This window comes from Nocardia sp. NPDC005366 (genome assembly GCF_040606855.1).
In the GTDB taxonomy this organism is placed as follows: domain Bacteria; phylum Actinomycetota; class Actinomycetes; order Mycobacteriales; family Mycobacteriaceae; genus Nocardia.
Genome location: NZ_JBEXFQ010000019.1, coordinates 56,156 through 113,826, shown reverse-complemented (window position 1 = coordinate 113,826; position 57,671 = coordinate 56,156). Strand labels below are relative to the sequence as shown.

General features: G+C 68.0%; 48 protein-coding genes (2 of these 48 running past the window's edge). 24 read left to right on the top strand and 24 right to left on the bottom strand.

Translation table 11 applies throughout. The features are described from left to right. Together ABZS43_RS22145 and ABZS43_RS22140 are read left to right on the top strand one after the other, a co-directional pair. Positions 1-257, top strand: the 3' end of a protein-coding gene (locus ABZS43_RS22145; protein ID WP_355037816.1) for a 3-oxoacyl-ACP reductase. Its footprint begins 1,117 nt before the window's first position; the window shows 257 of its 1,374 coding nt (coding positions 1,118-1,374); its start codon lies off the left edge, out of view; its stop codon occupies positions 255-257. Next, positions 254-1,117: a MaoC/PaaZ C-terminal domain-containing protein gene (locus ABZS43_RS22140; protein ID WP_355037815.1), complete on the top strand. Its 864-nt coding sequence runs from the start codon at positions 254-256 to the stop codon at positions 1,115-1,117. Before ABZS43_RS22145 ends, ABZS43_RS22140 begins: the two co-directional genes overlap by 4 nt. Before the next feature lie 49 nt (positions 1,118-1,166). Here the strand turns inward: ABZS43_RS22140 and ABZS43_RS22135 are convergent, their stop codons facing one another. From ABZS43_RS22135 to ABZS43_RS22120, 4 genes are all read right to left on the bottom strand, one after another. Further along, positions 1,167-2,321, bottom strand: coding sequence for a DUF5685 family protein (locus tag ABZS43_RS22135; protein ID WP_355037814.1), 1,155 nt, complete (start codon positions 2,319-2,321; stop codon positions 1,167-1,169). A gap of 180 nt (positions 2,322-2,501) precedes the next feature. After that, positions 2,502-3,101: a TetR/AcrR family transcriptional regulator gene (locus ABZS43_RS22130; protein ID WP_355037813.1), complete on the bottom strand. Its 600-nt coding sequence runs from the start codon at positions 3,099-3,101 to the stop codon at positions 2,502-2,504. Between the two features lie 244 nt (positions 3,102-3,345). Further along, positions 3,346-4,509, bottom strand: a complete 1,164-nt coding sequence (locus tag ABZS43_RS22125; RefSeq protein WP_355037812.1) for a glycoside hydrolase family 3 N-terminal domain-containing protein — start codon at positions 4,507-4,509, stop codon at positions 3,346-3,348. Positions 4,510-4,570: 61 nt separating this feature from the next. Beyond that, positions 4,571-5,917 (bottom strand): ADP-ribosylglycohydrolase family protein, encoded by a 1,347-nt coding sequence (locus ABZS43_RS22120; protein WP_355037811.1) that lies wholly within the window; start codon positions 5,915-5,917, stop codon positions 4,571-4,573. Positions 5,918-6,054: 137 nt separating this feature from the next. Between ABZS43_RS22120 and ABZS43_RS22115 the strand changes: the two genes are divergently transcribed. Together ABZS43_RS22115 and ABZS43_RS22110 are read left to right on the top strand one after the other, a co-directional pair. Further along, complete coding sequence (locus tag ABZS43_RS22115; protein ID WP_355037876.1) at positions 6,055-6,534, top strand: universal stress protein; 480 nt, start codon at positions 6,055-6,057, stop codon at positions 6,532-6,534. Between the two features lie 56 nt (positions 6,535-6,590). Beyond that, on the top strand, positions 6,591-7,685 hold the full coding sequence (locus ABZS43_RS22110) for an isochorismate synthase (protein ID WP_355037810.1): 1,095 nt from the start codon (positions 6,591-6,593) through the stop codon (positions 7,683-7,685). A gap of 82 nt (positions 7,686-7,767) precedes the next feature. On the opposite strand, the gene ABZS43_RS22105 is transcribed toward ABZS43_RS22110, so the two are convergent. After that, a complete protein-coding gene (locus tag ABZS43_RS22105; protein WP_355037809.1) occupies positions 7,768-8,361 on the bottom strand; it encodes a hypothetical protein in 594 nt (197 codons plus the stop codon). 328 nt (positions 8,362-8,689) lie between these two features. Between ABZS43_RS22105 and ABZS43_RS22100 the strand changes: the two genes are divergently transcribed. Further along, positions 8,690-8,944, top strand: coding sequence for an IPT/TIG domain-containing protein (locus ABZS43_RS22100; RefSeq protein ID WP_355037808.1), 255 nt, complete (start codon positions 8,690-8,692; stop codon positions 8,942-8,944). A 340-nt stretch (positions 8,945-9,284) separates the two neighbouring features. Here ABZS43_RS22100 and ABZS43_RS22095 read toward each other — a convergent pair whose 3' ends face one another. After that, positions 9,285-9,716, bottom strand: a complete 432-nt coding sequence (locus ABZS43_RS22095; RefSeq protein WP_355037807.1) for a hypothetical protein — start codon at positions 9,714-9,716, stop codon at positions 9,285-9,287. Between the two features lie 308 nt (positions 9,717-10,024). Next, complete coding sequence (locus ABZS43_RS22090) at positions 10,025-10,705, bottom strand: phosphotransferase (protein WP_355037806.1); 681 nt, start codon at positions 10,703-10,705, stop codon at positions 10,025-10,027. Positions 10,706-10,983: 278 nt separating this feature from the next. Here ABZS43_RS22090 and ABZS43_RS22085 point away from each other — a divergent pair, with 278 nt between their 5' ends. The 3 genes from ABZS43_RS22085 (at position 10,984) to ABZS43_RS22075 (ending at position 15,950) form a co-directional block, all read left to right on the top strand. Further along, positions 10,984-11,340, top strand: a complete 357-nt coding sequence (locus tag ABZS43_RS22085; protein ID WP_355037805.1) for a hypothetical protein — start codon at positions 10,984-10,986, stop codon at positions 11,338-11,340. A gap of 130 nt (positions 11,341-11,470) precedes the next feature. Next, positions 11,471-11,638, top strand: a complete 168-nt coding sequence (locus ABZS43_RS22080) for a DUF2613 domain-containing protein (RefSeq protein WP_355037804.1) — start codon at positions 11,471-11,473, stop codon at positions 11,636-11,638. 73 nt (positions 11,639-11,711) lie between these two features. Further along, entirely contained in the window at positions 11,712-15,950 is a 4,239-nt protein-coding gene (locus ABZS43_RS22075) for an alpha-(1->3)-arabinofuranosyltransferase (RefSeq protein WP_355037875.1), read from the top strand. A gap of 35 nt (positions 15,951-15,985) precedes the next feature. Here the strand turns inward: ABZS43_RS22075 and ABZS43_RS22070 are convergent, their stop codons facing one another. Then, positions 15,986-17,173 (bottom strand): acyltransferase, encoded by a 1,188-nt coding sequence (locus ABZS43_RS22070; RefSeq protein ID WP_355037803.1) that lies wholly within the window; start codon positions 17,171-17,173, stop codon positions 15,986-15,988. Between the two features lie 214 nt (positions 17,174-17,387). Here ABZS43_RS22070 and ABZS43_RS22065 point away from each other — a divergent pair, with 214 nt between their 5' ends. Further along, positions 17,388-18,542, top strand: a complete 1,155-nt coding sequence (locus ABZS43_RS22065; RefSeq protein ID WP_355037802.1) for a DUF3068 domain-containing protein — start codon at positions 17,388-17,390, stop codon at positions 18,540-18,542. A 361-nt stretch (positions 18,543-18,903) separates the two neighbouring features. On the opposite strand, the gene ABZS43_RS22060 is transcribed toward ABZS43_RS22065, so the two are convergent. Further along, positions 18,904-20,061, bottom strand: a complete 1,158-nt coding sequence (locus ABZS43_RS22060) for a polysaccharide biosynthesis protein (protein WP_355037874.1) — start codon at positions 20,059-20,061, stop codon at positions 18,904-18,906. Positions 20,062-20,325: 264 nt separating this feature from the next. On the opposite strand from ABZS43_RS22060, the gene ABZS43_RS22055 reads away from it, so the two are divergent. Then, positions 20,326-22,086, top strand: coding sequence for a hypothetical protein (locus tag ABZS43_RS22055; protein ID WP_355037801.1), 1,761 nt, complete (start codon positions 20,326-20,328; stop codon positions 22,084-22,086). On the opposite strand, the gene ABZS43_RS22050 is transcribed toward ABZS43_RS22055, so the two are convergent. Then, positions 22,076-23,251 (bottom strand): glycosyltransferase family 4 protein, encoded by a 1,176-nt coding sequence (locus ABZS43_RS22050; protein ID WP_355037800.1) that lies wholly within the window; start codon positions 23,249-23,251, stop codon positions 22,076-22,078. The genes ABZS43_RS22055 and ABZS43_RS22050 overlap by 11 nt on opposite strands. Positions 23,252-23,440: 189 nt before the next feature. Here ABZS43_RS22050 and ABZS43_RS22045 point away from each other — a divergent pair, with 189 nt between their 5' ends. Further along, positions 23,441-23,578 (top strand): hypothetical protein, encoded by a 138-nt coding sequence (locus ABZS43_RS22045; RefSeq protein ID WP_355037799.1) that lies wholly within the window; start codon positions 23,441-23,443, stop codon positions 23,576-23,578. A 98-nt stretch (positions 23,579-23,676) separates the two neighbouring features. Then, a complete protein-coding gene (locus tag ABZS43_RS22040; RefSeq protein WP_355037798.1) occupies positions 23,677-24,477 on the top strand; it encodes a class I SAM-dependent methyltransferase in 801 nt (266 codons plus the stop codon). Between the two features lie 8 nt (positions 24,478-24,485). Here ABZS43_RS22040 and ABZS43_RS22035 read toward each other — a convergent pair whose 3' ends face one another. Continuing rightward, positions 24,486-24,758 (bottom strand): hypothetical protein, encoded by a 273-nt coding sequence (locus ABZS43_RS22035; protein ID WP_355037797.1) that lies wholly within the window; start codon positions 24,756-24,758, stop codon positions 24,486-24,488. A 267-nt stretch (positions 24,759-25,025) separates the two neighbouring features. Between ABZS43_RS22035 and ABZS43_RS22030 the strand changes: the two genes are divergently transcribed. Next, positions 25,026-26,471 (top strand): aldehyde dehydrogenase, encoded by a 1,446-nt coding sequence (locus ABZS43_RS22030; RefSeq protein WP_355037796.1) that lies wholly within the window; start codon positions 25,026-25,028, stop codon positions 26,469-26,471. Between the two features lie 48 nt (positions 26,472-26,519). Here ABZS43_RS22030 and ABZS43_RS22025 read toward each other — a convergent pair whose 3' ends face one another. Continuing rightward, positions 26,520-26,723 carry a hypothetical protein gene (locus ABZS43_RS22025; protein ID WP_355037795.1) on the bottom strand — a complete coding sequence of 68 codons (204 nt, stop codon included), beginning with the start codon at positions 26,721-26,723 and terminating at the stop codon, positions 26,520-26,522. Positions 26,724-26,918: 195 nt separating this feature from the next. Continuing rightward, positions 26,919-27,869 (bottom strand): helix-turn-helix domain-containing protein, encoded by a 951-nt coding sequence (locus tag ABZS43_RS22020; RefSeq protein ID WP_355037794.1) that lies wholly within the window; start codon positions 27,867-27,869, stop codon positions 26,919-26,921. Positions 27,870-28,312: 443 nt separating this feature from the next. On the opposite strand from ABZS43_RS22020, the gene ABZS43_RS22015 reads away from it, so the two are divergent. Beyond that, positions 28,313-29,599, top strand: coding sequence for a lipase family protein (locus tag ABZS43_RS22015; RefSeq protein WP_355037793.1), 1,287 nt, complete (start codon positions 28,313-28,315; stop codon positions 29,597-29,599). A 196-nt stretch (positions 29,600-29,795) separates the two neighbouring features. After that, on the top strand, positions 29,796-30,548 hold the full coding sequence (locus ABZS43_RS22010) for an HD domain-containing protein (RefSeq protein WP_355037792.1): 753 nt from the start codon (positions 29,796-29,798) through the stop codon (positions 30,546-30,548). A gap of 53 nt (positions 30,549-30,601) precedes the next feature. Here the strand turns inward: ABZS43_RS22010 and ABZS43_RS22005 are convergent, their stop codons facing one another. From ABZS43_RS22005 to ABZS43_RS21990, 4 genes are all read right to left on the bottom strand, one after another. After that, positions 30,602-32,434, bottom strand: a complete 1,833-nt coding sequence (locus tag ABZS43_RS22005) for a phosphoenolpyruvate carboxykinase (GTP) (protein WP_355037791.1) — start codon at positions 32,432-32,434, stop codon at positions 30,602-30,604. A gap of 251 nt (positions 32,435-32,685) precedes the next feature. Beyond that, positions 32,686-34,302, bottom strand: a complete 1,617-nt coding sequence (locus tag ABZS43_RS22000; RefSeq protein ID WP_355037790.1) for a hypothetical protein — start codon at positions 34,300-34,302, stop codon at positions 32,686-32,688. After that, positions 34,289-35,428, bottom strand: a complete 1,140-nt coding sequence (locus ABZS43_RS21995) for a hypothetical protein (RefSeq protein WP_355037789.1) — start codon at positions 35,426-35,428, stop codon at positions 34,289-34,291. Before ABZS43_RS21995 ends, ABZS43_RS22000 begins: the two co-directional genes overlap by 14 nt. Before the next feature lie 92 nt (positions 35,429-35,520). Beyond that, positions 35,521-36,321 carry an SDR family oxidoreductase gene (locus ABZS43_RS21990; RefSeq protein ID WP_355037788.1) on the bottom strand — a complete coding sequence of 267 codons (801 nt, stop codon included), beginning with the start codon at positions 36,319-36,321 and terminating at the stop codon, positions 35,521-35,523. Positions 36,322-36,501: 180 nt separating this feature from the next. Between ABZS43_RS21990 and ABZS43_RS21985 the strand changes: the two genes are divergently transcribed. From ABZS43_RS21985 to ABZS43_RS21970, 4 genes are all read left to right on the top strand, one after another. Then, complete coding sequence (locus tag ABZS43_RS21985) at positions 36,502-37,851, top strand: lipase family protein (protein WP_355037787.1); 1,350 nt, start codon at positions 36,502-36,504, stop codon at positions 37,849-37,851. Between the two features lie 94 nt (positions 37,852-37,945). After that, a complete protein-coding gene (trmB, locus tag ABZS43_RS21980) occupies positions 37,946-38,755 on the top strand; it encodes a tRNA (guanosine(46)-N7)-methyltransferase TrmB (protein WP_355037786.1) in 810 nt (269 codons plus the stop codon). Positions 38,756-38,834: 79 nt separating this feature from the next. Continuing rightward, entirely contained in the window at positions 38,835-39,563 is a 729-nt protein-coding gene (locus ABZS43_RS21975; protein ID WP_355037785.1) for an NYN domain-containing protein, read from the top strand. Then, positions 39,563-42,622: an MMPL family transporter gene (locus ABZS43_RS21970; RefSeq protein WP_355037784.1), complete on the top strand. Its 3,060-nt coding sequence runs from the start codon at positions 39,563-39,565 to the stop codon at positions 42,620-42,622. Before ABZS43_RS21975 ends, ABZS43_RS21970 begins: the two co-directional genes overlap by 1 nt. Here ABZS43_RS21970 and ABZS43_RS21965 read toward each other — a convergent pair. Continuing rightward, entirely contained in the window at positions 42,588-44,657 is a 2,070-nt protein-coding gene (locus tag ABZS43_RS21965) for a DUF2339 domain-containing protein (protein ID WP_355037783.1), read from the bottom strand. The genes ABZS43_RS21970 and ABZS43_RS21965 overlap by 35 nt on opposite strands. Before the next feature lie 122 nt (positions 44,658-44,779). Beyond that, complete coding sequence (locus tag ABZS43_RS21960) at positions 44,780-45,238, bottom strand: hypothetical protein (RefSeq protein WP_355037782.1); 459 nt, start codon at positions 45,236-45,238, stop codon at positions 44,780-44,782. A 331-nt stretch (positions 45,239-45,569) separates the two neighbouring features. Between ABZS43_RS21960 and ABZS43_RS21955 the strand changes: the two genes are divergently transcribed. Then, complete coding sequence (locus tag ABZS43_RS21955; RefSeq protein ID WP_355037781.1) at positions 45,570-46,760, top strand: helix-turn-helix transcriptional regulator; 1,191 nt, start codon at positions 45,570-45,572, stop codon at positions 46,758-46,760. A 113-nt stretch (positions 46,761-46,873) separates the two neighbouring features. On the opposite strand, the gene ABZS43_RS21950 is transcribed toward ABZS43_RS21955, so the two are convergent. The 5 genes from ABZS43_RS21950 to ABZS43_RS21930 all read right to left on the bottom strand — a co-directional run bounded on the left by ABZS43_RS21950 (position 46,874) and on the right by ABZS43_RS21930 (position 53,673). Then, complete coding sequence (locus tag ABZS43_RS21950) at positions 46,874-47,848, bottom strand: hypothetical protein (protein ID WP_355037780.1); 975 nt, start codon at positions 47,846-47,848, stop codon at positions 46,874-46,876. Beyond that, entirely contained in the window at positions 47,835-50,459 is a 2,625-nt protein-coding gene (locus tag ABZS43_RS21945; RefSeq protein ID WP_355037779.1) for a cation-transporting P-type ATPase, read from the bottom strand. Before ABZS43_RS21945 ends, ABZS43_RS21950 begins: the two co-directional genes overlap by 14 nt. 142 nt (positions 50,460-50,601) lie before the next feature. Further along, on the bottom strand, positions 50,602-50,979 hold the full coding sequence (locus ABZS43_RS21940) for a DUF3054 domain-containing protein (RefSeq protein WP_355037778.1): 378 nt from the start codon (positions 50,977-50,979) through the stop codon (positions 50,602-50,604). 80 nt (positions 50,980-51,059) lie between these two features. Then, positions 51,060-52,148 carry a YbhN family protein gene (locus ABZS43_RS21935; RefSeq protein WP_355037777.1) on the bottom strand — a complete coding sequence of 363 codons (1,089 nt, stop codon included), beginning with the start codon at positions 52,146-52,148 and terminating at the stop codon, positions 51,060-51,062. A gap of 4 nt (positions 52,149-52,152) precedes the next feature. Beyond that, entirely contained in the window at positions 52,153-53,673 is a 1,521-nt protein-coding gene (locus ABZS43_RS21930; RefSeq protein WP_355037873.1) for an adenylate/guanylate cyclase domain-containing protein, read from the bottom strand. Between the two features lie 169 nt (positions 53,674-53,842). On the opposite strand from ABZS43_RS21930, the gene ABZS43_RS21925 reads away from it, so the two are divergent. The 4 genes from ABZS43_RS21925 to ABZS43_RS21910 form a co-directional block, all read left to right on the top strand. Next, positions 53,843-55,102, top strand: coding sequence for an AI-2E family transporter (locus ABZS43_RS21925; protein ID WP_355037776.1), 1,260 nt, complete (start codon positions 53,843-53,845; stop codon positions 55,100-55,102). Further along, complete coding sequence (locus ABZS43_RS21920; protein WP_355037775.1) at positions 55,080-56,249, top strand: DUF5931 domain-containing protein; 1,170 nt, start codon at positions 55,080-55,082, stop codon at positions 56,247-56,249. The genes ABZS43_RS21925 and ABZS43_RS21920 overlap by 23 nt, the downstream gene beginning before the upstream one ends. Positions 56,250-56,377: 128 nt before the next feature. Beyond that, positions 56,378-57,010 (top strand): response regulator transcription factor, encoded by a 633-nt coding sequence (locus tag ABZS43_RS21915; RefSeq protein WP_355037872.1) that lies wholly within the window; start codon positions 56,378-56,380, stop codon positions 57,008-57,010. 90 nt (positions 57,011-57,100) lie between these two features. Next, a protein-coding gene (locus tag ABZS43_RS21910) for a DUF1707 domain-containing protein (RefSeq protein WP_355037774.1) crosses the window boundary here: on the top strand, positions 57,101-57,671 show its 5' portion. The gene runs 122 nt beyond the window's last position; the window shows 571 of its 693 coding nt (coding positions 1-571); the start codon lies at positions 57,101-57,103; its stop codon lies off the right edge, out of view.

The following is a 57,671-nucleotide window of genomic DNA, read 5'->3' as shown; positions in this document are numbered from 1 at the left end:
TGGTCGCCGCCGAAGCGCCGAAACTAGCGGAGAAGGGCATCACCATCAACGCGGTGGCGCCGGGCTTCATCGAGACGGCGATGACCGCGGCCATCCCGCTCGCCACCCGCGAAGCCGGGCGGCTGATGAGTTCGCTGTTACAGGGCGGCCAGACCGTCGATGTCGCGGAGACCATCGCCTACTTCGCCAGCCCGGCGTCGAATGCGGTGAGCGGCAATATCGTTCGGGTCTGCGGGCAGAGCCTGATCGGAGCATGATGACGCAGACGATCTCGCTCACCGAACCGCCGAAGAACAGCAAACTCTTCGTCAAGGCCGCACTCGGCGCGGTGCCCTTGCTTTCCCAGCGCAAATCCTCGCTGCCGGATCGGGTCGTGCGGCTCGAGGGTTTCCGGGTCGACCCGGATCATCTGGCCGCGTACTGCCGGGCCACCGGATTGCGTTTCGGCGATTCGCTGCCGCTGACCTACCCGTTCGTGCTGAGCTTCCCGCTGGCCATGCAACTGGTCGTGGCCCGCGACTTCCCGTTCGTCGCGGTGGGAGCGGTGCACGCGGAGAACAGGATAGAGCGCGCGCGTGAGATCTCGGTGGCCGAGCCGCTGGATTTCGACACCCATATCGAGAATCTGCGCGAGCATCCCAAGGGCCTGCTCGTCGACGCCGTCACCGAGGTGAAGGTCGGGCGGGAACTGGTGTGGCGTCAGGTCACCACGTTCCTGCACCAGCAGCGGACCTCGCTGTCGGGCGGGCCCAAGCCCGAACCCAAGCCGGACGAGGTTCCCCCGCCGCCGCTGCGCACGCTGCGGGCGGATCAGAAGACGATCAACCGGTATGCCGCGGCCTCCGGTGATCACAACCCGATCCACACCTCGGCCTTGGGCGCCAAAGCCTTCGGATTCCCGAAGCCGATCGCCCACGGAATGTGGTCGGCAGCGGCCATTCTCGGTGCCATCGAGGGTCGGATCACCGAAAAGACCACCTACGCGGTGAAATTCGGTAAGCCGATTCTGCTGCCGTCCACGGTGAACGTGTACGCGGACCAGATCGACGGCGGCTGGGATCTCGCGCTGCGGCATCCGAAGAAGGGGTACCCGCATCTGACGGCGACCCTGCGCTGAACGAATCGCCGAAGGCCTCGAATCCTGGTGATTCGAGGGCCTTTTCGCTTCAGCAGTCGCAGCCGCAGCCACAGTCGCAATCGCCGCAGTTCCCACAGCAATCGGCGCATTCGCAGCAGTCCCCGCAGTCACAGCAGTTCTTGATCCAGGCGTCCTTGCGCTCGCCGGTGCAGGGACTGGTGTGGTCGGCGCAGCAAGCCCAGCCGGTGCAGTAGACGCCGAGAGCGAGGGCTATTCCGGTGCCGAGATCGGGGCGGCGCGTCGGGGGACGGTGACCCGTGCCGGGCAGATGGGCGTGCGGGGCGTGCTCACGGCTCGCGTGGCAAACGTGCGACATCGGCTCCCCGATACCGCGCCGCAGTCTGCGCAGCAGCGAGTTCAGCGGATCGAGCAGAATCCAGCGCACGGTCGGCAGATCCGCCAACTGCGCCTCGGCGACGGCCTCGCGCAGTGCCGAATCGGATTCGCGCAGCAGGTCGTAGGCCTGCGTCACGGTGGTGCCGGTGGCGGCCAACGGGTTGAACCGGCCACGGGCATTGTCGGCGGCGAAATCCTCGACGGCGTCGGCGAGATGAGCGATGCGGCCGAAATGCCTGCCCGCCTCGCGCAGAGGGGCGATGTTCTCGGTGCGGTGCGCGAGAACCGCGGTGTGCGCGAAGAATTCCGCGGCGCAGAGCTGAGTCGGACCGGTGACTTCATCGAGTGACGACCCGTGCCCGATCGCGCGATATTCGAGATCGGCCTGGGCGGCGATCGCGGTGACCAGAGGTTCGACATCGAGGCCGATCCGCTCGGCCTGGCCGCGCGCACGATCGGCCCAGCGGTTCGACACCTTCGCCATCGGGCGGCGGGTGAGCGCGGATCCGTCGCGGTCATCGACGTGATCGCGGATCTTGGCCGATCCCAGCAGCAGCGAGGCGGTCGCGGCGAGCAGCACACCGGGCGAGTCCGCGGCGGCCACCTCCGCGCGCCGCATACCGCGCAGGGCGCAAGGCCCCGCGGCGGTGCGCGCCATCGGAGCGGACAGTTGGGCCTCGATCAGCACGCTGAGGACGATCGCGTCGGTATTGGTCGCCGTGCGCGCCAGTTGGCCGTGCCCGTCACGCAGGCCCAGACACAGCCCGCACATATGCGCTCGCCATTGCGACGCGTCCACCCCGTACTTGTCCGCACCGTGCGCGCACGGTCGCAGCATTCCGAACATCGCGCCCCGTTCACTCCCCGGTTACCGTTCGCGACGGCCGGGCCTCTATATCGATCCCCCGCATCCTGGCAGGCCGTCGATCAGGAGGCGAACCGAACGGGTGTGTCGCGCGTATTCGGCGACGGCCGATGACTCCGGTTCGGCACGACCGCGATCCCCGCGCCCCACCCGCGGTGGTGGCTATTCGGCCTTCTTCCGACCGGCCAGACCGCGCCAGGCCAGGTCGTCCAGGAGATCCACCGCCTCGGCGACTTCGATGCGGCCGCTGGCGACCCGATCGGCGATGGCCTCACCGGCGCCGATGACGGCCACGGCGACGACGTCGAAGTTGGTGCCGGGTTCGGGGTGTTTGGCGCTGGACTCCAGCAGTTTCGCGGTCAGTTCGATGACGCGTTCGCGGGCGTTCTCGATTTCCGAGGCGAAGGCCTGCTGGCCGATCGCCTGCCGGTAGAGCACCTGCCAGGAGCGGCGGTTGCGGTCGACGAAACCGAGAAATCCCTCCAGCGCGGTACGCACCTGTTCGTGGGGGGACAGCAGCGGGTTGCCAGCGGGGGTGACCGATTCGATGAAACGCAGGCCCTCACGCTGGATGCACGCGCGGAACAGTTCGTCCTTCGAGCCGTAGTACAGGTACAGCATCGGCTTGGAGATTTTCGCCTCGGCGGCGATCGCGTCCATCGATGTGTCGTGGAACCCGTTGCGCGAGAAAACCTCGACGGCGGCGTCGAGCATCTGCTGCTCACGAACCGCCCGAGGAAGTCGCTTCGTTCCGCCCGCCATCCACTCTCCTACCACATGATGAAAGCCCTATATTACTCCAAGGTAAGTTCGGCGGGTTGGAATCGATCACCACTCGCCGTCATCCTGGACTGTGCGCTGTCACCACCGACCGGACTCGGTTCGTTGATCCGGCGGTGGATCGGGCCTGCATACGTTACGGCCCGGCCTCTCTGTGACCGGCATGGCGGGGTAAAAGGCGTCCGCTCGCACCCGACGGTTCCCCGTCGGCGGCTCGGGCCGAAATTCAGCAGCGGGCCGCGTCCTTGTATTTGCCGTTGCGCAGCACCGAGGCGTCGACCTGCGCGGCGGGCAACCTGCCGCTCGTCACCGCGGCCTCCAACCGATCGAGCACGCTCGACACCGCGTCGGTGCTGATCCACAGGGCATTGTCGGCGCCCGCCACCAGCGCGGCCTCCACCGCGGCCTCGATCCCCAGCCTGCTGGTGATGGCGGCCATGCCGCTCAGATCGTCGGTGAAGATCGGGCCGTCGAACGGCGCGGCGCCGTACCCGGATCCGTTGCGCAACAGCGACATCGCCGCGGGGCTGATACTGGCAGGAACGTCGGGCGCGGTCAGTCCCGGCACGTCGAGGTGGCCGACCATGACGGCGGCGCCGGAGCCGATGAGAGTGCGGAAGGGCACGAGATCGACGGTCTGCATCTGCTCCAGCGACGGTGTCCGCACCGCGCCGGTATGCGAATCACCCGAGCCGGAGCCGTGGCCGGGGAAATGTTTCATGACCGTCCCGACGCCCACCTCGCGCATGGCGCGGATGTAGGCGTCGGCGTAACGGGTGACCACCTCGGGATCGTCGGAGAACGAGCGGTCGCCGATGACGGAATCGTCCGGCTGACCGCTGACATCGACATCGGGCGCGAAATCCACCGTCACACCCAGATTCTTCAGTGCGCGACCGCGGGTCAGGGTGGCCTCGTAGAACTCCTCCGGGGTCATGGTCTGGGCCGTCACCCGCGCCGAGGGCGCGGGGCCGATCAGATCCTTGACGCGCGAGACGCGCCCGCCCTCTTCATCGATGGTCACCATGAGCGGCACGAGCGCCGCCTGCTGGATCTCGTCCAACTGGCCGTTCGACAGCAGCGACTTATCGGTCCACCCGCCCACGAAAACGCCACCGACCTGCTCGGATTTCACCGTGCTCAGCGCGTCGGAGCCGCCGGTGATGCCGACGGTCAGCAGTTGCGCCAATTTCTGGCGCGGCGTGAACCGGGCCAGGTATGCCGCGCCACAGTCACGCTGCGCCGGGGTGGCCGAGGTCGCGCCGGTGGTGGTCGGCCCCGTCGATTCCGTCCTCGAGGTCGCGACCGTGTCGGTATCGGTGTCGCCGCCGGAGCAGGCGGTCGCGACCGCCGCGATGATTGCGAGCAGAACGAGAGGCGTCTTCCGCATAGACGTCCACGCTACTGCGGGGATGAGCCCGCCTGCCCCCCGGGTTGGCGAGCGCGGGCGATCAGATTCGATCCCAGATGCCGGGGACGGCGATTTCGCAGGTGCGGCGGGCGAGACCGGAAATACTCGCACCCTCGTAGCCGAATACCGCGGTATGCAAGCGATCATGAAACGGGTCGGTCCAGTGCGCCGGAATCGCCGCGGCGCCGACCAGAATTCCGGCGACCGATCCCGCCGTCGCGCCGTTGGAATCGGTATCGCAGCCACCCTGCACGGTTTTGGCGATGGTCCTGGTGAAATCACCGTCACCCCAGAGCAATCCGGCGGTGATCAAGCAGGCGTTGGGAACGGCGTGCACCCAGTTGTAGTCGCCGTGGCGGCGATGAACCGCCGCGACGGCGTCTTCCCAGGTGACCCCGCGCCGGTGATCATCGAGAACGTCGGCGACCGCGGTGGCCAATCTGGTCCGCGGCGGAATATGGCACAAGGCGACCTCGACCGCCTCGCGCGGGCCGTCGACGGTGAACGCGGACGCGATCAGGGCGGCGGCCCACCGCGCGGCGTGCACGCCGTTGCCGGTATGCGAGAGGTAGGCGTCACGGGCGGCAAGGGCGGCGGCCAGCGCCGGATCGCCGGGGCTGACGTACCCGTAGATATCGGCGCGGATCAACGCGCCGATCCATTCGCGATAGGGATTGCGATGCAGCGCCGTCCGCGGTGCGGACCGGCCGTCGACGAGATTGCGGTAGGCCACCCGTTCGGCGGTGTAGGTCTGCAGATACGGCAGATGTTCGAGCCAGGCGACGGCGACTTGGGCGGTGGTGAAATCGATGCCGTGCGTCTCGAGCAGATGCAGACCGAGCACCGTGTAGTCGATATCGTCGTCGCGCGGGGCGCCGTCGATCCGTCCGCGCGCCGACACCGTCCACGTCGGATTCAACGGATAGCGCGAGGAGGGCGGTGCGGGCGCGGGGACGAAATCGGTCAGCGGATACGCCCCCGCCCGCTCCAGATAGTCGCGAATCAGTCGCGGCGTCCACACGAATCCGTTCTCCAGCGGCTTGCCGAGCGCACATCCCACGCACCGGCCGAGCCAGCCGCCGTGCACCCGGTCGAACAGATCGGCCGTGGTGAACGGCACAGGTGTCGCCTCGACGGACGCGACCGGCGGCCCCGGTTCCGATTCGTCGTAGAGCCACTCCGGATCGCGCGGCGCGGCCTCTAGCCGATCCAGCAGATATCCGTAGGCGCCCGCCGAGGTATCAGCGCCGACCAGTGCGCGCACCTGCGGCTCGAGGTGCGCCACCGCGTAACCGGATTCGAGACGTTGACGCCACTCGAAGTACAGCAGCGCCCTCGGATCGGATTCGAGCCTGCCGAAGAACGCCGATTCGATCGCCTGGTCCATCACGTGCTCGCACCTTCGGTTTCCGCTGTTCGACCGCACTGTCGTAGCGCCGATTATCCGCGTGCGAGGTCCGCCGGACGCCGACTCGCCGGGAGTAATCTGGGAAAACAGCCGTGCGACCCCACCAGGAGGTCATCGTGCCCTGCGACCTGATGCTCATCGCCTACGACGGTTCCGAGAATGCCAAGCGCGCCATCGAATACGCCGGACGGTTCCTCTCCGCGAACAGAGCCGTCGTGCTCACCGCGTGGGAACCCATGGTCCGCCAAGCGGCCCGGCTGTCCGGACTCTCCGGTGTGATGCAGCCGGAGTGGGTGCCCGACGAGGAGATCGAGGACATCGCCTACGTCGACGCCAAGACCATCAATACCGAGGGTGTGCGGCTGGCGAGACTGGCGGGACTCAACGCCGAGGCGCGCACCGCCGCCTGCGAGTCGACCGTCTGGAATGCCATCGTCGAATGCGCCGACGAACTCGACGTCGACATCATCGTCGCGGGCACCCGAGGCGCCACCGGTATCCGCGCACTGCTGCACAGCAGCGTCGCCGACGCGGTGTTGAGACACTGCCATCGCCCGGTCCTGCTGGTACCGCCCGGCCGGGAACCGCGCCGCTGAGACGTCGATCGCCCTCGCCGGGTACGCGCGGTGAACAGCGTTAGTGTCGAGGGATCATGAACGAATTCCTGCTCGCCCAACCCGGCAGCGTGCTGCGCGCGCGCGGAAGTCACCGAGTCTTCGCCGAACCGGAGGCGGCCGTTCGGGCGTTGGGCGAGGGCACGGCGGAACTGATCGTCGGCGCGCTGCCCTTCGATCCGAACGGGCCCGCGGCGCTGCACGCGCCACGCGAGTTTCGGCACACGGCCGGACCGTGGCGGCCCGCGGCGCTGCCCGCACTGCCCCCGGTGCGGGTGGTCGACGAAATCCCCTGTCCGGCAGAACATATCACCCGAGTACAGCACCTCGTCGAGTTGTTGAACGATACGACGCAGCCATTGCGCAAGGTCGTCGCGGCCAGATCCGTGCTGGCCGAGGCGCAGAGCGCGCTCGATCCCGAACTCGTCGCCGCGCACCTGTTGACCCGGCACCCGCACGCCAATGTCTTCACGGTGGATCTGACGCCCGCTGGCCGCGACGGCGCGACATTGATCGGCGCGACACCCGAAGTGCTGGTCGCACGCCACGGCGCCACCGTGACCCTGCGGCCGCTGGCGGGCACGCTGGCGCGATCGGACGATCCGATGGCCGATGCCGAGCAGGCCGCGCGACTGCTGGCAAGCACCAAGAATCGCGAGGAGCACGCGTATGTCATCGAGTGGATCCGCGATATCCTCGCGCCGGTCTGCTCCGAGTTGTCCATCCCGGACGGACCCGAACTGCTCAGCACACCGGAGGTCTGGCATCTGGCCACGCCCATCACCGGCACTCTGCGCGACCGGGCGATGACCGCGCTGGATCTGGCGATCATGCTGCACCCGACCCCCGCGGTCTGCGGCACGCCCACCGCGCTCGCGCTGGAGACCATCACCCGCGTCGAGGGGGACCGCGGTTTCTACGGCGGCGCGGTGGGCTGGTGCGACGCCGACGGCGACGGCGAATGGGTGGTCGCGATCCGGTGCGCGGAATTGTCCGCCGACGGCCTATCGGTGCGGGCGAGCGCGGGTGGCGGCATCGTCGCCGCGTCGGACCCGGCCGCCGAACTCGAGGAGACGACCGCCAAACTCCGCACGTTGCTGCGCGGATTGCACTGCGCCGTGCCTGAGCACTGAGCCGCCTCACGCTGGCGGCACATGATCACGTTGCGGTGGCTGGCCGGCAGGCGGGGCTGGAGCACCTGGTAGCCGTTGGCGCTCAGTCCTCGTATTCCTGGTCGAGCATCCGCATGTAGCGGTCCAGGAACTCGCCGTCGCCGACGGAGCCGGTGCAGTCGAGCCGGTAGTCGGCGATGACCGACGGGACGAGCCGGTCGACGGCGATGATCGCCCGCCGGAGCCGGTCGAGGCGCGCGGGGTCCTCGGTGTCGGCCTGGTACCAGATCTGCTCAACCAGAGGTTCCTCGCCGTCCAGCTTGACGAAGCATGACGCGTCGACGCCGTAGCAGTAGGCGTCGTCCTCGTAGCTGCCCATCGGGTCCTCAACGCCCTCGGTGAAGCCTGCCGAAGCCGTCGCGACGAACCGCCGGATTCGCGGCATGATCGGCGTGAGCGCGGCGTCGGCCTGCGCGAACGTCAGCCCGGCGGCCGCGTAGTCGTCGGCAGGCGCCGCGATGACGTGCACGTCGGTCCAGCCGACGCCGTCGGGCGCGCGGTTGGCCCTGCTCGCGGCCTCGGCCGCGAGCAGGTCGGCCGCGACCTCGGCGGCGGCCTCGAGCGGGTGGAGGCAGCGCATGCCCCACTCGTCCTCGTGGATGTGGATCTCCGTCACGGCGGCGAACTCGTCGGTCACGCGGCCCACCCTAAGTGGGTTGCCAGTACTTCTGCGCGGTTACGGGCACCAGAACCGGATCCCGAGTCCCGGCGCGGCATCGGGCCGGCCGCACCGGCTAGAGGCCGTTGCCCTGCCTACTGCGGCCTCGCGGACCGGCTGGGTGTGGGGGTGAGTAGTCCCGACCCCTCGCCGCAGATCACCGGGTCGAAACCGGACAAAACCGGACTGTGGATCCCTTGCCGAAGTGCCATCACCGGAGGCTTACTGAATATGTAGCGGTTGCCGCAGAAGGATTGACATCCGTTGCAAGGTAACCCTTTTCATTCTATTCGACTTGGAGTCGACCATGGCAGCAGTACTCACCACCCTCACACCCTCTTCCGGCCCTGCGACCACGTTCAGCACTGTGGTGATCACCGGCTCGGGGTTCAGCAATGTCGGTCCTTTGACCGTGCGGTTCGGTACCAAGGCAACCACATTCACCATCGACTCCGACACCCAGATCACGGCCATCTCCCCGACGGGGACAGGCACGGTGGACGTCACCGTCACCGTGGAGCTGGACGGCACCAGCAACGCACTGCCCTTCACCTACGTCTAACGGCGGGTGCGGCTGAGCCGTCGGTGGGCAACTGCCTGCCGACGGCCCAATCGCGTTGCGGTCGCAGGTATGGGGCCGCCTGTCGATGCTCGAAGTCGGCCGCACGGCGTCCTCTCTGATCTGCGCGCCCGAGTTGTGGACGCCGAGCAGGTCGAGGCAGATGCGGCCCGCGATCGTCATCGACAAGGCGCCGGACGTCACCACATCCTGAGACCGCTCCCGGTCCTCGATCTCGCGATCCGCTCCGCGACTGTTGTGGGGCAGGCCGTGGGACGAGGGCGTGGGGCATCGCGGGCGCGGCGCGAGGTGCGCCCGCCTGCGAAAGTGCCGTGGCGGCGGACTAATTCAGCGATGCCAGCGCGACCAGGATGAACGGGCCAACGATGATCAGCGCGATGGGCAGCAGGAATTCGATGCGTTCATAGAGCGGCTTACCCGGCTCCATGGGGATGCGCGGACCGCCGGGAATCGGCGGAGGCAGCTCGGTGATCCTCGAGCGGGCAGGGATATTGATCAACATGGTGACGGGATTGATCACAGCGGACAGGAAGCCCCACCAGCCGATCCACATGCTCTCGACCGTCATTCTGCGGTAGGTCGCGAGACCGCAATCGCGGCAGAACGGGCCGGGCGACTTCAGGAACTGCATGAAGAAGATGAAGCCGCGGTGCCCCCGAATATCCACCGACGCCGCGGGTGTCGAACCGCAGTAGGCGCAGTAGACGCCATTGGCCGTGGACGCGAAATTGCCCGATGATTGTAATGCCGACATGATGAATTTCCCCCCAATGCGATAGCGGCCGCCCCAACCGTGATCCGTATGGCGGCAGTGAGCAGGCTAACCGTGGCGCGATTACGTAGGCAACACGGTTGCGGGCGTTGATGGGCGAGACCCGGCGCCATCGGGGCCGGTTGCGCTCGATGTCACAAACTTCGTTGTGTCTCAACAACAATCGTTTCTGATCCACGATGCCGCGCGCCATACGGCATTTCCGTGTGCTCTTCGGATGCGCCCGCCGATCGTGGACGGAAGGGTCTGCAGTACCTGGGTCGACGAGATCAGCGTGGTACCAGGCACTTTCACGCTGACGAATTTGCTCTTGAACGACAGTCAGGTGCCCCGCCCAAGCGAGCCCGTTCAACCTCGACAGACATACCGAGATCACCGTGCACGACTGCACCGTCACGGCCTCCGCTCACGAAACCACGATAACGGCCACCTGGCTCCACTGCTGACGGATTCCCTTTCGGTGGCGGGACGTTCCACGCCACCAGGGGTTGCAGAAGTAGAAACGGCGCAGAAGACAACGGAGTCCAGTCGGGCGCGGAGGCCGCGTCTTCCCAGACCGCGCGGACGGCGCCCGGGTCGGGGATCAGCCTCAGCTCGGTGGCCGAGGCAAGCTGCTCGGCGAATTCCTTGGAACAGTCGGCCAACGGCGCACCGCGATTGCGGCCGGTGGGCGCTTGTTCGGGGGCGGGTTGGTGAAGTGCTGTCAGGAAGGCGGCCAAGGTGGTTGCCGCCTGCGTGGCGCGCGTGACGGGACTGCGGTCGGCGGGCTCGCCTGGCACCCAGGTGGTGACGATCCACGGCCGCGGAAAACGTTCGGAGGGTTCACCGAATCGTTGTGGAACGGGAACCGGCAGCGGCGGATGCCGGGCGAGGGCAGGCAGCCAGGTGCACTCCTTGTGCAGCAACGCGTCCGCGGACTCCGTCGCCCAGGGCAATCGAACGGCGAGGTCGTCGCCGAGCCGGTATCGCAACCGTGATGGCCCTGTAGCAGCGGCGGCGGAGAATACAACGTAAGTGCGGGTCAAGGCAGGTTTCTGCTACGCGATGTCTACCGCCGTCTACCGCCGGCGTACCGCAGCAGGATGAGCCGCGACCACGGCTACTGCCTGTGGTTCGCGGCGGAACTTCAAATCCGCACAAAATTCGGCTCGTCGGGAGCCACGTCAGCAGGGTTGAGGAGCATCCAGGAGAAAGTCACGCGAAACGGACAGGCTAAATTCTGCTGTTTTGCTGGTGATCTCATATCGGTGTGCTTGACGACACGAATAACGATCCGACCCGCGCGAGCGATGACCCCGCACCGATGTCGCGAGGCCAGGTGACGCGGCAAGCGGGATGGGCGGTGCTCGCACTATCCGAAGGTATCGCGCGAGACCGGTTGTTCGTGGCCGCCGCTTTCTGTTCGGTCGTGGTGCTTGCACTGGGCGTGATGTCGGACTACCTCGCGATGATGGTCGCTGGCATCGCCGTCGGCGTCGCCGGACTCGTACTCGTCGTGCTCGCCCTTGGCCGAAAATGGTCGGCGGGTCGCCAATGGCTGCTCATCGCCGCACTGTTCGCAGTAAACATCTCGATGATGGTCATCGCCTGGAAACTGGGAACGTAGTCGATCGGACACGCGACCAGCGCTTTCACCTTGTCCTCGCTCGAAATCGCGGACTGTTGCCACCCGGAGACCGACCGGCCTGCTAGGTTGGCCCCGGAATGTGCCTGCGTCGAAGTATTGGAGTCCCGCGATGAAGTTTGCTGTCCCCGGCATTGCGAGTGCGGTCGCCGGCGCCGTCCTCGGCGCGGTCGCCGTGTTCGTGATCACGGCCGCCGTCCAGCAGAACACGCGGCCGGACCTCGATCACGGCGACCCGGATTCCTCGTTGCTCAACAACGTTGAATACGGCGCACGCTGAGCCGCTGACCTCCGCTTCATCCGCCGATTCACTCGGCTCCGGCGCGGCAGAGGCTCGGTCCGATGTCGCGCCGCTGGGTAGACGTTGGGGTGCCGCGACCGTGGTCGCGGCATTCCTGCTCACCTTCCTGCAGGCGCCCGGTCTCACGGTCGCCGACACCAAATACGATCTTGCGCAGAATCCGCTCGGATTCTTGGAACGCGCCGCCCACCTGTGGAGCAGCCAGGCCCCGATGGGGCAGGTGCAGAATCAGGCCTACGGCTATTTCTTCCCGCACGGAGCGTTCTTCTCGGCGGGAAATATTCTCGGTCTGCCCGCCTGGGTGACCCAGCGGATCTGGTGGGCGCTGCTACTGCTCGCCGGGTTCTGGGGCATCATCCGACTCTGCGAAGTCCTCGGCATCGGCAGCAGAGGATCGCGCATCCTCGCCGCGATCGCCTTCGCCCTCTCACCCCGGGTGCTGACCACACTCGGCTCGATCTCCTCGGAGACGCTGCCGATGATGCTCGCGCCCTGGGTGCTGCTCGCCCCGGCCGCACTCGGCACCGCTTATCGCCATCGCACACGCGGCGGCGCGGTATCGCCCGCGGGCAGTGCCCTCGCGCTCGCGCTGATGGGCTCGGTCAACGCGGTGGCGACCGTCGCGGCCTTCCTGCCCGCGCTGCTGTGGTGGGCCTCGTACCGGCCGAACCGGCAGTGGTGGCGTTTCACCCGGTCCTGGGTTCCGCTGCTGCTGCTGGCCACCCTGTGGTGGGCGGTGCCGTTGCTGCTGCTCGGCAAGGTCAGCCCGCCGTTCCTCGACTACATCGAATCCTCCGGCGTCACCACCCAGTGGGCCTCACTCGCCGAGGTGCTGCGCGGAACGGACAGTTGGACTCCGTTCGTCTCACCGGAACGTATCGCGGGCGCGGTGCTGGTCACCCAACCCGCGGCAGTACTCGCCACCGGACTACTCGCGGCCGCGGGTATGGCGGGGCTCGCCATGCGGACCATGCCGTTCCGCGGACGACTCGCGCTGATTCTGCTGGTCGGGCTGGTCGGGATCTGCGCAGGCTACGTCGGGGAACTCAGCGGTCCGTTCGCCGAGTCGGTGCGCGTATTCCTCGATTCCGGTGGCGCTCCGCTGCGGAATGTGCACAAACTCGAACCCCTGATCCGGCTGCCCCTTGTCCTCGGTCTCGCGCATCTGCTGGCGCGGGTTCCGCTGCCCGCGTCGGTGCCGATGCCGGAATGGCGCAGCGCGTTCGCGCATCCGGAGCGCGACCGCACGGTGGCGATCGCGGCGCTGGTCCTGGCCGCGCTGACGCTGTCCACCGCACTGGCCTGGACGGGGAAGCTGGCCCCGCGCGGCGCCTACGACGAGGTGCCCGGCTATTGGAAACAGACCGCGCGATGGCTGTCCGAACACGCCGACGACACCCGCGCGCTGGTGGTACCCGGCGCACCGTTCGGCAGCCAGGTATGGGGCCTGACCAGGGACGAACCGCTCCAGGCACTGGCGGATACGCCGTGGGCGATACGCGACGCCGTCCCGCTGAACCCGCCGGGCACCATCCGCGCCATGGATTCGGTGCAGCGGCTGATCGCCGACGGCCGCCCGTCGGCGGGACTCGCGGCGACGCTGGCCGACCAGGGCATCGGATATCTGGTGCTGCGCAATGATCTCGATCCCGAAACCTCGCGGTCGACGCGTCCACTGCTCGCGCACCGGGCGATCGAGGGTTCGCCGGGGTTGACCAGGGTGGCCGAATTCGGCAATCCGATAGAAACGTTCGTGATCGCCGACAACCTGGTGGCGGACGGGGACCTGCGGCCCACCTATCCGGCGATCGAGATCTACCGCGTCGACGCGCGAACACCGGGCACACCGGTCGAGGTCACGCCGGGTGTCGGCGCGCCGGAATCCTTCCCCGGCGCGCATACCGTCGCGATGGACTCGGTTCCGGTCGTGCAGGGCGGCGCCGAAGTACTCGAGCGACTGCGCCGCGATCCGGACAACCCCGATGCTCCGGTCGTTCTCGCCGGTGACGCCGCCGCCGCCGGATTGCCGATCGGACCGTTGACCGTCACCGATACGCCGATGGACAGGGAATCCGATTTCGGCCGCGTCGACAACCACAATTCGGCACTGCGCGCACCGCGGGATCCGCGACGCACCCACAATCTGGTGCCCGACTATCCGGTGGACGGCGCGGAATTGGTGCGCGGGCAATGGTCGGGCGCGACGATCACCGCGTCCAGTTCCGCCGCCGACGCCACCCAGATCGGCGGTTCGGCCCCAGGCAGCTCGACCGCCGCCGTCATCGACGGCGACCCGGCCACCTCCTGGATCAGCAGCGGTCTGGAACGTTCTGTGGGGCAATGGCTTCGGCTCGATCTCGATCATCCACTCAGCTCCGGGCTGCTGCACCTGACCACCAGCGCCGCCGCCATCGGCGATCCGGTGAAATGGGTCGAGGTGCGCACCGCCAACGGCAGTGTCTCCGCACGGATCCCCGAACCCGGTGCGCCGGTGTCCATCTCGCTTCCCGCAGGTGCCACCGACTGGCTGACCATTACCGCGATCCGCACCGAAGGCGGTGCGCGCGGCGGGCAATTCGGCATCAGTGAATTGAGCCTCGACGATTACAGCGTGCGCGAGGCGCCGGTGCGCGTCGATATCAGGCACCGCACGGTGCTGCCGCCGACACCGGCGGGCGCGCAGATCGCCGGATGGGATCTCGGGCAGGAATTCCCCGGTCGCAGTGCGTGTTTCGACTCCCCCGATCGCGTCAGATGCAGTAAGGGCCTGGCACTGGCGCCCGAGGAATCGGGAACCTTTCAGCGCACCCTGACCTCGCCCGAACCGATGCGGGTCACCCCGCGACTGACGCTGCGCACGCGGCAGGGCCCCGCGTTGGAGGCGCTGCTCACCGACCGCGACCGTCCGGTAGCGCGCGGACAAGCCGATGTCGGCGATCTGCGCGGCGCGGCATTCGCGGCGACCGACGGCGATGTGCGCACCAGCTGGACCGCGCCGGAGGATTCGGTGCGCACCAGGACCGGGGCCAAACCGACACTGACGATCGAACTCCCCGAACCGGCCCTGGTGACCGGCCTCGACCTCACCCCCTCGCTGGGCGGACTACCCGCGGCGCCCACGTCGGTCTCGGTGAACCTGGGCAACGGCCCGCAGGTCCGCGAACTCGACGAGGACCGCGAACCCGGAAAACCCGCGCGCATTTCGCTGTTTCCGACCGTCACCGACCACATCGAGCTCAGCATCCAGAGCTGGACGCCGGTTCTCGACCGGACCGCACTCGGCTTCGCCGCCGAACAGCCGCCAGGACTCGCCGAAATCTCGGTACTCGGCCCGGATTACCCACCGCCCGCACCCGCCGATCGACCGCTGACCATCCCCTGCGCCCTCGGTCCGACGGTGAGCGTCGACGGGATCGCGGTGCGGACGACCGTCACCGCGACCGCCGACGATTTACGTTCCGGCGCACCCGTTTCCGCGCGGGTATGCGACGGCGACGAGCCCGCGTCCGCGGATACCGCGCCCGAACTCACGGTGGGGACCGGGCAGGTCGACGTCAGCGTGGGGCCGACCGAAGTGTTCTTCGTCGATCGGCTGCGGCTGACGCGCACCGATACCGCCCCGGCCCCGATGGCAACGTCGGCCGGGCGGCAGCTGCTGGTGTTGCCGCTCAGTACCAACGTCGGCTGGCAGGCTCGCACCGCGGACGGCGCCGAACTCGCGCCGGTCGTCGTCAACGGGTGGCAGCAGGGATGGCGACTGCCCGAGAACTGGTCGGCGCAGGACGGCCCGATCACCGTCTCCTTCCCGGCGGACCGGTGGTATCGACTCGGGATCTTCGGCGGTCTGCTGCTCTTGATTCCCCTCGTCGCACTCGCTATCCCGCGTCGCCGCGCGGCGGATACCGGCGTGATCGCGGTGCCACACACCTGGGGTACCAGAGCCCTCGGCGTCATCGGCGTCGCCGCCGTCGCGACAGTCATCGCCGGTCCGGTGGGCGCCCTGCTCACGATCGCGGGGGTACTCGCGGCCCGCTTCGCCGACCGTGTCACCGCGAATTACCTCGCCGCGGTGGCGGGTGCGGGGACCGCGCTGTCCCTGGCCGCGCTCTCGACCGGGCCGTGGCGCTCGCCCGGCGGATATGTGGGCGGATCGCTGTGGGTACAGGCGCCCGCGCTGATCGCGGTGATCGCGGTCGGTATCGCCGCGCTCCCGCGTGCGCGAAGGCCGCGCTCGCGGCCGGGCGACGCGGAGCCTGGGGATTCCGGCGACGCCCGGTCACCCGATCGCTGACGATCTCACGGGCGGCCGAGCGCCACGACAACCGTCTACGTCGCCTCCGCTCGGCGCTTGTCCGCCCCGGCGAGTCTGGCCTGATCGAACCGCCGCGCCAGCAGCCGGGCCGGTTCCTCGATGAGCGCGAAACTCGCGGCTGCCAGCGGCAGGGTCAGCACGACGGTGAGGAGCAGGACGGAGAGGAAGTTCCGCTGGAAGGGCAGGATGCCGAAGACAGGGAAGATGACCGACAGCACGGCCAGATGCCAGAGGAAGATTCCGTAGGACCAGCGTCCCAGGGTGGCGGCGGTGCGCGAGCACAGCCAGCGATGTCTGCCGTCGCCGAGTACCAGCGGGGCGAGCAGCCCGAATCCGATGACCGCGCCGAGCGCCATCTTGGCCGCGTACTGCCAGGGTTCGGCATGCGTCAGCCCGGCGGGCCCGCAGATATCGGTCGCGGACAAGAGCAAGGCCAGCACCGCGATACTCCACATCAGCCGCTGGTTGCCCAGGTAGCGCCGCCACGTCGATAGCGCGTCGCTATCGTCGACGAGTTCGGCGAGCACCATGCCGACGGCGAACCACGGCAGGTAGGCGGGCAGCCAGTTGTCGGCATGGATCGCGTCCTGGGTGGGGATCGGCAGCAGATTCCAGCCGAGGCAGACCAGTCCGAATCCGGCGATGACGGGCACGCGCAGCCGGGCCGCGCGCCCGCGCAGTCGCACGAGGGCGAAGGCGAACAGCGGCAGCACCAGATAGAACGCCACCTCGACGGACAGACTCCACATCTGGGTGAGCCCATCGGTCAGCGTCAGCGGAATGAAGACCTGGAGCAGCGCCAGATTCGACATCCACACGCGCAGACCCGCGGTATCGGCCGCGTTGGGCAGCAGTATCAACACCGCGCAGACCACCGCCCAATACGCGGGCAGGATTCGCGCGCCACGATGCAGCAGGTAGCGCGTGGTGGACGGCCGCCGCCCGAAACCGCGCGCCACGCTCGCGTGCGGTCGCCACAGCAGGAATCCGGACAGTCCGAAGAACACCGCGACCGCCATATCGAATCGTTCCAGGATCCGGCCGAGCGGCGCCGCGGAGGCGCCGGTCTGGAAGGCGACGTGGGTGACCATCACCCCGAGCGCGGCCATCGCGCGCATCCCTTCCAGCGCGGGGACGAAACCGCGGGATCGGGGCGGCGCCACGTCGGGCACCAAGGGCGGGGCGGGGACTGTCGCGGTCATCGCCTTCCAGTCTCCTTTGCCGATTTCCGGGTTGAGAACAATTCGTTTCACTTTTCGCGCTAAACTCGGACGATTTCTGGCGGATTCGGCCTCGGCACCGCATAGTACGACATCGGGCTGTTAGTGTCGGGGCTCACGAGTGCTGTGGTGTGCCTCAGAGGTATACCCGCAGTACTTGCCGGATCCGCCTGTGTTCTAGACGAGGAGACTTTGCATGGCACTGAGTGCCGGTACTAGAAGGACGGTGGCCTGCCTACTCGTGGGCCTGGGCGCGTTACTCATTGTGATGGCGTTGCTCATCCCGACCTATACCGTCGGCAAACTGTCGAAGACTCCTCTCGACCTCGAGATCACCACGATCGCGGTCAGTCAGTCGGGCGAGGAAAGCCTCGTGCTGGATTCGAAGTCGCTGACCGCTCCCGAGGGCGCCGCCAAGATCGACACCAACGTGCCGATCGTGTCCCAGCGGTTCCTCACGGTCGAAGAACCGTCCGACGCCGACCAAATGACCATCCAGGCCGGTCAGACCCTGCGCCGCATCGATAAGCAGGGCGACACCGGCCTGCTCACCGCCGTCGTCGACCGGGTCACCATCGACCGGGTGGACGGCATGCCGGTCGACAAGGAGCCCAACGGCTCCATCGCGGTCAGCACCACCAAGGAAGGCGAGAGCATCGCCGACCCGGTGCAGCACACCGGTCTGCAGTACCGCTTCCCGATCGGCACCGAGAAGAAGACCTACCCGTACTTCGATCTCAACGCGCGCGCGACCTTCGACATCAACTTCGTCGAAGAGACCGAGATCAACAGCATGAAGGTCTACCACTTCCAGCAGACCATCCCGGCCACCAACCTGTGGGACGTGGTGAAGGCGCCGAGCAACAGGCTGACGCTGCCCGCCGCGAAGTGGGGCCTCGAGGGCGACGCCCCCGTCACCATGACCCGGTACTACACCAACGTCCGCGACGTGTGGGTCGAGCCGGATACCGGCACCGTGGTCAAGGGTGGCGAACACCTGCACCTGTACTACGCGCAGAACGCGGGCAAGCCGGATGTCAGCGCGCTGAAGTCGCATATCGTCTTCGATGAGAAGACGGTCGAATCGCAGATCGCGGTCGCCAAGGACAACATCGACAAGCTGTCGCTGTACGGCAGGACCATGCCGATCATCCTCGGCATCCTCGGTGTGCTCGCCGTCATCGGCGGCATCGTCCTCGGCCTCGTCCGCGGCGGCGCCAACCCGGTGCCTGCCGGACGCCCCGGATCTCCGATCGGACGGCCGACCGCGCCCGCTCCTTCGGCGCCAGGTCGGCCGCGCGGCGGAGATGACGCTCCCACCGAGCAGATCGATATCCGCAAAGATCTCTGACCCGCACCGCTCACTCCGAGCAACCTTCGAATTCGGCTCCCCGGCCTCCTCGCCGGGGAGCCGAATTCGTTTGTGCACCGGGCGAAAAGCCGTGCGGTGAATTACGCGGAAGTGATCGAGTGCCACGGTCGGCCGATCCGGTACCCGGAATTTCCGGTAGAGCAAACCTCGGATATCGGAAAACATCCAATTCATCTACTCCGCAATCGAACTGGTCCCACCAACGCGCACGAACTCGAATGATCTTGATAGCGACGAGGTGCGGAGCGGCTATTCAGGGCGGACGCCTACGGCGACGGATACCGGATCGCCCGACCGGGAAGGCGACGAGCGCCGGTCCCCCGCCCGGGCGCGGTGCGCGTCAGTTCCGCGGGGCCGCGGCGGTGGCCGGGTGCTCGGCGGTGCGCAGGACGATCACCGCGACGATCGTCGTCGTCACGGCCGCCACCGACGCCGCCGTGGCGATCAGGGCCGGCACCGTCCTGGCATAGGAGATCATCATCGTCACCTCGACGGCCAAGCCGATCCAGGTGAGCGCGGCCAGCGCGGTACGGTCGACCGCGATCGCGGAAAGGACCGCCCCCTGCAGCACCGCGAGGATCGCGCCGTGCAATGCGAACAACCACAGCAGCCCCTGGATCGGGGCGTAGTCGGCACCGGCGAACAGCGGCGCTACCGGGGCGGCGAGCGCCGCACAGGCCACGGCGACGACGCCGATGGCGGACAGCACCCCCAGCGCGTCTCGAATCGCGCGGGCCGAATGCGTCGGCTGGGCCATGCGCGGATACAGCACCACCCCGACCGCCTGCGGCAACCAGAAGGCGATCTTCGTGGCGATGGTGCCAAGGGCGTACCGGCTCGCGTCGACCTCGTCCAGCACGACGCGCACCACGATCAGATCCGCCGAGGACAGTGCCATCAGCGCCGCCTGGACCTGCGCGGCCCGCAGAACAGGGAGCACACCGACCGCGAGTTCGTCGGCGTCCGCGCGCGCGAACGTCTCGGGCGACCCCGCGACATAGCGGGCGAAGATCGCGGCCACCACCAGTCCGACGGCCGCGGCGCACAAAGCCGCGGCCGCACCGCCGCCGAGTGCGAGCGCGACAAGCGCTGGCGTCACCCGCGCCACCCCTGCCGTGCCGAGCACGACGGCCAACCCACGGAAACGCTTCGCGCCCTGCAGAATCCCCTGTTCCCCCGACAGCAGCACCAGCGCGGGCGCTGCCCCGAGCGCGGCCGCGCATGCCGCGACCCCGACCTCGAGCGCGGCCGTCACCACCGGAATCAGCGCCGCCGCGACCACGGCGACGATCAGCGCGCACCGCCACTGGAGCTTTCGTAGTCGCGCGGTACTCGCCCCGCGCACCGACTCCCGCGCGACGACATTCTGCAATGCCAGCGCGGGCACCGCACACAGCAATTGCACCGCGAGCAGACTGGCGAACTCGCTGTAACCGGTCACGCCGAGCCAACGCCCGGCCAGTAACTGCAAGAGATATCCGGCCACATTGGCCGTCATCGCCCCGGCCGTCACCAACGTCAAATCCGCCACCACAGGAAGACGACGGACCGCGAGCACACCCCATCGTCCCACCTCAACCCCCACATCCCGGATCCGGCCCCGACACACGCGAGCCTGCCGCGCCTGCTCACGCGACGCCTGGCGCGCCTCAGGGGCGAGACGCCGGGCCGCGTCCGGCCCGCGGACCGATGGGCGGTGCCGGCAGATCATCGGGGGTCCGTAGGGTTCTGGTGCGTGGGCGAGAGCGGTCGGAGAACGCGGATGCGATGGGCGGGGCTGATTCCGGCCGGGTACAGCGCCGTGCTGGCGGCGCTCATCGCCGGGCCGCTGCTCGGCTCCGGCTATCTGCTGCTGCGGGACGCGGTGAGTACGCCCCGCTCCTATCTCACCGATTCCGCGCTCGGCCTCGGCGATGCCGCGCCGAGGGCAGTGCCGCAGGACGCGCTGCTCGCGGCGATGTCCCCGATCGTGGACGGCGGGCTGCTTGTCAAGGCGATGCTGCTCGTCACGCTGTGGGCCGCCGGATACGGCGCGGCGGTGCTGGCCCGCGAGCTGCTCGCGGTACCGGTGGGGCCGCAGTTGGTGGCGACGACGGTCGCCATGTGGAACCCCTTCGTCGCCGAGCGGCTGCTGCAAGGACATTGGAGTCTGCTCACCGGATACGCGGCGCTGCCGTGGACGGCCCTGGTGGCCTACCGCCTTCGGGCGGCTGGATCCTCGATCGCGGCATGGGGCGCGCTGGCCGGATGCCTCGCCGCCGCTGGACTCACGCCGACCGGCTCCCTGCTCGCGGGATGCGTCGCGCTGTTGACGGTCGGGCGGCGCAATATGCTCGGCACGCTGGTTCTGCTGGCGGCGGCGTCCGCACCGTGGCTGGCGGCGACGGCGCTGTCCGGGGCGGGCGGCGAACCCTCCGATCCCGCGGGTGTCGCGGCCTTCGCCGCACGCGCGGAACCCGGCCTCGGCACCCTGGGCAGCCTCGCGGGGCTCGGTGGGATATGGAATGCCGACGCGGTGCCGAACTCGCGCACCACGCCGATCGCGATCGTGGCGACCGCGTTGCTGCTCGTCATCGTGGCGAGCGGATTTCGGGCCGTCGCCGCCGCCAGGCCCGATGATCGCGCGGGCCTGCGCATCCGTCGTACGTTGCTCGCCATGGCCGTCGCCGCCGTCGCGCTTCCCGCGCTCGCGGCCACCGGCTGGGGTATGGAGGTCATGCGATGGCTGGTGGTCGACGTCCCCGGCGCGGGACTGCTGCGCGACACCCAGAAATACGTGGCGCTCGCCATGCCCGCCTACGCACTGTGCGCGGCGGCCGGATGCCGTGCCCTCGCCGCACGGATAGGCGAGCGCGCCGCGAACTCCGCTGACACGCGGACCGTAGCGCGGGGTGGCGCTGTCGCGACGAGATCGGTCGCCGCGCTGTTCATCGCCCTGCTCGTGGTCCCGCTGCTCGATCTCGCCTGGGGTGTCGGCGGGTCGGTCCGCCCGGTGCACTATCCGATCGGGTGGCAGCGGGTCGCCGAGGAGATCGAGAAGCCTGGAGATGTGGCGATACTGCCGGGCGGGATGTTTCGGCGCTTCCCCTACAGCGGCAAGGTCGCCGTGCTGGATCCGGCGCCGCGGATGCTGCCCCGCGATGTGCTCCAGACCGGTCGGCTCCCGGTGCGCGGGCTGACGGTGGCGGGCGAGGGCACCAGAGCGGTCGAGGTGGAAAACACTCTGCTGCACGGTGATCCGGCCCAGCGTCTCGCCGATCTCGGGGTCGGCTGGGTTCTGGTGGAACGATCGACGCCGGGACCGCTCGGCGATTCGGCGAAAACCCTCGCCCAGCTCGAACCGCGTTACGCGGACGATCATTTCGCCCTCTACCGCGTTCCCGGCGCGGCGGATCGAGCGACCGAATCACAAGGCGCACACCGGATTATCGCGATCGTCGCACACCTGCTGTGGATCGCGCTGCTGATCGGCGGCCTGCTGACGGCGGCGGTGCGCCGCCCCGGCCGCGCGGTCAGGCGCTAGCGCCGGGGGCCGCGACCAATCCGCTGGTGTGCGCACCTCGCGCGATGGCGGCGAGTACCTCGTACACACCGTTTCCGGTTTGCTCCCAGGAGAATTCGCGGGCGCGCGCCCGCGCCTTCTCCCCCATGACCGCGCGGGCGGCATGGTCGTCGAGTAATTCGCCGACGGATTCGGTGAGGTGGGCGACATCGTCGACAAGCAGTCCGGTGACGCCGTCGACGATGGAATCGGTGAGTCCGCGTGAGCTGCGGTAGCCGACGGTGGGGACACCGTGCTGGGCCGCCTCGATGACCGCCAGCCCCCAGCCCTCCTTACGGGACGGCATCACGTGCACCCAGGCGCGGGCCAGCAGTTCGTGTTTTCGGTGTTCGTCCACGTGGCCGTGGAAGGTGACCGCGTCGGCGATATCCAGATTCCCGGCGTATTCGCGGAGATTGTCGGCCCACCAGCCGCCGCCGATGACATCGAGCCGCACGCCGGGCACGCGCTCGCGCAGCCGGGCGACCGCGTCGAGCGCGTCCTCGATCTGCTTGTGCGGCACCAATCGCGACAGCACCACGATCCTGGGTTCGGGCGTCCGGGTCCGCGCGGCCCCGGTGGGGACGTCGACGGGAACCGGTTCGGCGCCGTTGCGGACCACCGCGATGCGCGAACGATCCACCCCGAGGCTCGCGAGTTCTTCGGCCGACGGCAGCGAAACGGTCAGGTACTGGTTCTCGCGGTGCACGCGTGGTGAGAGCCGGGATTCGATCCACCAGCCGATGCGACCGACCAGCCGCCCGGCGACCGGCCACTGCTCGCGGTGTCCGTGGTGCACCAGCACCACCGACGGCGCGTCACAGGCGACGCCCGCGAAGAACGGGATGCCGTTCTGGGTATCGATAACGGCGTCGGGCCGTATGCCGCGCAGCGGTCCGATACCGAGCCTGCCCAGCGCGATGGCCGCCAACGCTCGCGGATAGACGGTGTAGCGCCCGCCGCCCCTGCTGATGTCGATGCCGTCGACGTGTTCCCGCCGCGCAGCGCCTCGATAGCGGGCGGTTCGCAACGTGACCTTGACCCCGCGCGCGGCCAGCTGTGCGCCGACCTGCTCCAGGTAGCGTTCGCTGCCGCCGCCCTGCGGGTGCCCGGTGTCACGCCAGCACAGCAGCAGGACTTCGCGCACAGTGGAGCTCTCTCGCCTCGTCGGGCCCCGGCCGGGGACGTGGATATCGGGCTACACCATAACGTGCGCACCCGGCCCGCAAGCGCTTCACCGGCAACGATCTGAACAAAATGGTGAAATGCCCACATTTCACAGTCGACTTTCGATAACCTGCCGCCACCGGATCAACCCACACGATGAGGAGAAGATATGAAGGTGACACCGAGGACGAGGACCGGCACAGGCGGCGGCACGACCGGCGACCTGAGCGGGGCGCTGGCCGCAGTGCTGGCGCTGATCACCTCGTCGCTGTCCACCGGCAGCGGCGCGAGCAGCGGTATCGGCTAGCGCGGGACTCCCACCGGCCCGGAGCGCGCGGCGCCGGGCCGGTCGCGAGCCCGACACAGGCTTCGGCACTACGCGCGGCCTGTGCGAAACTCTCCGCCGTGCCACAAGCTCAGACATCGCCGCCCGACGCCACGGCGGCCGACCGGCCCCTCGCGTCCCGGTTCGCACACCGCGCGACGCTGCGCCGCTCGCTCCGACTGCTGAGCAGTTTCCGCTTCGAACAGACCGATCCCGCGACCTTCTACGGCCGCGTCGCCGCCGACAGTGCCGCCATGCTCGGCGATTTCTACCTCGACCTCACCGGTCGCGACCTCGACGGCGCGACGGTTCTTGATGTCGGCGGCGGCCCCGGCTACTTCGCCGACGAATTCGCCCGCGCGGGTGCGCGATACATTCCGGTCGAGCCGGACCCCTCCGAATTGCACGCGGCCGGCTTGCCCGCGGCGGGCGCGGTGCGCGGCTCGGGAATGGCACTGCCCATCCGCGACGACGCCGTCGATATCTGCTTCTCTTCCAATGTCGCCGAACATGTCTCGGATCCGTGGCTCATGGCGGACGAAATGGTGCGGGTGACCCGGCCCGGCGGGCTGATCGTGCTCTCGTACACGGTGTGGCACGGCCCCTTCGGCGGACACGAAACCGGTCCGTGGCATTACCTCGGCGGGGAATACGCCGCACGCCGCTACCGCCGCAAGCACGGCAGGGAACCGAAGAACCGGTTCGGCGAATCACTGTTCGCGGTGCGCGCCGCCGACGGGCTGCGATGGGCGGCGACCACTCCCGCGGATGTGCGGATGATCTTCCCGCGCTATCACCCCAGATGGGCCTGGTGGCTGGTGCGCGTGCCCGCGATTCGGGAGCTGCTGGTGAGCAATCTGGTCGTCGTCGCGACCAAGTAGTCGGCGAACTACCTCTCCAGCCAGCCGCGCCGCCAGCTACGCGGGCCACAGGTTCCCGACATGGCTTCGCACCACGGGGATTCCTGGATGGCGAGGCCGACGGCCTCCAGCGTGGTGAGCCCGACCTGATCGGCCAGCACGCCCACCACCGCCACCGCCTCCGCGGCCTGTATGGCCGCGGTCGCCTGTTCGATCGTCAGTGTGCGACCGGGTAGGAAGGAGACGACCCACCCGCCGCTACCAACGCTTTTCGCTTGATGCTCGGTCTGATCACTGGTCATCAGCGACCGACCGATCACTTGCACCGCCATGACTCGTTCACCCCTGCGGTATCAGATCAATGCAGAATCGGTTCAACAATCGAAGTTCACAACAATCGAGCGAGCTGATCAGTAGCTACAGCATCCACCGCTCACCCCTGGAACGCAATAGTGCGTTTGCGGAAAAGCGAACCGACAGGTTGGAATTCGCCCTGGTCAGAGCATCGACGGCGAATAGAACTGAAACAGGTTACAGACAACCAGACCGCAGAACTGTAACGTGTTCTCATGCACTACGACAGCTTGTTCATCGGCGGCCACTGGACCCCGCCTGCCTCGTCCGAGCGCCTCCAGGTCTTCTCCCCCGCCACGGTCGAACCGGTGGGCAGCGTACCGGTCGTCGTCCGTGCCGATGTCGACGCCGCGGTCGCCGCCGCGCGTCACGCCTTCGACAACGGGCCGTGGCCGTCGACCCCGCCGGAGGAGCGCGCGGCCGTACTCACCCGCGCAGCCCGCCTGCTCGAGCAGCGCTCTGCCGATCTGCTCGCCGCGCTCACCGCGGAAGTGGGGGCGCCGCACATGTTCAGCATGACGCTGAATCAGCTTCCGGCCGTCGCCACCCTCGACGCCTACGCCGAACTGGCGAAGACTTTCCCCTGGAAGCAGACGCGCACCGGGTCCTTCGGCACCTCGCGGGTAACGCGCGAACCGCGCGGCGTCGTCGCCGCGGTGACCGCATGGAATGTGCCGCTGTTCCTCGCTGTCAACAAACTCGCTCCCGCTCTGCTCGCCGGCTGCACCATTGTGCTCAAGCCCGCGCCGCTGACGCCGCTCACCGCCAACATCGTCGCCGATATCTTCACCGAGGCCGGCGTGCCGGAGGGCGTGCTCTCCGTGCTGCCCGCCGACGCGGAAGCCTCCGAGTACCTGATCTCGCATCCCGGCGTCGACAAGGTGACTTTCACCGGAAGCACGGCGGTCGGCCGCAAGATCGGCGCGATCGCCACCGAACAACTCAAGAGCGTCTCGCTCGAACTCGGCGGCAAATCCGCGGCGATCCTGCTGCCCGATATGGATCTCGCCGCGGGCATCCCTGTGCTCGCCTTCTCCGGTCTGATGAACAGCGGGCAGGGCTGCGTCGCGCAGACCCGCATCCTCGCCCCGCGCAGCCGCTACGACGAAATCCTCGAAGCACTCGTCGAACACGTGAAAACGATGAAGGTCGGACTCCCGGACGATCCGGCCGTCCAGCTCGGTCCGCTGATCTCCGAACGTCAGCGCGAACGGGTCGAGGGCTATATCGCCACCGGCAAGGCCGAGGGCGCCCGGTTGGTATTCGGCGGCGGACGGCCCGATGGCCTCGATCGCGGCTGGTTCGTCGAACCGACGATCTTCGCCGATGTCGACAACAAGTCGACCATCGCGCAGGAAGAGATCTTCGGCCCGGTGCTGTCGGTGATCCCCTACGAGACCGAGGACGAAGCCGTCGCGATCGCCAACGACTCGGTCTACGGCCTGGCCGGTTCGGTGTGGACCACCGATATCGAGCACGGCGCGGAAATCGCGGCGCGGGTGCGCACCGGCACCTACGCGATCAACTGGTACGCCTTCGACCCGACCGCGCCCTTCGGCGGCTACAAGAATTCCGGACTCGGCAGGGAGAACGGGCCGGAGGGCCTCGATTCGTTCTGCGAGCAGAAATCGCTGCTCATGCCCCTCGGCTGGACGGAATAACGCGGCCGATCGGGGCGAGGAGGACGGCTTCTCGCCCCGATCGCGCGCTCAGTTATCCGGTATGACCACCCGCAGCATCGGCCGGGGCCGACCGCCGGGTTCCGCGGGTTGGACGGCGATCTCCACGCGCCAACCCGGCGGCAATGCCGCCTGTAACCGCCCGGCCGCCCGGCCGAGGGGTGTACTCGCCATGGCCGAGGCCGTCCCGGTCGTCAACGATGTGCCCGATGCGTCGAACTCCAGATCGGTCAAGCTCCAACCACCTCTCACGTGTCGATGCCGTCGCGCCCCCCGCCGCGGTGCCGATAGGTGAAACAGTTCAGCCGGTGCACATCGGCTGACGATTGTGAAGCGTTGAATGCGGGCCAGCTTAGTGGGCAGCGCTACTCCGGGGACCGCCGCCATCGCACCGAACCGATCCACGACCGTCCCGTGCGGGCACCCGGATCATCGGCGCAACGACCGCCGATAGCCCGCCGGGGTCGTTCCTGTCGCGGCGCGCAGATGCGATCGCAACGCCGTGACGCTGCCGAATCCGGCCCGCGCCGCGATCACCTCCACCGGAAGGTCAGTGGTTTCCAACAACTCTCGTGCCCGCGCCGTCCGCTGCGCCTCCAGCCAGCGCCGCGGCGTCGTGCCGACCTCGGCCTTGAAACGACGGATGAGCGTGCGCTCGCTCATCAGCGCCAGGTTCGCCAACGCCGAAACATTCACCACCGCAGCGGGATCGGCGGCAACACGGGCCAGGGTAGCGGCGAGACCGCCGGTAAAGTCGTTATCGCCGAAGGCATCCGGGATGTATTGGGCCTGCCCGCCCTCGCGATGCGGGGACGTCACATTCCAGCGAGCCAATTCCGCCGCCGCGCCCACACTCAGTTCACGGCGCACGACATGCAGGCACAGATCGAGGGACGCGGTAAGTCCGGCCGAGGTGAGCACATCGCCGTCATCGATATAGAGCGCACCGGGATCCAATTTCACCGCGGGAAACAGCCCGGCGAATTCGTCGCAGTACGCCCAGTGGGTCGTGGCCGGTCGCCCGTCCAGCAAACCGGCCTGGGCCAGCACGAAAGCGCCGACGCAGACGCTCATCATGATCGCCCCGCGCCCCGCTGCCGCCCGCAACGCGTCGAGCACCTCCGGCGCGGTCGGCAAGGTGGGCAGCCCTATGCCCGGCACCACGACGATATCGGCCGCCTCCAACGCGTCCAGCCCGTATTCGACCCGCAACTCGAAACCGTTCGGCGTCCACACCGGACCGGGACGCACACCGCAGGTCCGCAGATCGAAGCCGACCGGCTCCCCGGATTTACCCGGTCCATGGCGGAACGCTTGGACGACGCAGGCGAGGTCGTAGGTCATGACTCCGTCGAGCGCCAAGGCGACAACGCGCTTCATTCGAGGAGTGTGGCATGAATCCGATGGCTACTCGAATTTCCGCCGGACCGTCGGCCCGGCGACCGGGTAGCTCTTGTCAGCCACGACGAAATGAGTAACATGGTTACCGCACGGCGGAGCCCCCTTCCCGGGCGCGAGACCCACCCCGGTCCCGGGAATCGCCCGGAGCTTCGGATGGCCGACCGCATCGCGCCCGCGCACTCGATCTCTCACGCGCGCAACGTTTTTCGTGAGAATTCACCATACTGACGGCACCCGCCCTCAGATGTCGATTGACATGTTACTCTCTAGTAGATCACTAGTGTGACGCGTCTCATGTCACGCGGCTATATGTGGTTCGGGACATTCGGGCGACGGTGCCCGGTGGTGCATATGGAGAGAAATCGATGCAACTGAAATATGGGCGGCGTTCTCGGTCCGGTTCACTACCGCGAACTGGACGGGTGGTCGCGGCGGTAGCCGTTGCCTGCGTCACCGCGGTCGCCGGGGTGGGGATCGATATCCAGGAAGCCCAGGCCGCACCGCCGGTGAGCCCCTTCTACATTCCGCCCGCGCAGATCCCGGCCGAACCGGGCTCCATCATCAAGACCCAGCCGATGCCGCTGTTCGTGACCCCGCCCACCGTCAACGGCTGGCCGGGTTCGGCGCAGCACATCATGTACACCACGCAGCTTCAGGACGGATCCCCGGTCGCGGTGACCGGCACCTACATCGAGGCGACGGGCCCGTGGCAGGGCGCGGGCGAACGCCCGACCGTGGTGATCGGCCCCGGCACCGCGGGCCAGGGCGACCAGTGCGCGATGTCGGTGGCATTCTCGACCGGCCTGTCGTTCAACTTCGCGCCCGCCTTCTCGACCTCGGCCAATCAGGAACTGCCGTCCTCGGCGGTGTGGAGCGCGCTGGGCGCACGTGTTCTCGTCACCGACTACATCGGACTGGGAACGCCGGGCATCCACACCTTCGTCAACCGGATCGAGGGCGCGCACGCCATCCTCGACGGCGCACGCGCGGCCAATAATATGGCCGGTGTCGGACCCGAGACCCCCGTGGTGTTCTGGGGCTACTCCCAAGGTGGCGGCGCTACCGGCGCGGCGGCGGAAATGCAGCCGGACTACGCACCGGAACTGAATCTGAAGGGCACATGGGCTGGAGGCCCGACCGCTGATCTGGCCGCGATCCTCGCACGCATCGACGGTGCGCTGATCGGCGGCGCGATCGGATTCGCGATCAACGGCCTGCTGGCCCGCTACCCGGACCTGAACAAGGCCGTCGACCGCGTGACCACACCCGCGGGGCGCGCGATGCTGGAGACGTTGAGCAACGAATGCGTCGGTGACGTCATCTTCAATCAGCCGTTCCTGCGAACCAGTTCGCTGACAATCGACGGCCGTCCGCTCACCGAACATCTGGCCGAGATCCCCGAGGCGATTCCCGCGCTGGCCGAAATGCGCCTCGGCAATTCGGCCCCGGCCACCCCGGTGCTCATCACCAGCGGCCGCAACGACGACACCGTGCCCTACGGTCAAGCCCGCCGGCTCGCCGAGGATTGGTGCGCTCAGGGCGCCACGGTCACCTTCCGCACCAACGACCTGCCGCCGATCCTGCCCGGCACCACCCTTCCCGGCCATTTCGGCCCGGAGTTGATCGACGGCTTCGGCCCGGACAACGCGATCACGTATCTGCTCGATCGGCTCGCCGACAAACCGATCTCCGGCTGCACCATCGACTGATCTCCGCGACGGAATCCACTAGCGGGCCCCGATCCGACGAACCGGATCGGGGCCCGCTGGCGTCGGAGTAGGTTCGCAGAGCAGGTGCGCACCGGCCTCTTGGCGAGAATCCGAGCATTACTGGCGTTCACGCCACTCGTCCGGGGCGGGCGGGAGAGTTTCACTCGAATCGGTACGCCGAACAGAGGAGAACAGCGTGGACGCCCCAGCGGGAACAGATTGGGAATGGGCTACTCGGACCGGGGGTGCGCTGTCGGGTGCGCAACGTAGGCATCTCGCTGCCGCGCTGGCCCGCGCCGTCCCCGGTTTACTCGCGGCCAGGGCGACGCGGGCGATCGGTAGAACAGGGGCAGGGCGGCTGGAATTCGAGGGACTGCGCATCCCCGATTCAGCGCTCGCCCGCGCGGCCGAACTACAAGCGCGCGAATCGCTTTCGATCCATGTCCTCGAACATTCGTACCGGACCTATTTCTTCGGGCGGGTGCTGGCCGATCTCGACGGCGCGCGCGTGGACGACGAGCTCGTCTACGTCGCCTGCCTGCTGCACGACCTGTGCCTCGAACAGCCGACGCCCGGACGTTGTTTCGCGGTGTCCGGCGGTGTGGCCGCGGTCGAATTCGCGTTGCGCGAAGGCGTGGAGCCCGACCGGGCCGCCACGATCGGCGCCGCGATCGCCGCGCATATCACCCCCGGTGTCGCCGCCGATCTGAACGATCCCGGCGGTTTCGTCTCCGCGGGCGCATCGGTGGACGTGATCGGGTCTCGCATCGGGGAACTGGACCGCGACTGGGTGGACGAACTGCTGACGCGCCATCCCCGCCACGAACTCAAACGCCACCTGATCGCCGCATTCGACGCCGAGGCGAAGGCGGTACCGCACGGACGGTCGAAACTACTCGTCACGGCGGGCTTCAACCAGATGATCCGGTTCGCGCCGTTCACTGAATGAGACGACAACCGCCCGCACCGAAAGACGGTGCGGGCGGCCGAGTTGTCGACAGATCAGGCGAGCCGCTGCTTGAGCGCCTCGAATTCGTCACGCACGCCCGACGGCAGCTTGTCGCCGACGAATTCGAACCATTCCTCGATCAGGGGAATCTCCTTGCGCCACTCCTGCACATCGACCGCGAGCGCCTCGTCGACATCGTTCGCGTCGACGTCGAGGCCATCGAGATCCATCTGCGCGGCGGTGGGCACATTGCCGATCGCGGTGGACACAGCCTCGGCCTTACCCTCGATACGGCCGACGATCCACTCCAGCACGCGGGAGTTCTCGCCGAATCCTGGCCACAGGAAGCGGCCGTCGTCACCGCGACGGAACCAGTTGACGTAGAAGATCTTCGGCAGCTTGGTCGCGTCCGCGTTCTTGCCGACGTTGATCCAGTGGTTCAGGTAGTCGCCCACGTGGTAGCCCATGAACGGGATCATCGCCATCGGGTCGCGACGCACAGTGCCGACCTTGCCCTCGGCGGCGGCGGTCTGCTCCGAGGAGAGGGTCGCGCCCATGAACACGCCGTGCTGCCAGTCGAAGGACTCCGTCACCAGCGGGACCGTGGTCTTGCGGCGTCCGCCGAACAGGATCGCCGAGATCGGCACACCCTGCGGGTCGTCCCACTCGGGAGCCAGGATCGGGCACTGCGACATCGGGGTGCAGTAGCGCGAGTTCGGGTGGGCCGCCAGCGTTTCGGTCTCCCGCAGGTACCAGTCGTTGCCCTTCCAGTCGATCAGGTGATCGGGCTCGCCTTCCAGACCTTCCCACCACACGTCGTTGTTATCGGTCAACGCGACATTGGTGTAGACGGTGTTGCCCGCGTTCATGGTGGCCATGGCATTCGGGTTGGAGCTGTTGTTAGTGCCGGGCGCGACACCGAAGAAACCGAACTCCGGATTCACCGCGTACAGGCGGCCGTCCTTGCCGAAACGCATCCAGGCGATGTCGTCGCCCAGGGTCTCGGCGCGCCAACCGGGAACGGTCGGCTGGATCATCGCGAGGTTGGTCTTGCCGCAGGCGCTGGGGAATGCCGCCGCGATGTAGTAGGCCTTGTTCTCGGGAGAGATCAGCTTGAGGATCAGCATGTGCTCGGCGAGCCAGCCCTCGTCGTGGGCCATGGCCGAGGCGATGCGCAGCGAGTAGCACTTCTTGCCGAGCAGCGCGTTACCGCCGTAGCCCGAACCGTAGGACCAGATCTCGCGGTCCTCGGGGAAGTGGGTGATGTATTTGGTGTCGTTGCACGGCCACGGCACGTCGGCCTGGCCGTCGGCCAACGGCGCGCCCACGGAGTGCAGCGCCTTGACGAACGGGCGATCGGTGCCGAGCTTCTCCAGCGCGGCGGCACCCATGCGGGTCATCACGCGCATCGACACGACCACATATTCGGAGTCGGTGATCTCGACACCCAGTTTGGGATCCTCCGCGCCGAGCGGGCCCATGCAGAAGGGCACCACATACAGGGTGCGGCCCTTCATCGAGCCGCGGTACAGCTCGGTCATGGTGGCGCGCATCTCGGCGGGGTCGACCCAGTTATTGGTCGGGCCTGCGTCGGCCTCGGTCTTGGAACAGATGTAGGTGCGCGATTCGACCCGCGCCACGTCGGACGGATCGGATAAGGCTAGGAAGGAATTCGGCTTCTTCTTCCGATCGAGGCGCTTGAACGTGCCAGCCTCGACCAGCTGGTTGGTGAGCCGCTCCCATTCCTCGTCGGAACCGTCGGCCCAGACAACTCGCTCAGGCTGAGTGAGTTCTGCGACTTCCTTTACCCAGGCGAGTAGTTCGCTATGCTCGGTCGGCGCTTTGCCGTCGGATCCACGAAGACCAGGAATGGTCGCTGAGGTCATGAAAACTCTCCTGAGATGGGCGGCTGTCGATGCTTCGCCGCCTGGCCCAAGGCCCATGACCAGCGCGAACACACCGAGCGCCACCGTTGGCGGGAAGGCACCCGCTACGACCAGTCGAAAGCTCGCCCCGGCTGGACGGCGTACAAGGACGAAGCGGACGCCCAGGTTCCTGCTTAGAGGTTAACGCGATGTGACGATCAGTACTGAATCGGGTACTGGTCAGATACCCATTCAGTAACCGATTCAACAGTTCAATTCTGCTGATCGATGGTGGCGATATCGCGTTCGCAGGCCGCTAGCTGACCTGGTTGCTCGGCCGCTGCTCGACGGATCCTGACCTCCAGTTCAGCGACACGCCGATCGGTGTCGACGATGCGGGCGGCGCTCGCGCGCACCACTCGGTCCGCCAATTCGGTTTCGACCTCGACGAGCGCCGTCGCCACCCGCTGTTCCAGCGCAGCCTTGACATTCACCAGCGCGTCGGCGACCCATTGACGCATATGCGCGCGATCGGCGACCTGCCTGCGGGTCCGCACCACCCACCAGGCGACCAGGGCGCCGAGCGCGAGGGTGACAGGGATGCTGGCGACGTCAAGCGCGGAAACCAGGGCGAGCGGCGAGACCAGCAGCCTGCCGAGGCCGAGGCCCGCGGAAGCGCCGAGCGCGATCATGAGGTGATCTTCGACACCCCGATGCCGCGGTTCGGGGTCGGGACCGATCCGAGGAGCCGGATCGCGCCTGCGATGGGGTAGCGCCGCATCCCTGCTCGCGGTCCCGTCTGCCCTGGCGGAATCCCCACGACCGGTGTCGGTACGGGGGGTGTCGACACGGGAGGTGAGCTCGGCGAGTCTGCGGTCTATCCCGGCATCGACGACCCCGGTCAACTCGGTCACCGAATGCTGCAACCGGTCCGGATATTCGGCGAGTTCGGCGTGCGGCTGCCGGTCGAGTTCCGCGCGCGCGGCCGCGTGCAGCGCCCTGACTCGACCGCCGACCTCCGTCATCAGGTCGACGCGGGCAAGATGCAACTGCCCGCGCAACGCCGACATCGCGGTGGCGCGGCCGCTGTCGCGGCCCGCGATCAAGGTGGCTCGTTCTTCACGCCAGCGGGCGATTTGGTCGCCCGAACGCAGGGTTTCCAGTTGGGCGACCACCCGTGCGCGGGTTTCGGCCAATACGCGGGTTGTGAGCCCGGCCAGTCTGCCGTCGCCCAGATCCGCCGCACCCGCCGCCGCCGCGATCAGTTCGGCGTGCAGGGCGCTGAGGCCGGACCGGTCCATCAGCGCGGCGTCACCGCTCGCGCGGGCGGCGGCGGCCAGCCGCGCCGACACCGGGACGATCTCGAGATCGGCCAGATCGTGCGCCGCGAGCAATTCCAGATTGCGCGAGCGGACCGACCGCCAGTCCCCGTAGGCGTGGATGCCGTTCATCGCGAGCAGGATGGTGGTGTCGTCGGCGCGCAATCGCCGGATCAGGCCGACCATATCGGCGCCGAGGGTGCTGCCCGCGTCGAGCAGGACGAGCGCGACCGCGGCCGGAGTCGCTCCCGGCAGGGTGGACTCGACCGCCGAACCCACTTCGCCCATCGGTTCGGTGAGATCGACGCGCGGCTCGAAACGGGCCAGTTCGGTGCGAAGCAGTGTCGTGTTGGCGTCATCGGGGCCGATCAGCGCCACCATCGCCGACGTCCCTTCGCCCCCGCCTCGCACCGCTGCCAACAGGGCAGCGCCCTGCGGGTTCCACCGCGCGACGACGCCATGCGCCTGCGGTGACAATGCCGTCGACTCCGCTGAATGCGCCCGCTCGCTCGCCGAACCCGCCCGTGACGATGCGGCGAGTTCCCGGGCGGGCGGGTCAGAGTCCGGCACTGCTCATTCGCTCCCACAGTCGGATATAGCCGTTGTGCACGCGCAACGCGGCGCGGCGGGCGGTGGGTGGCATATCGCCGGAAACCACGGCCCGCCACCGAGAGGCGCGATGCAGCGCGTCGTCGGCGTCGGCGGGTGCGGGGGACCGATAGCCTGCGGCCAGATGCGCGACCGAGGGATGGGCGAGTCCGGCGCACAGCCCGAGCCACATGGCGTCATCGCCGTAGATGTAATCCTCGAGGACATCGCGCGCGTGGCCGGCGACGCCGGGCAGCGACCGGGCCGCCAGCCGGGCCAGTTCATCGAGCAGTTCGCCACCGCGCAGGGCCGAGACCTGTTCGTAGCGCCGGTGCAGCAATCCGTGCAGTGCGTCGATTCCGCTGGCGGCGTGCAGCAACTGGAGGACGGCGTGCGAGTCGAGTTCCGGATCGGCGCGCAGCGCGCTCAGCGCGCACGCGACGCCGTAGAGATCCCAACGGTGCAGCAGCGCCTCGCGTTCGGCGACATCGGGACCCGCCGCCGGGGCGACGAACAGATCCGGCGAGAGGGTGAGCGAGTGGTCGGCGGTGGCGGCAAGCCTGCGCAGAATCGCCATATCGTCGTCGGTCAGCGCACCGGCGCGCGTGCGCATGGCCAGCGAGGCGACCACGGGGAGGGTGAGCACACCGAGTTCCCTCGTGTACTGATCGGCGGCGACCACCGCGTCGGCCCAGCGGGTGCCGATCGCGTCGGCCTTGTTCAGCACGACGACGGTGCGCTCGGGCGCGAGACCTGCCAGCACCCTGCGATCCGCGGGCAGCGGAGCGCCCGACAGCACGTAGACGACGATATCGGCGTCGAGTTCGGGATCGGGCGAGCCCGGCTCGTCCACCGGGCCGGTCTCCGCGGCCGACATCAGCGCGAGCGCGTGCAGCACCGTGGTCCGCCCGACATGCGCCCGCCCGGTGACCTGGATGCGTGGCGGTCTGCGCCACGCGTTCACCGCGACACTCGCGTGATAGCCGATCTGGGTATCCGCGCCCCCCGCTCCCCGCAGATCGGCGAGCAACCGGTCGAGTTGATCCTGTTCGCGGGTCGGCACCCCGCGTTCCCGCATCCGACCGTCGCTCTCGGTGGCCGTCGGCATGGCTCACACCCCCTTATCGCTGCGCAATTCTGTCAGACATCCCCGACGTACGCGCCGTCCGTGACAAGCGGAAGGGCGCACCGGCGCACGGCTCAGTTCGGCGTCGCGCCGCCCCCGCCGCTGAGGTATTTGTTGGCGGTGCGCAGCGCCCAGCCCGGGGCGTATTTGGCGGCGACCGCGAGCGCCTTGGCCTGGACGCCGATCTCGTAGTGCACCTTCGGCAGGCGGCCGCGTTTGCGGGTCGCGTCCCAGATTCCGTTGGCGACATCCTCGGCGGTGAGGTGCACACCAAGCGATTTGGTCGACGCCGTCTCCACCCCCTCCACCATCGCGGTGGCGACGAACATCGGCCAGATCGCGATGACGCGGATGTCGTGGCGCTCCCATTCCACATCCAGCGCCTCGGTGAGACTCTTCACCGCCGATTTGGTCGCACCGTAGGTGGCGAGTTCGGGCTGGCCGTAGATCGCCGACGCCGAGCAGAGGTTCACCACCTGTGCCCCCTCGGTATCGCGCAGATAGCGGAACGCCTCGTGTGTCCCCGCTATCACCGCGCTCAGATTGACCTCGACGATGGCCCGGTGGGCGGCGAGTTCGATCTCCTCGAACGGACCCGCCCGCAATATGCCCGCGTTGTTGATCAAGATGTCGAGCCGTCCGGTCGCGGTGTGGAAGTCGGCGAGGCGCTGCGCCCACTGGGTGTCGTTCGTCACATCGAGTACGCCGGTGTCCACCGTGCCGCCAGCGGCGGTGATGTCGGCCGCGAGCCTGGTCAGTCCCAGCTCATCAATGTCATAGGCACCGACGTGATAGCCCCGTGTGGCGAATAGCATGGCCGTCGCGCGACCGATTCCCGCTGCCGCACCGGTGATGAACACCGTCGGTGAATTCATGCCACGGAGTCTAATATGGTGATCTACCCCTATAACTGGGGTTCACAGACAGATTCGCCTTCGCCTACGCTGCTGTCACGGTCGGCGCCGGTGTCGGCGCGCAGCTCTACTTGTCGAGTGTGGAGCCGGCCAGGCGGATAACGAGCCCGGCCAGGCCCGGTCCTCGATCAGGAGGTTGCGATGAGCGTCGATGCCATCGGCATTGTCAGCGGCGAGCCTGCTCCGGGGCACTCCGGGAAACCCCCGTTGCCCAGCGACGACCCGTTCCACCGGGCGCCGAGGGGTTTCGCGTCCAAACCCGCGGGCACCATCCTGCGCAGCCGCACCATCGAACTGGCGCTGTTCGGCATCGTTCCGCAACGGGTATCGGCCTGGCAACTGCTCTACCGCAGCTGCGATCTGCACGGCACGCCGGAGGCCGCGATCACCACCGTGCTGCTGCCGGAGGGCGCCGACCCGGACGTCGAGCGTCCGTTACTCGCCTTCCAGACCGCGATGGACGCGGTCGCCGAGAAATGCTCGCCGTCCTACGCCCTGCTGCGCGGCTCGAAGGCGCTCGGCGCGGTGACCCAGGTCGAATGGCTGCTCGTGGCCAACGCCCTGCGTCGCGGCTGGGCGGTGTCCATCGCCGATCACGAAGGCCCGCACGGCAATTTCGGCGCACCGCGCGAACCCGGCTACCGGGTGCTCGACGGCATCCGCGCGGCCCTCGCCTTCAGCCCGCTCGGCCTGCACGCCGACACCCCGATCGGTGTCTGGGGCTACTCCGGCGGCGGTATGGCCAGCTCCTGGGCCGTCGAGATGGCGCCGACGTACGCGCCGGAACTCACCATCGCGGGTGCGGTACTCGGTTCGCCGGTCGGCGATCCCGGCGAGGTGTTCACGCGACTGAACGGCACCGCCTACGCGGGCCTGCCCGCCATCGTCATCGCGGCGCTGCGCAGGCTGTATCCGGCGCTCGGCGCGGTGGTCCGCGACGAACTGACCATGCACGGGCACCGTTTCGTCGCACGCGCCGAAAGCTCCACTCCGCTCTGGGCGATCCTGTCGCTCGCCAACCAGGAAATGGGTAATTTCACGACCGGGCGCAGGCTGGAGGAGATCCTGACCGGCCCCGATTTCGTCGCCATATTCGACGATCTGCGACTCGGTAATTCGATACCGACCTGCCCGCTGCTCGTGGTGCAGCCGATCCACGACCAGATCATCCACATGGACGGCGTCGACCACCAGGTGCGGCGCTACCGCGAGGGCGGGGCGCATGTCACCTACGTCCGCGACCGGCTCAGCGAACACTTCACCATGCTGGTGGTGGGAACCCCGATCAGCCTGTCCTGGCTCGCCGACCGGCTCGCGGGCGAACCCGCGACCCCCAACCGCGACACCACCGTGTGGTCGGTCATCGCGTCGGCGACCGGGCTGCGCGGCCTCCTGGAAATGGCGGCGACCACGGTCAGGGTGATTTTCGGACGACCCTTGCGTGAGGAGAGTACGGCACCGCCCCGGATCGCCGAGGAACGCGCGGCTTGATGACACTGCCCGATACAGACATTCGGCCGCGCTGACCATGCGCGGATCGCGCACGCGGGGTTCGATTGCCGGGCCGAGAAATCGATGCTGGACAATGGACGCCGTGAACGACGCCGCCAACCACACTGCCGAGTCGGTTCAGGGCCCGCCGTCCACAGCCTCGGCGCCCCTCGAAGCCGGACGACGCTCCCCCACCGGCTCCCGCCTGTACCCCCGGGTCACCAGTTTCCGGTCCAGGCGCGCGGCGCTGACCCCGACTCAGCAGTCGTCCTGGGACAGGATGTGGCCCGAAATCGGCCGCGACGTGGGCGACGAACCGCTCGACGCCGCCGCCTGGTTCGGACGCGATGCCCCGCTCGTCATCGAGATCGGCTGCGGAACCGGTACCGCGACAGCCGTGATGGCACAGGCCGAACCCGAGGTGAACCTGATCGGGATCGAGGTGTACCAGCCCGGCCTCGCCCAACTGGTGCAGCGCGTCGAGCGCGAACACATCGACAACATCCGGCTGTTGCGCGGCGATGCCGTCGACGTGCTCGAACATATGATTGCCGAGAAATCGCTCACCGGTGTCCGGGTCTTCTTCCCCGATCCGTGGCCCAAGGCCCGCCATCACAAGCGCAGGCTGCTGCAGCCCGCGACGCTGTCCCTGATCGCGTCGAGGCTGAAGCCGGGCGGCGTGTTGCATGTCGCGACCGACCACGCGGGTTACGCGGAACACATCGCCGAGGTAGGAGCCGCGGAACCGCTGCTCACCGGCCTGAACGAGACCACGGGCGGGGTCGGAGCCGCCCCTCGCGATACCGCGCCGATCGGTTTCGATCGCCCCGTCACGAAGTTCGAAGGCAAGGCGCAACGCGCAGGAAGCGCTGTCACCGAGTTCATATGGGGCAAGATCGAATGATGAGCGAGCGCAGCGAGCGATCCATTTGCTCAGCCGTCATGATGGTCATGAGGGTGCCGAGCGCCGCCGAGGCGGAATTATGAGTGTCAGCGAGATGGCCCACGAAGTCGTTGATGTCGCCGTCGAGGTACCCGGCTCCGGATCGGAAGTCCTGGGCGGGGCGACCCCCGACGTGCGACGGGTACTGCTCGTCTGGGACGCGCCGAACCTCGATATGGGACTCGGCGCCATTCTCGGTGGACGCCCGACCGCCGCCTACCGCCCCCGTTTCGACGCACTCGGCCGCTGGCTGCTCGCCAGGACCGCGGAACTGTCGGTCGGCAGCGCCACCAGGGTCGAACCGGAAGCGACGGTTTTCACCAATATCGCCCCCGGCACCGCGGATGTGGTGCGGCCGTGGGTCGAGGCGTTGCGCAATGTCGGCTACGCCGTTTTCGCCAAACCCAAGATCGAGGAAGATTCCGACGTCGACGCCGACATGCTCGGCCATATCGAGCTACGTCGTCGCGGCGCTGGCCTGGCGGGCATCATGGTGGCCTCGGCCGACGGCCAGGCATTCCGTGAACCTCTCGAGGAACTCGCCGCGCACGGAATCCCCGTTCAGGTACTCGGCTTCCGCGAGCACGCGAGTTGGGCCGTCACATCCGATACCCTCGAGTTCATCGACCTCGAGGATATCCCGGGTGTGTTCCGCGAACCGCTGCCCCGGGTGAGCCTCGACTCGCTGCCCGACGAGGGTGCCTGGCTGCAGCCGTTCCGGCCGCTGTCGGCACTGCTCACCTCTCGCCCCGCTCAAGGAGTCGCTTAGTGTTCACACGCTGGGGCGATCTGGTCTACCGGCTGCGCTTCGCCGTCATCGGCGTCGTCGTGGCAGCTCTGCTCGGCCTGGGCGGATACGGCCTCGGCCTGGAAGACCATCTCAGCTCCAGCGGATGGGATGATCCTACGTCGGAGTCCGCGCATGCCGCGCGGATCGCGGACGAGGCATTCGGGCGCGATCACACCAGTGACGTGATCGTGCTCTACACCGCGCCAGAGGGTAAGACGATCGATGACCCGCAGTTCCGCGAGCAGGTGGTCGGCAGTCTGAACGCGCTGCCGAAGGACCATCCGAACGAGATCGCCAAGATCAACGGCGCGTACTGGCAGACCGAAACCGGTCCGGGCGTTCCGCTGACCTTCGGTTCCAAGGACAAGAAGTACACCTTCGCCTCCATCGCCATCGTCGGCGATAACGACACCGATATGGTGCGCAACTACCGGGCGGTGAAGGACACCTTCTATATTCCCGGCCTCGACGTCCAGGTCACCGGATTGCAGGCGGTCTCGGGCACGCTCAACGACACGATCGCCAGCGACTCCAAGCGGATGGAGATGCTCGCCGTCCCCGCCGTCGCCGTCCTGCTGTTCTTCATCTTCGGCGGCGTCGTCGCGGCAGCGTTGCCGCTGATGATCGGCGGCCTCACCATCATCGGCGCCAACGGCATCGTCATGTTCCTGACGAGGTTCACCGAGGTGAACTCCTTCGTCTCCGGCGTCGTCTCGATGATCGGCCTCGGTCTCGCGATCGACTACGGCCTGTTCATCGTGAGCAGATTCCGCGAGGAAGTCGCCGAGGGCTACGACACCAGGGCCGCCGTCCGGCGCACGGTGATGACGGCGGGCCGCACCGTCATCTTCTCCGCCACCATGATCATCGCCAGCCTCGGCGGCATCCTGCTCTTCCCCCAGGGCTTCCTGAAATCGGTCGCCTTCGGCACCATCGCCACCGTCTCGCTCGCCGCGCTGACCTCCATCACGATCCTGCCCGCGGCGCTGTCCATTCTCGGCTCTCGGGTGGATTCGCTCGGCCTCAAGCGATTCCGGAAAACCAAGACCGCCGACGATATCGAGAACGGCCTGTGGGGCAGGAGCACCCAGTGGGTGATGAAGCACCCGTTGAAGATCGCCGTCCCGATCTGCATCCTGCTGCTGCTGTTGATCATCCCGGTGAAGAATCTGGCCTTCGGCGGCATCAACGAGCGTTACCTGCCGCCGGATAATCCGACGCGCACCGCGCTCGAGGAGTTCTACAAGATCTTCCCGCTGAAGAAGACCGATCCGGTCCAGCTGGTCTTCATCTCCGACGACAGCGCCACGGTCGGCAAACTGTGGAAGGAAGCCAACCAAGCGCCGGGCCTCACCGGCAATTTCGAGGTACCGAGCCGGTCCAACACCGATCAAACCGTCTACCGCACCAGCGCGACCCTGGAGGATTCCGAGAATTCGGATCCGACCATCGAATATCTCCGGTCGCTCGACGTACCCGATGGCGTCTCCATGTTCGTGGGCGGACAGCCCGCGATCCAGAAGGACAGCATCGACGCGCTGCTCGATCGCATGCCGTTGATGATCGCTCTCGTCCTGTTCGTGACGACGGTGCTGATGTTCCTCACCTTCGGCTCGCTGGTGCTGCCCATCAAGGCGGCGTTGATGAGCGCGCTCGGTCTCGGTTCCACACTCGGCATCCTGACCTGGATCTTCGTCGACGGTCACGGCGCGGGACTGCTCAATTTCACACCGCAGCCGATCATGTCGCCGGTGCTGGTGCTGATCATCGCGGTGATCTACGGCCTGTCCACCGACTACGAGGTCTTCCTGCTCTCGCGCATGGTCGAGGCGCGCTCCCAGGGTGCGTCCACCACCGAGGCCGTGCGGATCGGCACCGCGCAGACCGGACGCATCATCACCGCGGCGGCGCTGATCCTGCTCGTCGTCGTCGGCGCGTTCGCCTTCTCCGATCTGGTGATGATGCAGTACATCGCCTACGGCCTGATCGCGGCGCTGTTCATCGACGCGACCATCCTGCGCATGCTGCTCGTGCCAGCCACCATGAAACTGCTCGGCGACGACTGCTGGTGGGCTCCCGCCTGGATGAAGCGAATCCAGGAGAAGGTCGGCCTCGGCGACGTCACCCTCGACGACGAACGTCCCGGCGGCGGCGAGGTGGTCGACCTGGTCAAGACCACACCGATCACCGATCCGGTCACCATGCAGATTCCCGCGGTGGAAGGCGGCAAACTGCGTCGCTCGCCGCGCAGGCCGCGCACGGTGGCGGAGATCGAGGCCGAAGCGCCGACCCAGCGGATCGGCGCCGTGCCCGGCGCGGGCAGTCCGCGCGCTCAGGACCGCAAGCCTCCCAAGGCCGCGTCCCCGCGCCCGACGCCACCCGATCCGAGCAGGCCCCGTGCCACCCCGATGCCCGTCGAGCCGAAACGCCCCCGCGCGGTGCGGCCTCCGGTGTCCGACCCCGGGCCCCATCGGCTCGGCGGGGAGCCGGTGCGCGCACCGTCCGCAGTGGACCCGGCGCGGACGCCGTCCGCAGTGGACCCGGCGCGGACGCCGTCCGCAGTGGACCCGGTGCGGACGCCGTCCGCGGTGGACCCGATGCGGACGCCGTCCGCCGAACCCGACCTCCCCCCGACCGAACCCGCGCCCGCGGTCTCCCGGCCCGGCGATCCGCCTCGCAGCCCCATCTCCGCCGATATGGTCCGGGGAGCGCAGCCGGTGCCCGCCCCGCCGGACGTGTCGGCACCGCAGACACCCGTGGTCTCCGCGCCTCCGGTGCCCGAGATCTCCGCGCCGCCGGTGCCCGAGATCTCCGCACCGCAGCCGGTCGCCGATGACACCCATGCGCATCACGGCTCGCACGGACCCGATTCGGCCGAAACACCGGAAGAGAACCGCAGCAGTATCGAGAACTGGATGGCCGAACTGCGGTCCTCCCGTCGCCGGGTCGTGAGCAACGCCGACGAGGGCCGCCACCACGGCGGTGACGGCCGCACCGTCAGCGTCAACGAACTTCTTCGTCGTCGCGACGGCGAGTAGTCCCCGCCTCCGCGAAGGCGCGGGCATACCGGGTGCCGACGACCAGCAGGAGTACGCCGACCACGAGGAAGGCGGCAACGCGGACCAGCCCGTCCAGCGTCGCGAGGTCGAACAAGAAGAGTTTGGCCAGTGCGGCGGCGGTGACGAGAAGTCCCGAACCGAGCGCCACCTTCGCGACCGCCGGCGAGCGCGACAGATTGCGCAGACCGTAGAGCAACGCGGCGGTGGCGCCGACCATCCACACGATGGTGGCGGCACTGTGACCGATGACGAATCCATCGGCCGCGCCCGACGCCACCCCGATCGATACCGTCGCCGCGGTCACCGCGTAGAGACCGATGGCACTCGCGACGATCCACAGCATCGATTCCTCGGTGTCGCCCGAGGACATGGTCGGCAGTTTCCTGATACCCCACACCGCTACCGCGACGACCACCAGCGCGAGCACGGCGGCCAGCACCGTCGAGATATTCAGGTTCGCCTGCGCGAGTCGCTGCGTCGCAAGCGTTTCCGGGTCGGCCTCGATGAGGAAGCCGAGCGCGCCGAGCAGCGCGAAAGCGCCGCCGATACCCGCGGCCACCCGCGAACGCCGTTGTCCCGCGACACCCAGGTATCCGATCGCGACGAGGAACAGCGCGATGGGGGCAGTGTGCACGTCGCTCACCCGGAAGCACACCTCGAGCAGCGCGAACGAACCCGCGACCGCGGCCACCATCGCGGTATGACCCGGAATATTCACCACCGCGCGCAGTTTCGGCACCAAGTACTGCGCCGCGACGGCGAGCAGCACCGTCGCGTAGGCCGCCGCGATGATGACGGCGGGCGTGCGATCGAACAGCGCCGGCACGGCCAGCAGCGGTGTCGTCGCCATCGCGAAAGCCAGTGACGCGGTGACGTCGGCGGGACGGCGGCGCACCACCGGCACCGTGGTCACCAGCCCGATCACCGCGACCGCGACGGCGGCGGCGAGCAACCAGTTCAGGCGGTCGGATTCGGGCCTGTCGAAACCGGCGATCGCACCATAACCCAGGGTCGCCAGTACCGCGGGCATCGTGCGAATCACGTGCAGAAAAGGCCAGTCACGCGCCAGTTGCACGGGTGCGCAGGACAATTGGAGCACGATCAGGAAGCCGAGCAGGAGCAGCTCAGAGGTCACCACCGGGGAGAGCACCGCCGCGCCCGCGACGACCATGACCGCGAGCGGCTGCGACTTCCATTCCATCGCGAGCCCGACTCCACCCGCCGCGACGGCCAGCGCCACCGCGAGTCCGAGCACCGGATGTAACCAGCCGTAGATGGCGGTCACCGCGACGACATCGAGGTAGGCGCCTGCGATACCGGTGGCGGCCAACGCGATTGCGCCGACCCGTCCGCCGGCACGCCCGAAGACCCGCATGCCCGCGCCGACCAGGGCGGCCGAGAACGCCGCGCCGGCGACAACCCTCGGCACCGGCCCGAAGAATCCGGCCTGCGCGGCGAGTACCAGCAGCATCACCACGCCGATCAGGGTGACGCCGACGCCCGCGACCGCGAGCACCCTGCTGATCACCCCCTCCCGTTGCCACCACGGTGTCCGCGCGACGGGCGGGCGGCGAACCGGCGGCACCGGCGGACGCCAGCCCGGCGGCGGTGCCGGCGCACCCCATTGCGGCGCGACCTGGCCCGATCCGTAAGGGGGCATTGCCATTGCGCCGCCGGGCGGAAACTGACCGTGTGCGAACGGCTGGACCGGAATCGCGCCGGATATTCCCGGGGGAACAGCACCGTGAACCGGAGCGCTCGTCGGCACCGGCCCCGGCGGAGGCACCGGCACAGCGGGCGTCTCCGTGGCCGAAGGCGCGGCCGATGCCGCAGCGGTGGCAGACGCGCCAACCGCCACGTCGGGGGTACGCGTCGGTGCGGTGCGGTGGGTATCGGCCAGAACCTGCGCTCGCAGCAGGTCGAGATCCCGGCCGAGCACGCCCATCTGCGTCCCCAGTGCGGTGAACTCACCCGAGAGCCGCGCGATCAGCGCCGGGTCGATAGATGTCGTCATGTACTCATGGTCGGGCACGCATCCGCACCGAACATGAGTAGAAACCCCCGAACAACGGCCGATAAGTACCCCGACCGGCCCCCACCCGGGGTACGGATGGGGGCCGGGGACGCCGGGTGGCTCTACGGGGTCGGAAGCCGCGTGCCCGTCACCTGGTGCACGGCGTTGATCACGGCCGAGCGAGGTGGCATGCGCAGGACACCGGGCGCGGGTTCGCCCGCCCAGTGCCAGCCCAGTGGCGAATCCGTGGTCGGCAGCAGTACCTGACGACCGCCGGGGAGAACGACGACCTGATGTTCGGACAGGTACCGCCGGACCGCGATATCCATCGGCTGCGCCGGGCTCGGCGGCGCTACCAGGAAGGTCCAGGTGCGTTCGCCGGGATCGGCCACCACGGGGGCGGTGAATGTCCTGTCCAGGGTTCCGAGCACGGCGCGCCCCAGTTCCGTGGGCATGACCACGGCGCCGAGGACCGATCCGGTGACGATCATCGGACGTCCGGCCAGCAGTTGTACCGGAAGTCCGTAACGATGTCGCAGCAGGCGCGCGATCTCGTGGGGCGTATGACAGCGTTCGAACATGGTGCTCACCCCTTGCCGCGATCACCGGACAGGACGACTAACGAGTTCTGCGATGGTAGGAGCGAAGCGCGCAGTTCGGTGGAGCGCTGGGTGTCGCGCGCGGATCGATCAGAATGTGCACCCGGCTCGGTCGCGCGATCGGCGCGAGGAGCCCGCACGGTGGTATTCGGCATGGTAATCATTGCCGCCGCCCTTTGCGTTCTCAAAGTTGCAGAAAGGCAACGGTATTCCAACCCTGCGTGAACGAGTCGTACGTAATGTCCCACTTTGGTCGACCGTCATCGCCTAGCGTCGTACTCTGAAACCCGGATGTAACAAAGGACATGGGTACATGGACGATTCGTCGATCGGCGTACGGATCAGGCGCTTTCGTGGCAAAGCGCTGACACAACGTCAACTTGCCGATCAGGCCGGGGTGAGTGTCGATCTCGTGCGCAAGCTCGAGCAGGGCGGACGCCAGACGGCGTCCATCGCGAGCCTGCAAAAACTCGCGCGCGCACTGGATGTCGACATCTCCGATCTCGTCGGCAAACGACACGGGATACCTTCCAGCAATCCCGACGCGGGCATCGTGGCGATCCGGCGGGCGTTAACCCCCGTTGACGATCTTCTCGGCGAGACTCCCGACGAACGGGCCGTCACTCTCGACGAAGGAAGCCGTTCGGTCGATTACGCGTGGGCCGCTTACTGGACCGGGCGCTACGAACTGCTCACTACCATCCTCCCGTCCGGGCTCACCCAGTTGCGCGCCACCGTGCACGCCGCGCGCAACGGCTCGGTCGCCCCGGCCAACGAACTGCTGGCGAGGATGTACTGGGTCACCGGCTGCACCCTCGTGCACCTCGGGCAGACCGATCCGGCGTTCCTGGCCGTCCGCCAGGCGCTGGCCGCGGCCGAACACGGCAACGATCCCCTGCTGCTCGCCACGATTCGCGGTTCGATCGCGTGGCAACTGCTCGTGCAGGGCCGCTACGACGAATCCCGCAAGGTGGCGTTGCGCGCCGCGTGCGAACTCGAGCCATCGGGCGAGGAGACCCCGACGCACCTGTCCGCGTACGGATCTCTCGTCCTACAGGGCGCGACGGCCGCGGGCCGGGCGCAGGACGTGCCGGAGGCGATGTCGCTGATCGAGGCGGCGAGCGAGGTCGCTTTGCGCATCGGCGGCGATCGGCAGGATTACGAAACCTATTTCGGCCCATCCCAGGTCGTCATGCAGACCGTCGACGTCAACGTCTCCTGCGAGCGCTATCCCGAGGCGCTGGCCGCCGCCAAGGGCATGCCGAGCAACGGCGGACTGCCGCAGGCTTCCCGCGCGCGCCATATCGCCGACACCGCCGTGGCGTGGACCCGCACCGGCCAGTACCAGCGCGCCCTCGACGCACTGCTCAACGCGGAACGAGTGGGCGGTGTCGACTGGATGAAATACCAGACCCTGCCCCGCCACATCGTCTCCGAATTGCTCGACCACGACCGCCGGGTTCCGCTGCGCGCCTTCGCCCGCCGCATCGGCGTGAACGATTGACGGGTATCCACAGGCGATTATCGGGGCTCCCGCCGAACTGACGGCCCCCGACACCACCCCGTCGAACACCTCGAACAGCGCGTCCGCGAGCGCGGACCGACACCGAAACCGGGTCAGAGCCGCTCGGCGCGGCGCAGAACCGCGAGGGCGTGTGCGGTGACCCACGGGTTCACCATTCGGGGATGCACGGGACCCCAATCCACCGAGTCGACGTTACTGCCGGTCTCGGCGACCCGGTACCAGCGGGCATCGGCGGGCCAGCCGCCGTCCGCGAGTTCGCGGGATTCGAGCAGATCGAGCGCACGTTGGCAGCCGGGGTCACGCAGGGCGTGTGCGTCGGCGAGGCCGCGCAGTCCGGCCAACAGGTCGTAGTGCCAGTAGCCGGGATAGTGCAACTCGACCGCGGCGGCGAACAGTGGCTGGCCGGTGGAGCGGCGAAACCCCACCTGCCGGGTGAGCAGGAAACGCCGTGCTGCCGTGACAGCGGGATCGCGCGGTCCCGCGAACGCGGCCAGTCCGCGCAGGGGGAGCAGGGTTTCGTGGACCGACGAACTCCGCGCTTCGGGACGCGTGTCGCAGTTCCAGCCGCCATCGGGCCATTGCCAGTCGCCAAGGCGCCGGACGAGGAAACGAACGCGGTCGTCATCGATGCCGAAATGCGCGGCCACCAGCAGTGCCGCTCCCTGCTGAGAAGCGCATCGCCGGGCGCGTCCGGCGATCACTGGCACCCCGTGGCGCACAGGCTTTCCGCCCGTGGCGTCGATGTCGTCGGCATAATCGCGGCTGGTCCAATGATCGAGCGTTTCGTCCACCACTGCGGCGACTCGCGCATCCGCGCCGGGGTGATTCAGCTCGGCCAACGCCAGCGCGACCCAATGCGCGCCTTGCCATTTGCCATAGGTGCCCGCCGCGCGACGCCTGTGGGTCTCGAGCAATGCGACAACCCGAGCCGATGTCCTGATCTCATCGCTCAGCTGCCGCATCGCATCCGATTCCGCGGGCTCGTCGAGAACGTTTCGGCGCACCAGGTACCGGATCGAGGGCTCGGAGTGGGTGAGTAGGCCCTCGAGGAGGTCAGCGCGGGGCATGCCGCACCGGTTCGTTCGATCGATCCCGGCTCGGGTGCAGGACACGATCCAAACGAACAGCGGCGTAGCCGAGTACGGACAGGCTTGTCACGATGAGGAAGTCGAAGACGCCGAGAGGTTCGGTGCCGAGCAGTTCTCGCAGCGGGGGCAGATACAGTCCCGCTACTTGGAGGAGGAACGCTGCCGCGACGGCGAGCAGCAGCATGGGGTTGGCCAGAGAACCCGGCCGGGATCGGGAACCGAGGGCGACGCCGAGTTGGGTCACGCCCAAGGCGAAGAATGCCATGCTCTGCCAGGGACGGTCGGTGTGATAGGCCCATACCGCGACACCGAGGGTGGCGCCGGTCAGGACGATCGCGATGCGCAGCACCCGCTGCCACAGACCGGCGCCGAGAATACTCTGCGTGGGCGGGCGAGGTGGTTGTCGCATGACCTCGGGCGTCGCGGGTTCGCCGCCGAGAGCGACGCCGGGCAGCCCGTGGGTGAGCAGGTTGATCCACAGGATCTGCGCGGGCAGCAGTGGCAGCGCCAGCCCGAGGAACGGGCCGACGAGCATGACAGCGATCTCGGCGGCTCCGCCCGACAGGCCGTAGACGAGGAAGCGGCGAATATTGGCATAGACCCTGCGCCCCTCTTCCACGGCGACGACGACGGTATCGAGATCGTCGTCGGCGAGCACGAGATCGGCGGCCTGGCGCGCGACCTCGGTGCCCCTGCCCCCCATCGCTACGCCGATATCGGCGCGACGCAGGGCGGGTCCATCGTTGACCCCGTCGCCGTTCATGGCGACGACCTGCCCCTCGTCGCGCAGGGCCTGAATGATGTCGAGTTTCTGGCCGGGTGTGGCGCGGGCGAACACGGCCGGTTCGCTCGCAGCGGTCTCGCCCGGCGTACGGCAGTCGACCACGGGGTCCTCAGCGGCGATGATGCCGAGTTCGACGGCGATCGCGTGGGCGGTGCCAGGATGATCGCCGGTGATGAGGACAGGGCGGATTCCGGCCTGGCGACAGGCGGTGATCGTCGCGGCGGCGGCAGCACGTGGAGGATCGACGATGGCGATCAACCCGAGTAGTCGTAGGTCCTGTTCGGGGTCGGCGTCGGCGGTCGGCTCGGTCCCTCGATCGGCCTGAGCCACAGCCAGCACTCGGTAGCCGTCCCGGGCGCGCTGGGCGGCCCATTCGGTCGCGTCATCCCACCCATGCGAATTCCCTTGTAGAACCTCGTGATTCAGCAATGCCTCGGGCGCGCCTTTGCAGATCACGCGGAAGCGGCCGTCGGGAAGGCGGTGGATCGTCGACATCCGTTTGCGGTCGCTGTCGAAGGGGCGTTCGGCGCTACGCGGAAGCCGATCCACCAACTCGTGGCGGTCGAGACCGAGCTTCGCCGCCGCGGACAACAACGCGGCCTCGGTCGGGTCACCGAGCGCGGTCCACGCAGCGGCTTCGCCTTCCGGCGCTACCAGGCGCGCGTCGTTGCACAGCGCCGCCGCCGCCAATAGTTCGGTCAGCGCGGAAAGTTCGGACGGGCCGAGTTCACCGGACCCGGTGCGCACGACCCCCTCGGGCGCGTATCCGGCTCCGGTGATGGTGGCCTGGTCGGTGGGGGTCCACAGCTCTCGGGCAACCATGCGTCCCTCGGTCAGGGTTCCGGTCTTGTCCGTCGCCAACACGGTCACCGAGCCGAGGGTTTCGACGGCGGGTAGGTTGCGGATCAGGGCGTGACGTTCGGCCATGTGCCGCGCGCCCATCGCGAGCGCCAAGGTCACTACGGCGGGCAGCGACTCCGGCACCGCGGCGACGGCCAGGCTGATCGCGGTCACGACCATCAGTTCCAGGGGCTGCCCTCGCAACAGACCCAGGACGAGCACGATCACGCACAATGCCACTGTGACCGCGGCCAGCAGCCGCCCGACATCGACCAGCCGCTTCTGCAGCGGTGTCGGTTCGCGGCGCTGATCCATCAGGTGCGCGATCCGCCCGGTCGCGCTCTGCGCTCCGATCGAGGTAACCACCGCCCGGCCACGCCCTCGAACGACGACCGTGCCGGCTGACACCGGCGTGTGCGCGGTCTTGTCGACCGGCACCGATTCGCCGGTCAGCGCGGATTCGTCGACCATCAACGCGGCTGCTTCGATCAGTGTCGCGTCGGCGGGGACGATATCTCCTTCGCCGAGCACAAGGAGGTCGTCCACGACCACATCGGCGGCGGGCAGCTCCCGCTGGGCCCCGTCTCTGATCACTCGCGCAAGAGGAGCGGTGAGCGCGGAAAGCGCCGAGATGGCATGGTCGGCGCGGACTTCTTGTCCAACTCCGACGGCGGTGTTGACAATGATCACCAACAAGATCACCGTCATATCGGTCCAGTCGCCCGTCGCCGCGGTGAGCACCGCGGCGACAAGCAGCACCACGATCAACGGGTCGCGCAGTTGCCAGAGCACACGCTTCCACAGCCGGGTAGGCGGCGGTTGCGGCACGATATTGGCGCCGTAGCGGGCCGAGCGAATCGCGGCTTCCTCCGACGACAGGCCAGTGGTTCCGGTGTGCGGCATGGCCGTGGTCAGGCCGGTACCGTCTGCGCGGACAGCCTGTGATTCCGAGCCGGACGATGTCAAGCGGCGCCTCCCTGTGTCTGCCTGTGGTCCGGTCGAGTCCAGTATCTGCCAGGCTGGGCGTACCGGCGAACCGAGTCACTCGTACCCTTCGCCGCTAGCCCCCGGCCGATCCGGATCTGATCGAACGCCGGGCAGGCAGCGTTCAACGCAGCGCCCGCACCGCCGCCCGCCAGCCGAGCAGGAACAGCGCGAGCACCGTCGCCGCCACCGCGATGAAACTCACCGCGGTGCCCTGACCGGCGATCACGCGTAACACCATGCCGCCGCCGAGCGTGCCCAGCCAGACCAGTACCCCGGTCGGCCACAGCGCCGTGCCGTCGAAACCCAGGTTCTGCCCTGCCCCGCTCCTGCGGCTGGTCACCACCAGTGCCGCGACCCATCCGATCGCGAGCCCGATCGCGAACGGCCACAACGTCTTCAGCAGCCCGGTGAGAATCGCCTCGTCGTGGCTGCGCCGACCGATGACGCAGAACAGGATCACCAGCAACAGGTCGACCGCTAACGGCGCTACTTTCTTCACGGTCGCCAGCGTAGTTCGGTCCGTATCCCGCCCTGGGCCACGACACCGCACCCTGTCCGGTCACCGCGCGATGACGGAAATCACACCGTCCTGCGCTGTTCGAATTCCTTCTCGAATTCGGCGTCATCGGCCTGCGGGGTGCGGAACAGGAAGGCGAAGACGATCCAGCCGACGATCGCGACCAGGATGAAGCTGACCAGCCGGTAGACGAAAGCGGCAGCAACGGCTTGCGCGGCGGGAAGGCCGGCGGCGGCGGTGAGCCCGTAGATCAGGGTCGCGTCGACGTAGACGATGCCGCCGGGGGCGAAGGGAATGGACCCGACGGCCTTGCCCGCGGCGAAGGCGAGCAGCAGCCCGGACAACCTGGGGTCGGCGCCGACCGCGTAGCAGGCCGCGCCGAGGCAGGCGACGTCGCCGAAGCGGTGCACAACGGCCCAGATCGCGACGAGCGCGCCGTCGCGGGTGCCGAGATCGACCGATTCGAGTTGGCCGAGCACGTCGGCGACCTTGTTCATGCCGTGGTCGGCGGGTCGTTTGCGCAGACGGTTGACCACGGCGAGAACTCGCCGCAGCACCGACTTCAGGGAACCGGGGTTGCGGGAGATGTAATTGCCGGCCCACACCAGCGCGACGACGCCGGCCAGCGACAGGATGAGTTTGAGCGGGCCGACCCGATTGCCGACCAGCAGCGCGCCGCCGACCCCGAGCAGCGCGAGTCCCGCGGTGGCGACCACCCCGGAGATCACCAACTGCCACGAGGCGACGATCGGGCTCGCACCCCAACGGCGAGTCTGGCGGTAGGTGAAGGCGGTGGAGAAAACCTGGCCAGCGGGCAGTGTCACCGACATCGCGGTCGCGCCGTAGACCACCGCGACCGATTTACGTTGGCCGACCTCGACGCCGCCCGCGCACAGCAGTTGTTTCTGCACCCGGCCGAATCCGCTCATGGACAGCGCCTGGAACCAGACGCAGGCCGCGAGCCATCCCCAATGGATTTCGGTGAGACTTTGCCAGGATTCGTGCAGGCGCGGCCACAGATAGACCCCTTCGGCGATCAGCAGGGCCGCCAACGCGAAGCCGACAACCCATTTGGCCCACCAGAATCTGCCGCGTCGCCGTTTTGCCGACGGCGGCGCGGGTTCACCCGCTGAGTCCCCGTTGGCCGTCACGCGGTCAGCCTAACGAACCGATTGTTTCGCTGTCTGCATCCACGGACCGATGCCCGTTGTCCTTCGGCCATGCCAATCGGGTTTTTCGACGTCTTCCGCGCAGTTGCACCTCGTCGCCGGGTATCCAGAACTCCTGCTCGCTCTCATCGGCGAAATACAGCGCGCTGCCCGAGGCCAGCACCCGTCCCGGCTGGTCCTTGGCCAGTTCCGTCAAACGCGACGCCTCGTTGACCGGGTCGCCGATGACCGTGTATTCGAATCGGTTCGCCGCGCCGATATTTCCGGCGACCGCCAGACCCGCGGAAACACCGATACCGATATCGAGTCCAGGCACCTCGCGCAATGCCTCGCGCAGTTCACGCGCGGCGGCGAGCGCGGCGGTCGGCGCGTCCGGCCGATCCAGCGGTGCGCCGAAAATGGCGAGCGCGGCATCACCGACGAATTTGTTGACGAATCCATGATGCCGGTCGATGACGTCGACCACGATTCGGAAGAATTCGTTGAGCAGGCTGACGACTTCGGTCGGCGGATGTTCGGCGGCGGCCGCGGTCGAACCGACCATATCGACGAAAAGCACCGCGACGAACCTGGTCTCGCCGCCGAGTTCGGTGCCGTAGTCCAAGGCCCGCTGCGCGACCTCCTCGCCGACGTGCTGACCGAAGAGTTCCTGGAGTTGGCGACGTTTGGCCGCCTCCTCCATCATGCGGTTGAAACCGACCTGCAGCAGGCCGATCTCGCTGCCGTCGAAAACCTCGACCTGGACGTCGCGCGCGCCTTCCTGCACCCGGTCGATGGCCTGGCTGAGCTGGCGGACCGGATCGGAGATGCTGGACCCGGTGAGCATGGACAGCGCGAGTGCCTGCATGATCACCACCCCCGACAGCAGCAGGATCGACACGGCCAGCGACTGGGCCGAGAATTTCACATCCGAGGTGATCTGGGTGACACACAGCAGCACGATCGCGATCGTCGGCGCGAACGTGCCCATCCCCCAGGTCATGCCCATGCGGGTGCCGACGCCGGGGGTCAGCGTGTGGTCGAAGGTGCCCGCGGTCAGGGCCTCGGCCGCGACCGGACGCAGGATGCGTTCGCCGAGCATGTAGGTGAAGCCGAACACGATGGTCGCCGCCATGCATTCGGTGACGATGACGGCCCCGGCCAGTTCGGGTGTCGCCGAGATGATGAGCGCGGCCAGCACCGCACCGCCGACCAACCACAGCACCAGGTGCACGATCGCCTGCCGCAGCGGCGCGTGCAGGGCGGCCATCTGTTCCTGGCGGCTCGGCGGTCCGCCGCGCATCTGCCACCGCATCACCGGACGCAGCATCAGCGCCGACGCGGCCAGGCTGAACAGGCCCCCGGTGATGAACACGGCAGCGGGAACGACGAGCCCGATGCGCCGTGCGCCGGCCGCCTCCCCTTCCGGAACCGGGAGTCCATATTGGATGAACGCCCACACCAGCACACCGCCGAAGGCGTTGGCCAACAGCATCGACGTCAGGTACAGCGGCCAGCGCGTTCGCATGGTCTGTTTGACCGCTTCCAGAGGCGCCGACACGTGCACCAATCTAGCGTTTCGATGCCGTGGGCATGTCGCGGTGGTTGCGCGACGGACACCTGCCAGGTCATCCACCGGCCCCGGCGCGAACTCGCGCGACGGACTTCGCTCGCGCCCGCCGATTAGGCTCGCGGAGGTGAGTGACCAGAGGCAGAGTTCGGCACGCAAGCCAAGTGCCGCGGACGCGGTGCATCCGCTGGTCCGGCAGTCGGCGGAGTGGTCGTGGCGGCTGCTGGTCATCTTCGCCGCGATGTACGTGCTCGCCTTGGTGATTCAGCGGCTGGCGACGGTGGTGATACCGCTGGCCATCGCGCTGCTCGCGGCCGGACTGCTGACGCCGCTGGTGGATTGGATGCAGCGCCTCGGGGTGCCGCGCTGGGTGGGGGTTTTCGTCGCGCTGGTCGGATCGCTCGGCATCGTCGCCGGGATCATGACCTTCGTCGTCGAGCAGTTCGTCGCCGGCGTGCCACAGCTGTCGGATGAGTTCACGCACAGTATCCACAAAATTCAGGACTGGCTGATCAACGGTCCGCCGCAGATGAGCAATGAGCAGATCCGCAATGTCGGCGACACGATCGTCAAGATGATCCAGTCCAATCAGGACAGTGTCACCAGTGGCGCGCTGACCACGGCGACCGCGATCGGGCACATACTCACCGGCACCTTCCTCACCCTGTTCATCCTGATCTTCTTCCTCTACGGCGGCGATCAGATCTGGCATTTCGTCACCCGCGTCGTGCCGACGACCCATCGCGAACGGGTGCGCCTGGCCGGACAACTCGGCTTCGGGACACTCGTCGGTTTCGTGCGGGCGACGGTCGCGGTGGCGGCCGTCGACGCCATCGGCATCGGCGCCGGTCTGGCGATACTCGGCGTCCCGCTGGCACTGCCGCTGGCCTCGCTGGTTTTCATCAGCGCGTTCATCCCGATCATCGGCGCCTTCCTCGCCGGATTCATCGCGGTGTTCATCGCCTTGGTGACCAAGGGCCTGGTCACGGCGTTGATCGTGCTCGGCATCATCATCGCGGTGATGCAGCTGGAAAGTCATGTGCTGCAACCGTTGCTGCTCGGCCGGGCGGTGAGCATCCATCCACTGGCGGTGGTGCTCGCCATCACGGCGGGTGTCGTGGTCGGCGGTATCGCGGGCGGTTTGCTCGCGGTGCCCTTCGTCGCGGTGATGAATACGGCCATCAGGTCGTTGCTGGCCGACGGCCCCGAAGAGGCGTTCGAGGATTTGCAGACGGGGGAGGCGGGCCGGATGTACGCGGCCGAGCCGGACCGAGATCCCGACCCGGACCGGTTCGACGTGGCGGCGACCTTGCGCCACGAGGGCGCGCTGTTGCGCAAGGTCCACGACGGACACGACACCACCGATGACGACGATACGAACGGCTGAGCTCAGTCCGGCCGACGCCGCGACCGCCCCGCTGTGGCGGGCGGTGCAGGCGTTCCGGCTCGTCACCCTGCTGTACGCGATCGGACAGCAGGTCGCCTCGGTGCCCTACTACGAGAATCAGCGGTTGAGCTGGGTTTTCATCGCTCTGATGGCGGTGTGGTCCGGCGCTTCGGCGCTGCTGCTCTCGCACTGGCATGTGACGAATGTCGCGCGGGTGCGTGGTCTGGTGGTGATCGGCGACCACCTCGTGGTGATCGGCCTGATCTGCGCCACCCGACTGGTGGCCGAGTACGACTGGTACCACGGGCATCAAACCTTGCCGACCACCATGTGGGCGGCGAACGCGGTGATCTCGGCGGCGATCCTGCGCGGGCCGGTGCTCGGGATCGCCTCCGGCGTGCTGATCTCGATGGTGATCATCACCGTGCGCGACCAGTGGGGCCAAGACGTGTGGGCGGACGCGACCATGCCGGTGCTGGTCTCGGTCGGGCTGGCGCTCGGTCTGGCCGCCAACACCGCACGCCGGGCCCAGGAACAACTCCAGCGCGCGGTGCGCCTCACCGCCGCCGCCGAGGAACGCGAGCGTCTCGCGCGCGAGGTGCACGACGGAGTGCTCCAGGTACTGAGCTACATCAAACGTCGTGGCGGCGAAATCGGCGGAGCTACCGAGGAATTGGCGCAGCGAGCCGGAGAGCAGGAGGTCGCGCTGCGGGTGCTGATCTCCGAACAGGGCGTGCGCACCGACGAGGGCGGCACCGAGGTCGACCTGCGTCCGATGCTGACCGCGCACGCGACGCCGACGGTCTTCGTGTCGACGCCGGGTGAACCGGTCCAGGTCGGACGTTGGGCCGCGACGGAAATCGCGGCCGCGGTGGCGACGACGCTGTCCAATGTGGGACTGCACGCCGGACCGGAGGCGAAAGCCTATGTGTTGCTGGAAGATACCGGTGACGAACTCATTGTCAGCGTGCGCGACGACGGTGTCGGCATCGAATCCGGACGGCTGGAGCAGGCCGAGGCCGAGGGGCGGATGGGGGTGTCGCGATCGATCGTCGGACGCATCGCCACGCTCGGCGGCACGGCGGAATTGCTCACCGAGGGTTCGGGCGAGGGTGTGGAGTGGGAGTTCCGCATACCGCGCGGGTGACCGGCCATCTGGCACGATGAAATCGGTACCCGGACGGTGCGGGCGACAGTGACGCGGCCCGCGCGGATCGGGGCGAACGAGGGAGGTGCGCGGTGACCGATGATGCCACGGTCGGCGCTGTTTCGGTGATGGTCGTCGATGATCATCCGATGTGGCGCGACGGTGTTTCTCGCGACCTCGCCGAGGCCGGATTCTCGGTGGCCGCGACCGCAGACGGGGTCGGGGCCGCGACAAGGAGGGCCGCGGCGGTGCAGCCCGCGGTGGTCCTGATGGATATGCAACTGCCCGACGGCAACGGCGCGCAGGCCACCGCCGAAGTGCTGCGAGTTTCACCGGCGAGCCGGGTGCTCGTGCTCTCCGCCTCCGCGGAACGCGATGACGTCCTCGACGCGATCAAGGCCGGCGCCTCCGGGTATCTGGTCAAAAGCGCGTCGGCCACCGAACTGATCGACGCGGTCCGCGCGACCGCGGCCGGTCAACCGGTCTTCACGCCGGGGCTGGCCGGTCTGGTTCTCGGCGAATACCGTCGGATGGCGACCGCGCCCACCGAACCGGACGAACCGCATCGACCCGCCCTCACCGACCGGGAGACCGAAGTCCTGCGCATGGTGGCGAAAGGGTTGTCCGCCAAACAGATCGCCACGCGCCTTGGACTGAGTCATCGGACGGTGGAGAACCACGTGCAGGCGACGCTGCGCAAACTCCAACTCGCCAACCGCGTCGAGCTGACCAGATACGCGATCGAGCAGGGCCTCGATTAGCGATATCCGACGAACGGTCTACGCCCGCGAGCGCGGGAATCCGGGATTGCCCTGATACCGGGCAACCCCGATCGTCGGTAACCTCGAATCATGGGCGGCCCCGAATCGATATCGAATGGCGGCGGCGCTGCGGGCGATCGTGAACTGCGCGTATCCGACGCCGAGCGCGAGCATGTCGGTCAGTTGCTGCAACGCGCCGTCGGCCTGGGAATGCTCTCGCTCGGCGAATTCACCGAGCGGATGGATACCGCGCTCGCCGCCAAAACCCGTGGTGAACTCAACTCGGTGCTGATCGATCTGCCCGGCGTCCAACTCGTCGGCAGACCAGCCGCACCCCCGACACATTTCGTCGCCGCGCCCTCGTTCCCGCGGCAGCGCCCGATGCCGGGCCCGCGCCGCACGCCCTCACCGGCACCGGGAAACGTGATCCGATCGCGCATGTCCGGCGTCAACCGTCGCGGCCCGTGGCAGGTGGCGCCCACCCTGCTGCTGAACAACTGGTTCTCCGGGGTCACCCTGGATTTCACCGAGGCCGTCATGTCCACCCAGGTGGTCGAGTTGCACGTCGACGACTACTGCAGTTCGCTCAACCTGATCGTCCCCGTCGAGGCCACCGTCGATCTCGACGCCGTCGACCTCATCGGCTCCAGCGTCAACAACA

Bases quoted from the DNA above. Each gene is read 5' to 3' on its own strand.
- ABZS43_RS22070 (WP_355037803.1), bottom strand. From the start codon at position 17,173: ATGACCGCGACAGTCCCCGCCCCGCCCTTGGTGCCCGACGTGGCGCCG.
- ABZS43_RS21965 (WP_355037783.1), bottom strand. From the start codon at position 44,657: ATGACGACATCTATCGACCCGGCGCTGATCGCGCGGCTCTCGGGTGAG.
- ABZS43_RS22045 (WP_355037799.1), top strand. From the start codon at position 23,441: ATGAAGGTGACACCGAGGACGAGGACCGGCACAGGCGGCGGCACGACC.
- ABZS43_RS21985 (WP_355037787.1), top strand. From the start codon at position 36,502: ATGAGCGTCGATGCCATCGGCATTGTCAGCGGCGAGCCTGCTCCGGGG.
- ABZS43_RS22060 (WP_355037874.1), bottom strand. From the start codon at position 20,061: ATGACGGCCAATGTGGCCGGATATCTCTTGCAGTTACTGGCCGGGCGT.
- ABZS43_RS21995 (WP_355037789.1), bottom strand. From the start codon at position 35,428: ATGCCGACGGCCACCGAGAGCGACGGTCGGATGCGGGAACGCGGGGTG.
- ABZS43_RS22125 (WP_355037812.1), bottom strand. From the start codon at position 4,509: ATGCGGAAGACGCCTCTCGTTCTGCTCGCAATCATCGCGGCGGTCGCG.
- ABZS43_RS22095 (WP_355037807.1), bottom strand. From the start codon at position 9,716: ATGTCGGCATTACAATCATCGGGCAATTTCGCGTCCACGGCCAATGGC.
- ABZS43_RS22120 (WP_355037811.1), bottom strand. From the start codon at position 5,917: ATGGACCAGGCGATCGAATCGGCGTTCTTCGGCAGGCTCGAATCCGAT.
- ABZS43_RS21975 (WP_355037785.1), top strand. From the start codon at position 38,835: ATGAGTGTCAGCGAGATGGCCCACGAAGTCGTTGATGTCGCCGTCGAG.
- ABZS43_RS21960 (WP_355037782.1), bottom strand. From the start codon at position 45,238: ATGTTCGAACGCTGTCATACGCCCCACGAGATCGCGCGCCTGCTGCGA.
- ABZS43_RS21955 (WP_355037781.1), top strand. From the start codon at position 45,570: ATGGACGATTCGTCGATCGGCGTACGGATCAGGCGCTTTCGTGGCAAA.
- ABZS43_RS22065 (WP_355037802.1), top strand. From the start codon at position 17,388: ATGGCACTGAGTGCCGGTACTAGAAGGACGGTGGCCTGCCTACTCGTG.
- trmB (WP_355037786.1), top strand. From the start codon at position 37,946: ATGGACGCCGTGAACGACGCCGCCAACCACACTGCCGAGTCGGTTCAG.
- ABZS43_RS22110 (WP_355037810.1), top strand. From the start codon at position 6,591: ATGAACGAATTCCTGCTCGCCCAACCCGGCAGCGTGCTGCGCGCGCGC.
- ABZS43_RS21920 (WP_355037775.1), top strand. From the start codon at position 55,080: ATGACGACGATACGAACGGCTGAGCTCAGTCCGGCCGACGCCGCGACC.
- ABZS43_RS21990 (WP_355037788.1), bottom strand. From the start codon at position 36,321: ATGAATTCACCGACGGTGTTCATCACCGGTGCGGCAGCGGGAATCGGT.
- ABZS43_RS22100 (WP_355037808.1), top strand. From the start codon at position 8,690: ATGGCAGCAGTACTCACCACCCTCACACCCTCTTCCGGCCCTGCGACC.
- ABZS43_RS22030 (WP_355037796.1), top strand. From the start codon at position 25,026: ATGCACTACGACAGCTTGTTCATCGGCGGCCACTGGACCCCGCCTGCC.
- ABZS43_RS22035 (WP_355037797.1), bottom strand. From the start codon at position 24,758: ATGACCAGTGATCAGACCGAGCATCAAGCGAAAAGCGTTGGTAGCGGC.
- ABZS43_RS21950 (WP_355037780.1), bottom strand. From the start codon at position 47,848: ATGCCCCGCGCTGACCTCCTCGAGGGCCTACTCACCCACTCCGAGCCC.
- ABZS43_RS22080 (WP_355037804.1), top strand. From the start codon at position 11,471: ATGAAGTTTGCTGTCCCCGGCATTGCGAGTGCGGTCGCCGGCGCCGTC.
- ABZS43_RS21915 (WP_355037872.1), top strand. From the start codon at position 56,378: ATGGTCGTCGATGATCATCCGATGTGGCGCGACGGTGTTTCTCGCGAC.
- ABZS43_RS21930 (WP_355037873.1), bottom strand. From the start codon at position 53,673: ATGCGAACGCGCTGGCCGCTGTACCTGACGTCGATGCTGTTGGCCAAC.
- ABZS43_RS22020 (WP_355037794.1), bottom strand. From the start codon at position 27,869: ATGAAGCGCGTTGTCGCCTTGGCGCTCGACGGAGTCATGACCTACGAC.
- ABZS43_RS22140 (WP_355037815.1), top strand. From the start codon at position 254: ATGATGACGCAGACGATCTCGCTCACCGAACCGCCGAAGAACAGCAAA.
- ABZS43_RS22005 (WP_355037791.1), bottom strand. From the start codon at position 32,434: ATGACCTCAGCGACCATTCCTGGTCTTCGTGGATCCGACGGCAAAGCG.
- ABZS43_RS22135 (WP_355037814.1), bottom strand. From the start codon at position 2,321: ATGTTCGGAATGCTGCGACCGTGCGCGCACGGTGCGGACAAGTACGGG.
- ABZS43_RS22055 (WP_355037801.1), top strand. From the start codon at position 20,326: ATGCGATGGGCGGGGCTGATTCCGGCCGGGTACAGCGCCGTGCTGGCG.
- ABZS43_RS22130 (WP_355037813.1), bottom strand. From the start codon at position 3,101: ATGGCGGGCGGAACGAAGCGACTTCCTCGGGCGGTTCGTGAGCAGCAG.